The organism is Nostoc parmelioides FACHB-3921 (genome assembly GCF_014696625.1).
Classification (GTDB): Bacteria; Cyanobacteriota; Cyanobacteriia; order Cyanobacteriales; family Nostocaceae; genus Trichormus; species Trichormus parmelioides.
Map to the genome: position 1 here is coordinate 1 of NZ_JACJQL010000034.1, position 57671 is coordinate 57671.

Annotated in this window: 57 protein-coding genes, 1 tRNA gene and 1 pseudogene (1 of these 59 running past the window's edge); 26 read left to right on the plus strand and 33 right to left on the minus strand. The window is 42.4% G+C overall.

The window, feature by feature from the left end:
• Positions 1-452, minus strand: a pseudogene (locus H6G14_RS20260) (alcohol dehydrogenase catalytic domain-containing protein); the annotation flags it as partial.
• 221 nt (positions 453-673) lie between these two features.
• Here H6G14_RS20260 and H6G14_RS20265 point away from each other — a divergent pair.
• From H6G14_RS20265 to opcA, 13 genes are all read left to right on the plus strand, one after another.
• Complete coding sequence (locus H6G14_RS20265) at positions 674-3205, plus strand: TonB-dependent siderophore receptor (protein WP_190569109.1); 2532 nt, start codon at positions 674-676, stop codon at positions 3203-3205.
• 219 nt (positions 3206-3424) lie between these two features.
• Positions 3425-4249 carry an ABC transporter substrate-binding protein gene (locus H6G14_RS20270; RefSeq protein WP_242053493.1) on the plus strand — a complete coding sequence of 275 codons (825 nt, stop codon included), beginning with the start codon at positions 3425-3427 and terminating at the stop codon, positions 4247-4249.
• Between the two features lie 55 nt (positions 4250-4304).
• Positions 4305-4604: a helix-turn-helix domain-containing protein gene (locus H6G14_RS20275; protein WP_190569111.1), complete on the plus strand. Its 300-nt coding sequence runs from the start codon at positions 4305-4307 to the stop codon at positions 4602-4604.
• 121 nt (positions 4605-4725) lie between these two features.
• Positions 4726-5781 carry a FecCD family ABC transporter permease gene (locus tag H6G14_RS20280; protein WP_190569112.1) on the plus strand — a complete coding sequence of 352 codons (1056 nt, stop codon included), beginning with the start codon at positions 4726-4728 and terminating at the stop codon, positions 5779-5781.
• Positions 5778-6578, plus strand: coding sequence for an ABC transporter ATP-binding protein (locus H6G14_RS20285; RefSeq protein WP_190569113.1), 801 nt, complete (start codon positions 5778-5780; stop codon positions 6576-6578). Before H6G14_RS20280 ends, H6G14_RS20285 begins: the two co-directional genes overlap by 4 nt.
• Before the next feature lie 180 nt (positions 6579-6758).
• Positions 6759-7259 carry a hypothetical protein gene (locus H6G14_RS20290; RefSeq protein ID WP_190569114.1) on the plus strand — a complete coding sequence of 167 codons (501 nt, stop codon included), beginning with the start codon at positions 6759-6761 and terminating at the stop codon, positions 7257-7259.
• Positions 7260-7521: 262 nt separating this feature from the next.
• On the plus strand, positions 7522-8184 hold the full coding sequence (locus tag H6G14_RS20295; protein ID WP_190569115.1) for a tetratricopeptide repeat protein: 663 nt from the start codon (positions 7522-7524) through the stop codon (positions 8182-8184).
• An 88-nt stretch (positions 8185-8272) separates the two neighbouring features.
• Positions 8273-8413 carry a hypothetical protein gene (locus H6G14_RS20300; RefSeq protein ID WP_190569116.1) on the plus strand — a complete coding sequence of 47 codons (141 nt, stop codon included), beginning with the start codon at positions 8273-8275 and terminating at the stop codon, positions 8411-8413.
• 519 nt (positions 8414-8932) lie between these two features.
• The gene (locus tag H6G14_RS20305; protein ID WP_010998162.1) at positions 8933-9217 is read left to right on the plus strand and encodes an RNA recognition motif domain-containing protein; all 285 of its coding nucleotides are present in this window, start codon (positions 8933-8935) and stop codon (positions 9215-9217) included.
• 618 nt (positions 9218-9835) lie between these two features.
• Complete coding sequence (fbp, locus tag H6G14_RS20310; protein ID WP_190569117.1) at positions 9836-10885, plus strand: class 1 fructose-bisphosphatase; 1050 nt, start codon at positions 9836-9838, stop codon at positions 10883-10885.
• Positions 10886-11091: 206 nt separating this feature from the next.
• Positions 11092-12237 carry a transaldolase gene (gene tal, locus H6G14_RS20315; RefSeq protein WP_190569118.1) on the plus strand — a complete coding sequence of 382 codons (1146 nt, stop codon included), beginning with the start codon at positions 11092-11094 and terminating at the stop codon, positions 12235-12237.
• A gap of 142 nt (positions 12238-12379) precedes the next feature.
• Positions 12380-13909, plus strand: coding sequence for a glucose-6-phosphate dehydrogenase (gene zwf / locus H6G14_RS20320; protein ID WP_190569119.1), 1530 nt, complete (start codon positions 12380-12382; stop codon positions 13907-13909).
• Positions 13910-13999: 90 nt separating this feature from the next.
• The gene (opcA, locus tag H6G14_RS20325) at positions 14000-15376 is read left to right on the plus strand and encodes a glucose-6-phosphate dehydrogenase assembly protein OpcA (protein ID WP_190569120.1); all 1377 of its coding nucleotides are present in this window, start codon (positions 14000-14002) and stop codon (positions 15374-15376) included.
• 152 nt (positions 15377-15528) lie between these two features.
• Here the strand turns inward: opcA and H6G14_RS20330 are convergent, their stop codons facing one another.
• The 3 genes from H6G14_RS20330 to H6G14_RS20340 all read right to left on the minus strand — a co-directional run bounded on the left by H6G14_RS20330 (position 15529) and on the right by H6G14_RS20340 (position 18300).
• Positions 15529-16785, minus strand: a complete 1257-nt coding sequence (locus tag H6G14_RS20330) for a DUF3086 domain-containing protein (protein WP_190569121.1) — start codon at positions 16783-16785, stop codon at positions 15529-15531.
• A gap of 187 nt (positions 16786-16972) precedes the next feature.
• A complete protein-coding gene (locus H6G14_RS20335; RefSeq protein WP_190569122.1) occupies positions 16973-17359 on the minus strand; it encodes a DUF3119 family protein in 387 nt (128 codons plus the stop codon).
• A gap of 149 nt (positions 17360-17508) precedes the next feature.
• Positions 17509-18300 (minus strand): MlaE family lipid ABC transporter permease subunit, encoded by a 792-nt coding sequence (locus tag H6G14_RS20340; RefSeq protein ID WP_190569123.1) that lies wholly within the window; start codon positions 18298-18300, stop codon positions 17509-17511.
• 408 nt (positions 18301-18708) lie between these two features.
• Between H6G14_RS20340 and H6G14_RS20345 the strand changes: the two genes are divergently transcribed.
• The 3 genes from H6G14_RS20345 (at position 18709) to aroH (ending at position 21199) form a co-directional block, all read left to right on the plus strand.
• Positions 18709-19005, plus strand: coding sequence for a hypothetical protein (locus H6G14_RS20345; RefSeq protein ID WP_190569124.1), 297 nt, complete (start codon positions 18709-18711; stop codon positions 19003-19005).
• A gap of 860 nt (positions 19006-19865) precedes the next feature.
• On the plus strand, positions 19866-20687 hold the full coding sequence (gene sppA, locus H6G14_RS20350; RefSeq protein WP_190569125.1) for a signal peptide peptidase SppA: 822 nt from the start codon (positions 19866-19868) through the stop codon (positions 20685-20687).
• A gap of 98 nt (positions 20688-20785) precedes the next feature.
• Positions 20786-21199 carry a chorismate mutase gene (gene aroH, locus H6G14_RS20355; RefSeq protein WP_190569126.1) on the plus strand — a complete coding sequence of 138 codons (414 nt, stop codon included), beginning with the start codon at positions 20786-20788 and terminating at the stop codon, positions 21197-21199.
• Here the strand turns inward: aroH and H6G14_RS20360 are convergent, their stop codons facing one another.
• Both H6G14_RS20360 and H6G14_RS20365 read right to left on the minus strand, forming a co-directional pair.
• On the minus strand, positions 21200-21919 hold the full coding sequence (locus H6G14_RS20360; RefSeq protein WP_199326237.1) for a DUF4386 domain-containing protein: 720 nt from the start codon (positions 21917-21919) through the stop codon (positions 21200-21202). It abuts the gene before it with no gap.
• 100 nt (positions 21920-22019) lie between these two features.
• Positions 22020-22601 carry a cupin domain-containing protein gene (locus H6G14_RS20365; protein WP_242053494.1) on the minus strand — a complete coding sequence of 194 codons (582 nt, stop codon included), beginning with the start codon at positions 22599-22601 and terminating at the stop codon, positions 22020-22022.
• 155 nt (positions 22602-22756) lie between these two features.
• Between H6G14_RS20365 and H6G14_RS20370 the strand changes: the two genes are divergently transcribed.
• Complete coding sequence (locus tag H6G14_RS20370; RefSeq protein ID WP_190569128.1) at positions 22757-23809, plus strand: AraC family transcriptional regulator; 1053 nt, start codon at positions 22757-22759, stop codon at positions 23807-23809.
• 105 nt (positions 23810-23914) lie between these two features.
• On the opposite strand, the gene H6G14_RS20375 is transcribed toward H6G14_RS20370, so the two are convergent.
• The 3 genes from H6G14_RS20375 to crtR all read right to left on the minus strand — a co-directional run bounded on the left by H6G14_RS20375 (position 23915) and on the right by crtR (position 26290).
• Entirely contained in the window at positions 23915-24685 is a 771-nt protein-coding gene (locus H6G14_RS20375) for an SDR family oxidoreductase (protein ID WP_190569129.1), read from the minus strand.
• 76 nt (positions 24686-24761) lie between these two features.
• On the minus strand, positions 24762-25352 hold the full coding sequence (locus tag H6G14_RS20380; protein WP_190569130.1) for a Crp/Fnr family transcriptional regulator: 591 nt from the start codon (positions 25350-25352) through the stop codon (positions 24762-24764).
• Between the two features lie 17 nt (positions 25353-25369).
• A complete protein-coding gene (gene crtR / locus H6G14_RS20385) occupies positions 25370-26290 on the minus strand; it encodes a beta-carotene hydroxylase (protein ID WP_190569131.1) in 921 nt (306 codons plus the stop codon).
• Positions 26291-26756: 466 nt separating this feature from the next.
• On the opposite strand from crtR, the gene pyk reads away from it, so the two are divergent.
• Positions 26757-28526, plus strand: coding sequence for a pyruvate kinase (pyk, locus tag H6G14_RS20390; protein ID WP_190569132.1), 1770 nt, complete (start codon positions 26757-26759; stop codon positions 28524-28526).
• Between the two features lie 506 nt (positions 28527-29032).
• On the opposite strand, the gene H6G14_RS20395 is transcribed toward pyk, so the two are convergent.
• Positions 29033-29731, minus strand: coding sequence for a M23 family metallopeptidase (locus tag H6G14_RS20395; protein ID WP_190569133.1), 699 nt, complete (start codon positions 29729-29731; stop codon positions 29033-29035).
• Positions 29732-30286: 555 nt separating this feature from the next.
• Between H6G14_RS20395 and H6G14_RS20400 the strand changes: the two genes are divergently transcribed.
• Positions 30287-30670 carry a hypothetical protein gene (locus H6G14_RS20400; RefSeq protein WP_190569134.1) on the plus strand — a complete coding sequence of 128 codons (384 nt, stop codon included), beginning with the start codon at positions 30287-30289 and terminating at the stop codon, positions 30668-30670.
• Between the two features lie 93 nt (positions 30671-30763).
• Here H6G14_RS20400 and H6G14_RS20405 read toward each other — a convergent pair whose 3' ends face one another.
• The 10 genes from H6G14_RS20405 to H6G14_RS20450 form a co-directional block, all read right to left on the minus strand.
• Entirely contained in the window at positions 30764-32020 is a 1257-nt protein-coding gene (locus H6G14_RS20405) for a glycosyltransferase family protein (RefSeq protein WP_190569135.1), read from the minus strand.
• Positions 32021-32139: 119 nt separating this feature from the next.
• Complete coding sequence (locus tag H6G14_RS20410; RefSeq protein ID WP_190569136.1) at positions 32140-33630, minus strand: protein kinase domain-containing protein; 1491 nt, start codon at positions 33628-33630, stop codon at positions 32140-32142.
• A 104-nt stretch (positions 33631-33734) separates the two neighbouring features.
• A complete protein-coding gene (locus H6G14_RS20415; protein ID WP_190569137.1) occupies positions 33735-34280 on the minus strand; it encodes a GIY-YIG nuclease family protein in 546 nt (181 codons plus the stop codon).
• A 139-nt stretch (positions 34281-34419) separates the two neighbouring features.
• Complete coding sequence (locus H6G14_RS20420; protein WP_190569138.1) at positions 34420-35685, minus strand: glutamate-5-semialdehyde dehydrogenase; 1266 nt, start codon at positions 35683-35685, stop codon at positions 34420-34422.
• A 4-nt stretch (positions 35686-35689) separates the two neighbouring features.
• Entirely contained in the window at positions 35690-36097 is a 408-nt protein-coding gene (locus H6G14_RS20425; RefSeq protein ID WP_190569139.1) for a hypothetical protein, read from the minus strand.
• Between the two features lie 620 nt (positions 36098-36717).
• A tRNA-Gly gene (locus tag H6G14_RS20430) sits at positions 36718-36789 on the minus strand.
• Positions 36790-37001: 212 nt separating this feature from the next.
• Positions 37002-37574 carry a 6,7-dimethyl-8-ribityllumazine synthase gene (ribH, locus tag H6G14_RS20435; protein WP_190569140.1) on the minus strand — a complete coding sequence of 191 codons (573 nt, stop codon included), beginning with the start codon at positions 37572-37574 and terminating at the stop codon, positions 37002-37004.
• A 195-nt stretch (positions 37575-37769) separates the two neighbouring features.
• Positions 37770-37958, minus strand: coding sequence for a photosystem II reaction center protein PsbZ (gene psbZ, locus H6G14_RS20440; RefSeq protein ID WP_190569141.1), 189 nt, complete (start codon positions 37956-37958; stop codon positions 37770-37772).
• A gap of 838 nt (positions 37959-38796) precedes the next feature.
• Positions 38797-39606, minus strand: a complete 810-nt coding sequence (locus H6G14_RS20445; protein WP_190569142.1) for a peptidoglycan-binding domain-containing protein — start codon at positions 39604-39606, stop codon at positions 38797-38799.
• 213 nt (positions 39607-39819) lie between these two features.
• Entirely contained in the window at positions 39820-40821 is a 1002-nt protein-coding gene (locus tag H6G14_RS20450) for a M23 family metallopeptidase (RefSeq protein WP_190569143.1), read from the minus strand.
• 443 nt (positions 40822-41264) lie between these two features.
• Between H6G14_RS20450 and H6G14_RS20455 the strand changes: the two genes are divergently transcribed.
• Positions 41265-41468: a hypothetical protein gene (locus tag H6G14_RS20455; RefSeq protein ID WP_190569144.1), complete on the plus strand. Its 204-nt coding sequence runs from the start codon at positions 41265-41267 to the stop codon at positions 41466-41468.
• A 21-nt stretch (positions 41469-41489) separates the two neighbouring features.
• Here H6G14_RS20455 and H6G14_RS20460 read toward each other — a convergent pair whose 3' ends face one another.
• The 3 genes from H6G14_RS20460 to trxA form a co-directional block, all read right to left on the minus strand.
• Complete coding sequence (locus tag H6G14_RS20460) at positions 41490-42353, minus strand: isocitrate lyase/PEP mutase family protein (protein ID WP_190569145.1); 864 nt, start codon at positions 42351-42353, stop codon at positions 41490-41492.
• Positions 42354-42724: 371 nt separating this feature from the next.
• Entirely contained in the window at positions 42725-43390 is a 666-nt protein-coding gene (locus H6G14_RS20465) for a nitroreductase family protein (RefSeq protein WP_190569146.1), read from the minus strand.
• A gap of 341 nt (positions 43391-43731) precedes the next feature.
• Positions 43732-44064: a thioredoxin gene (trxA, locus tag H6G14_RS20470; protein ID WP_190569147.1), complete on the minus strand. Its 333-nt coding sequence runs from the start codon at positions 44062-44064 to the stop codon at positions 43732-43734.
• A gap of 76 nt (positions 44065-44140) precedes the next feature.
• Here trxA and H6G14_RS20475 point away from each other — a divergent pair, with 76 nt between their 5' ends.
• The 4 genes from H6G14_RS20475 (at position 44141) to H6G14_RS20490 (ending at position 48269) form a co-directional block, all read left to right on the plus strand.
• Entirely contained in the window at positions 44141-44479 is a 339-nt protein-coding gene (locus H6G14_RS20475) for an ArsR/SmtB family transcription factor (RefSeq protein WP_190569148.1), read from the plus strand.
• Positions 44480-44567: 88 nt separating this feature from the next.
• The gene (locus H6G14_RS20480; RefSeq protein WP_190569149.1) at positions 44568-44816 is read left to right on the plus strand and encodes a hypothetical protein; all 249 of its coding nucleotides are present in this window, start codon (positions 44568-44570) and stop codon (positions 44814-44816) included.
• A gap of 147 nt (positions 44817-44963) precedes the next feature.
• The gene (locus H6G14_RS20485) at positions 44964-47204 is read left to right on the plus strand and encodes a CHASE2 domain-containing protein (RefSeq protein ID WP_190569150.1); all 2241 of its coding nucleotides are present in this window, start codon (positions 44964-44966) and stop codon (positions 47202-47204) included.
• A 39-nt stretch (positions 47205-47243) separates the two neighbouring features.
• The gene (locus H6G14_RS20490; protein ID WP_190569151.1) at positions 47244-48269 is read left to right on the plus strand and encodes a VOC family protein; all 1026 of its coding nucleotides are present in this window, start codon (positions 47244-47246) and stop codon (positions 48267-48269) included.
• A gap of 76 nt (positions 48270-48345) precedes the next feature.
• On the opposite strand, the gene H6G14_RS20495 is transcribed toward H6G14_RS20490, so the two are convergent.
• The 3 genes from H6G14_RS20495 to H6G14_RS20505 form a co-directional block, all read right to left on the minus strand.
• On the minus strand, positions 48346-48696 hold the full coding sequence (locus tag H6G14_RS20495) for a DUF1257 domain-containing protein (RefSeq protein ID WP_011321426.1): 351 nt from the start codon (positions 48694-48696) through the stop codon (positions 48346-48348).
• 144 nt (positions 48697-48840) lie between these two features.
• Complete coding sequence (ycf46, locus tag H6G14_RS20500) at positions 48841-50352, minus strand: stress-responsive protein Ycf46 (protein WP_190569152.1); 1512 nt, start codon at positions 50350-50352, stop codon at positions 48841-48843.
• 89 nt (positions 50353-50441) lie between these two features.
• Positions 50442-50789: a slr0373 family blue light stress response protein gene (locus H6G14_RS20505; RefSeq protein WP_190569153.1), complete on the minus strand. Its 348-nt coding sequence runs from the start codon at positions 50787-50789 to the stop codon at positions 50442-50444.
• Between the two features lie 193 nt (positions 50790-50982).
• Between H6G14_RS20505 and H6G14_RS20510 the strand changes: the two genes are divergently transcribed.
• Positions 50983-51558: a hypothetical protein gene (locus tag H6G14_RS20510; protein ID WP_190569154.1), complete on the plus strand. Its 576-nt coding sequence runs from the start codon at positions 50983-50985 to the stop codon at positions 51556-51558.
• 72 nt (positions 51559-51630) lie between these two features.
• On the opposite strand, the gene H6G14_RS20515 is transcribed toward H6G14_RS20510, so the two are convergent.
• The 4 genes from H6G14_RS20515 to H6G14_RS20530 form a co-directional block, all read right to left on the minus strand.
• Positions 51631-53184, minus strand: a complete 1554-nt coding sequence (locus H6G14_RS20515; RefSeq protein ID WP_190569155.1) for a metallophosphoesterase family protein — start codon at positions 53182-53184, stop codon at positions 51631-51633.
• Positions 53185-53271: 87 nt separating this feature from the next.
• On the minus strand, positions 53272-53481 hold the full coding sequence (locus H6G14_RS20520) for a hypothetical protein (protein ID WP_190569156.1): 210 nt from the start codon (positions 53479-53481) through the stop codon (positions 53272-53274).
• Positions 53478-54452: a YegS/Rv2252/BmrU family lipid kinase gene (locus H6G14_RS20525; protein ID WP_190569157.1), complete on the minus strand. Its 975-nt coding sequence runs from the start codon at positions 54450-54452 to the stop codon at positions 53478-53480. The genes H6G14_RS20520 and H6G14_RS20525 overlap by 4 nt, the downstream gene beginning before the upstream one ends.
• Before the next feature lie 130 nt (positions 54453-54582).
• Positions 54583-55035 carry a YraN family protein gene (locus H6G14_RS20530; RefSeq protein WP_190569158.1) on the minus strand — a complete coding sequence of 151 codons (453 nt, stop codon included), beginning with the start codon at positions 55033-55035 and terminating at the stop codon, positions 54583-54585.
• 247 nt (positions 55036-55282) lie between these two features.
• Between H6G14_RS20530 and nrtS the strand changes: the two genes are divergently transcribed.
• Entirely contained in the window at positions 55283-55525 is a 243-nt protein-coding gene (nrtS, locus tag H6G14_RS20535) for a nitrate/nitrite transporter NrtS (protein WP_242053495.1), read from the plus strand.
• Positions 55526-55554: 29 nt separating this feature from the next.
• Here the strand turns inward: nrtS and H6G14_RS20540 are convergent, their stop codons facing one another.
• The 3 genes from H6G14_RS20540 to H6G14_RS20550 all read right to left on the minus strand — a co-directional run.
• Positions 55555-55989 carry a hypothetical protein gene (locus H6G14_RS20540; RefSeq protein WP_190569159.1) on the minus strand — a complete coding sequence of 145 codons (435 nt, stop codon included), beginning with the start codon at positions 55987-55989 and terminating at the stop codon, positions 55555-55557.
• A 102-nt stretch (positions 55990-56091) separates the two neighbouring features.
• Positions 56092-56925, minus strand: coding sequence for a polysaccharide deacetylase family protein (locus H6G14_RS20545; RefSeq protein ID WP_190569160.1), 834 nt, complete (start codon positions 56923-56925; stop codon positions 56092-56094).
• Positions 56926-57008: 83 nt separating this feature from the next.
• Positions 57009-57671, minus strand: partial view of a GDSL-type esterase/lipase family protein gene (locus H6G14_RS20550; protein ID WP_190569161.1) — the 3' portion only. Its footprint extends 57 nt past the window's final position; the window shows 663 of its 720 coding nt (coding positions 58-720); its start codon lies beyond the right edge, outside the window — the gene reads right to left on this strand; the stop codon is at positions 57009-57011.

Sequence of the window (57671 nt, forward strand, 5' to 3'; positions counted from 1 at the left end):
TTCGGCACATCTGTACGCCCTCTAGCGCCACCAAAAGCAGAACCTTTCCACACACGCCCAGTTACTAATTGAAAGGGACGAGTACTAATTTCTTGTCCTGCACCAGCGACACCAATAATGACACTCACACCCCAACCTTTGGTAGATGTACCCATATAATGATGAATCATCTGCCCGTTGATACTAAAACGACTAGTCCCATCGGGCATCAAACCTCGTCCTTGAGTACCACGAATGGCTTGACAGAGATTAGTCTTAAAACTCAGACAATAGGCACATTGGCGACATTCTGGGGTGTAGAGAGGAATCACATGATCCCCTGGTTTGACGCTGGTAACGCCAGCACCCACATCTACCACCACCCCTGCGCCTTCATGTCCTAAAATCGCGGGAAACAAACCTTCGGGATCATCTCCTGAAAGGGTGTAAGCATCCGTATGGCAAACACCACTGGGTTAATGGGATACATTTTTAGAAGATTTTACATAAATTCATGAAAAGGCATGATGTTCAGATACTCGGATTTTCAAATAAGTCGTACATCTTGTTTTTCTTGAATAATTGAGGATTAATTTAGCGTAGTTTGACAAGATGTCATTTGACATGGGTAGTAATTTTACTTATTCTCACGGTGTTTACTTTTTGGTGTAATTTACCGTCAACGGTGTGAGGAATGAGGGTGAAACAACATAGTTTATTTGCTTATCTATGGCTAACTTTTACCATATCAATTTTTGCTAACTTCCCCGCATATTCCGAAGAGATAGCGATTAAAGACATTCCCCAACTAAGTGAGATACAGCTTCCTCACACAAGCGTTAAAGAATTATTCGCACAGCAACAAAATCCAGTTATTCAAGTGACAGGGGTACGCCTCAATCAAACTCCTAACAGCCTAGAAATAATATTAGAAACTCCTGCATCTGATAAGTTGCAAGTTACCAATAAGAGTGAGGGAAATAATTTTATTGTCGATATTCCTAACGCGCAATTAAGTTTACCTAGTGGTAACTCATTTCGTCAAGAAAAACCATTTGCAGGAATTACAGAAGTAGTAGTCACCAATCAAGATGCAAATAGTATTCGGGTGACAATAACGGGTGAAACCGCTATACCAAAAGTTGAGTTAGATGACAGCGATACAGGTTTAATTTTCATCGTCACACCAGTTACATCACCTACTAGCGAAACACCAGCAAATGAACCTATTGAATTGACGGTGACAGGAGAACGCGATACCTATTCCGTACCCGATGCTGTCACCGCAACCAGGACAAATACGCCACTCCGAGATATTCCCCAATCAATTCAAGTTATCCCGCGTCAGGTAATTGAAGATAGAAATGTTGTGCGTCTTTCGGAATTAGCGGATAACGTTAGCGGTGTCCAACCAGAACGGGGATATGGGGGTGTGTCTTCCCAAGGTTATAGAATTAGAGGCTTTTTAACTAACTTTGAAACTCTCAGAAATGGATTTCCCGACTACGGTTATTTTAGTCCTCGTGATGTAGCGAATATCGAAAGAGTCGAGTTTCTCAAAGGGCCAGCAGCCGTACTTTATGGAGGTAGTCCCACACAATATGCAGGTGGAAGCGGGTTAGTAAATACGGTGACGAAAAAGCCACTAGAAACACCTTACTATAATGCTAGTTTGACCTACGGTAGTTATAACTTTATTCGTCCTACTTTAGATATTACAGGCCCTTTAACAGATGACAAATCAGTATTATATCGGCTGAATGTTGCTTACGAAAATGCTGATAGTTTCCGCGATTTTGTGAGAAACGATAGCTTCTTTATTTCTCCGGTGATAGAGTGGAAAGTCGGAGAAAAGACCAAAATAACTTTTGAATTTGAGCATCAAAAATATAATCTGGTATTTGACCAAGGAATACCCATTCAACCAGAATCTTTGAGGCTTCCGAGAAGTCGGTTTTTAGGAGAGCCAAATTTTGCTAATGGTAATTTTACTTTTAATTCGTTTACCTACACTCTTGATAGCGAATTTAGTAAAGATTGGTCATTTCGTCAAGGGTTTAATGTCCTGGGCGCAAAATTAGATGATGCCAAATACACATATTATGGTTCTTTAGAAGACGATAGGCGTACCCTAAATCGGTTTATTACTGCATCGGAAGAGGAACACGCAAATATAACTTTTCAAAACCAAATCTCTGGTAAATTCTCTACAGGCACAATTCGTCACAATGTTTTATTTGGTGTGGATTTAGCCTATAACTTATTTAATTATATATTTGCCCCAGATGAGGAATTATCAATAGATATTTTTAACCCTCAATATGGTGGAACTCCTATTTCAACTGGTGGTGAACCATTTGGACGGAGAATTGTTTCTCAAAATGTGGGTGTGTTTGCCCAAAACTTGGTTGAATTAACGCCAAACTTCAAAGTTTTGTTGGGTGGACGCTTCGATTTTAACGAATACAGTCGGGAAGATAGAGTTACGAATGACTTATTAGATGAACAATCTAATACTAGATTTTCTCCCAGAGTTGGACTTGTATATCAACCTACAAAAAATACCTCCTTGTACTTTAATTGGACAACCGGATTTTCGCCGCAATTTCAAGCACGTGGCCGCACAAATGAGCAATTTGAACCTCAAAATACTGAACAATTTGAAGTAGGAGTTAAGCAGAATTTTCTCAATGATAAGCTTTCGGCGACCTTAGCATTTTTCCAAGTGACTAAGCAAAATGTTTTAACACCAGATCCAGTAGACTCTAGATTTAGTGTGCAAACAGGAGAACAGGAAAGTAAGGGGATTGAGTTTGATATTGCTGGGGAGATTTTACCAGGATGGAAAGTAATTGCTAACTATGCCTATATTGATGGTACGGTGACAAAAGATAATAGAATTCCTGTGGGAGATAGATTAGTTGGTGTACCGGAACATAGTTTGGGATTGTGGACGACTTACGAATTTCAAACAGGAAGTCTCCAGGGTTTAGGGTTGGGGGTAGGTTTGTATTATGTTGGAGAACAGGAGGTAATCTTACCCAATACTTTTACAGTTCCTAGTTATGTCCGCGCTGATGCTTCCGTTTTTTATCGGCGGAATAACTTCAGATATGCTCTTAATTTTAAGAATATTTCTAATGTGAAATATTATGACTTAGACAGTTATAATATTGACCCAGCTGCACCATTTACTCTGTTTGGAACGATATCGGTTGAGTTTTAATTAATAAGTTGTATTCACCAAAATTTTTTACTCATGGGAATGCAAAGACATTTTTCGATTGTCCTGGTTTCGCTGCTATTGGGTTCAGTTTGTGGTTGTGAGGGAAAGGTTGTATCACCTAATGTCACAACATCTATAGGCACAGAATATACACCTGTAACTATCAAAAATTGTGGCTTGAATATTACTTATAAACAACCTCCCAAACGAGCTGTAACCATGACTCAATCTGCAACTGAAGTGATGCTGGCTCTGGGGTTAGAAAAATACATGGTGGGTACAGCTTATTTAGATAATCCGATTTTACCAGAGTATGAACAAGCATATAGAAAAATTCCCGTATTGGCGGCAAAGTATCCGTCGCGGGAAGTTTTTTTAGGTGTTGAACCTGATTTTGTGTTTACTACTGAAGATAGTGCATTTGATAATCAAACCCTTGGCGCACGGACAGAGTTATTAAAGTTAGGAATTAATTCTTATTTATTACCCATTGAATGTGAAAAACCTGAACTCAGACCAGATAGGGTGACGATGGATAATCTCTATCAGGAAATATTAGATATTGGGCGAATATTTGGGGTGGAAGAAAGAGCGCAAACGCTGATTAAAGAATTGCGATCGCAATTACAAATCACCCAAGCCAAGCTAGGTAAAATCACTACTAAAAAGCGGATATTCTGGTATGATTCCGAAAATCCTCCACTGACTGTCTCTAACTGGGGAATGCCCAATCATATTATTGACTTGGCGGGTGGGGAAAACATTTTTAAAGATATTCAAAAAAAACAAGCTTGGGTAACAGTTAATTGGGAAGATGTAATTAACCGTCAACCTGATGTAATTGTGTTGATTGACGCTAGTTGGTCATCAGCCGAAGAAAAGCGACGGTTACTAAAATCTAATCCTGCTTATGCCAAACTCAAAGCTGTGCAGGAAGATAAATTTATTATCCTGGGTTTTAGTTATACAATGCCGGGAATTCGTAATATTGAGGGGGTGAGGAAGTTAGCAGAGGCTTTGTATCCAGAGAAGTTTAAACAGTAAGATTAAAGTGTGTCTTTGAGGAATAAATTCAATTAGTAAATCTAATTAGCTAACTATGGAGCAAATAACATTACCAGATGTTCTCACCCTTGAAGAAGCCTCAGCATACTTGCGTCTACCCATAGAAGTGGTTTTGCGTCAAGCCTCCCAAGGAAATATTCCTGGGCGCAAAATTGAGAATGACTGGAGATTTTTGAAGGTTGCAATTGATGACTGGTTACGTTCTCAAACTAGTCGTTCTGTTCTCCTAACTCAAGTCGGTATGCTGGCTGATGATGATTCTCTGGCACAATTGAGAACAACAATTTATCAACAGAGGGGACGAACTGAAGTTGATGCGGAGTCTGATGTTTGATGCTTTTGCTTTAGCAAATCGAGCTACGTTAGTAACACGAAATATTCGCCATTTTCAACAAATTCCTGGTATCCGAGTTGTGAATTGGGTTGACTGATAAAGTTCTTGTTTAACCAAAAGAATGAAACAAAGGAGATTTCAAAAAACACGCTATCAACTACTAATAATTAGCTTAATTATTATACTTATTATCTCCATCACGTTAGCTGTGATGATTGGCCCAGTACCAATTCCGCCTTTAAGAGTATGGCAAATAGCACTTGGACAATTATTCCCCAATTTAACAGGGGATTGGACACCTGCACAGGTGCAAATTGTGTGGTTAATTCGCTTCCCCCGTGTGCTGTTGGCTTTTTTTGTGGGTGCTGGACTGTCGGTGGTGGGTGTGACAATGCAGGCTTTGGTAAGAAATTCCCTGGCTGATCCTTATATCCTTGGCGTTTCCTCTGGTGCGTCGGTGGGGGCTGTTTTAGTCATTCTGTTTGGGGTTTTCGCTTCCCTGGGGATATATGCGGTATCTGTGGGGGCGTTTTTGGGGGCGATGTTGTCTTTTATTGTGGTTTTTTTGTTGGCGCAGCGTCAGGGAAGGATTTCTTCGACTCGGTTAATTTTAGCTGGTGTGGCGGTATCTTACTTATTCTCTGCTGTTACCAGTTTTTTGACGTTGAAAGCGGGAAGTGGTGATGCGGCGCGGCGAGTCTTATTTTGGTTATTGGGGGGACTGTCGGGGACAAAGTGGGCTGATTTGATTTTACCGATGGGATCTCTGGGAATAGGAATGGTGTACTTATTATTGCAGAGGCGATCGCTTAATGCTTTGCTCATCGGTGAAGAAACAGCCATGACTTTGGGAACAGATAGCTATCGCTTCCGTAAGCAGTTATTTTTGGTAACATCACTGTTAACTGGGGTGATGGTTGCAGTGAGTGGGGCGATTGGTTTTGTGGGTTTAATGATACCTCATAGCGTCCGGTTACTCGTCGGTTCAGATCATCGCCGTGTACTACCTATAAGCCTGTTAATGGGGGGAAATTTCCTGATTTGGGCGGATGTATTAGCACGCATGATTATTGCCCCAGAGGAATTACCTATCGGTATTATTACGGCACTCTTCGGTACTCCTTTTTTCATTTGGTTGATGCAGCTTTCTCCAAAAACATTAGGAGGGGGACGATGAGGCTGGTAGTTGAGAATTTGTCTTGTCGTATTGAGAAAACGCCGATTTTGCGGGATATTAATCTGGAAGTCGCATCCGGTGAGTTTGTCGGGTTAATTGGCCCTAATGGGAGTGGGAAATCTAGTTTATTGCGCTGTATTTACCGTGTTCTCAAGCCGGATACAGGGCGAATTACTCTCAATGGTCAAGATATTTGGTGTTTGAGTCCCCGTGAGATGGCGCAACAGACGGCGGTAGTTTTACAGGAGACACCAACGGAATTTGATTTTACGGTCGAGGAAATGGTGTGGATGGGTAGAAATCCCCATCAAGGAATGTTTGAGCGAGAAACAGAGAAAGACCGCGATATCGTCAGGGAAGCACTAGATCAGGTGGGAATGCTGGAGTTTTGTGAGCGTTCCTTTATTTCCCTTTCTGGTGGTGAGAAGCAGCGAGTATTGGTAGCACGAGCTTTAGCACAACAAGCACAGTTTTTGATTCTCGATGAGCCGACTAATCATTTAGATATTCGCTATCAGTTGGAACTTTTGGAGTTGGTGAAAGGGTTGGGTGTGACTACAATAGCAGCGTTACATGATTTGAATTTGGCTGCTAGTTATTGCGATCGCATTTATTTTGTCCATCATGGCACAATCAAAGCAGTAGGAACGCCTCACAATTTACTGCAACCTAGTTTAATTCGTGAGGTATTTGGTGTAGGTTCAACAGTGGAAATCGACCAAAGTAATGGTAAATTACACATCAGCTTCTTTTTAGATACGAAAATAGAGAGCAAGAGGAATTTTCTTACTTCTTGAATCTTGCTACTTTATCTATATTTTTTCATCGGGTAAGTCTGCTTGTCAATTGGGTTTGAGATGCGTTAACCCTAACAGTAGACATCGTTATAATATTCTCAAAATAAAGTAATTCCACGGAAGAATGCAAGTAAAAACTATTTTATGCTTTAGAAATAAAATTATTACTTTCACGTAACTATGCTCAAATACTCAAAATTGCTGTTAGCACTTATAGGGATTTTCTGCATATTTAATTACTCAGAAATACAATCTACCCAAGCTCAAGTAGCAGCAAAAGCCAAGCTAACTTACAAAGATGAATTTGATCGACATACCAGTTTTGTAGATGAAAACTGTGTGCGTCCAGAAAAGCGTAGATTCGAGGGTCTAGAATATGAACTGTGCCGGCTGGAAGATATTCCCACCAGAGTTAGTATAGAAGGGCCAGAGGGGGAAAATGGAGCAACGGCTTACTTCTATGGTGGCAAGCTATTTGCGTTTAGAGATACTGGTAGTGGTCAAGCCTGGATGTTTCAAGACGGAAAATTGATTGCGGAAGTGGAAGTGGGTGTTGTTGCCCCAGAATACAATAAAATCACAACTCAATTTAGTCCTAAAATCCGTCAGGAATATACTGATAGATCGATAGATTCCACTCGAAATATGCTGAAGGTTTTTGGCTTTAATTTTAATTTGTAAAAATAGTTTGTAAAAAGTTTTTAGTATTCATGAAATGCAACTAAATGGTCTCGTTTTTATCAATATTAAGTAATTATAATTGACAATCGATTAATTACGTAAATTTTTCCATGCAAAAACACAGTATTCCCTAATCTAGCTACCCAATGCTAGGAATACTCATTTTACATACCATCTCAAATATCAAAATTTTGGAGAAATGATGATACAAAAAACATATAGATTTATCCTACCAAGCTGCTTAGGAATTTCAACCATATTAGTGTTACTAAACATAGGTGTAAATCAAAAAGCGATCGCCAATACTTCCTCACAGAATATATCTCCGGTAATCGTTTCCCAGGTTCAAACAACTGCTGACCCGTTGGTAGAACTGGGAATTACAAGACAAGAACTCGAAAAAGCTCTTGCTGAATCCGATGAAGCGATTAAGCTCAATCCTAATGATGTAGATGCTTATTTAGATCGGGCAATGATTCGTCATTTCTCAAAAGACTACGCAGGTGCAATTTCTGATTACGAGCAAGCTATCAAACTCCGACCACGACCAAAGGATGTTTCTGTATATTCCAATAGTGGTAAAGCTCACGCTGAATTAGGCGACCACACGGGTGCGATCGCAAAATATAACACAGCCCTCACAATCGATCCAAATGGAGTTTTTAGTTTATTTATCTATAATGATAGGGGTCTTTCCTATCTGGCTTTAGGGGATACTAAAAGTGCGATCGCAGACTTTAATCAAGCAATTCAACTCGCTCCTGAATCCGCAGACTCCTACTATAATCGAGGTCTTGCTCAACGTCGTTTAGGTCAAAAGCAAGCCGCTATTGCCGATTTTCAAAAAGCAGCAAAATTCTATCAAGCAAATAACAAAACTGAGGAATATAAAAGGACTTTGAAGCAATTAGAAGAGCTTCAGTAAAGAACTAAGTAAAAAGCACAAAGTGAACGGTGTCGGTTTCTGTCCCGTCTAACTTTACAAGGAAGAAAAAATATCTCTAGAGCGATGGATGGGGCGATGGTTTGGGATTAGTATATGTGGCGATCGCGCCAATGGTATGACCAAGGAATTCACCGTTCCTTCATATCTGCGGACTGATGCAGCGTTATTTTACCGCAGCGATCGCTCAATTCTTCCACACACTACTTAATTGAACATGAGATCATATCTGCGTGCTACTACAACAGTAGCGCCGGAAAAGTAACATTTAAAACTATCGCAGCCCCAACAGGAGGCTACCAAGTTATTAACCCCTGATTATCCCTGTTTTGTGAACTTGGAAGCGATCGCCCCTCGCATCATAATCATAAAATTTTCATTACAGAACCAAAAAATGAAAATATCTTTTCCCTAACCTCTGATTGAATCACCGAACGACAAACGAGGTTTTCCGGCGTTTGTTTCCTGTTAATCAAACATATAAGACTTGCTGATTTTATTTGCGAGATATTGTAAAATCTCTCACTTTGAAACTTATCACGATCAGTTATTATATGAGCGTATGCCTTAGTTCAGTCGCAGGGCAGGTTTAGTTGGAGTGAATGCCAGCAACAATCATTGCTGCACTACAACATTTACCCTCTGCAACTAAAAAAGACTATGCAATATTTGCTAAAGACTTTTTTATAGCTGAACTAGCCGCTCTTTGTTAAGAATTACGTGATCCCACATGACTATCTACGTTGGAAATCTCTCATACCGCGCCACCGAAGCAGACTTAAAAGCCGTATTTGCAGACTACGGCGAGGTCAAAAGAGTTGTATTACCTACAGACCGTGAAACCGGTCGGATGCGTGGTTTTGCCTTTGTTGAAATGAATGAAGATGCTCAAGAAGATGCAGCCATCACCGAATTAGATGGCGCAGAATGGATGGGTCGTCAATTGAGAGTCAATAAAGCTAAACCGCGAGAAGATGACCGACGAGGTAGTTGGGGTAAAAAACAAGATTATTAATCAATAATAGCCCCCAATAACAGAATTTATGCTATTTGTCAAGACACATAAGGCTGATCAACTATGAGGTTTTTAAATTACATACTCACTTGTATGGTTTGTTGACAGTTAACTGTCAACTATTAACAGCCAATACTAAAAGATGTGCAAGCTAAAGCAAGGTCAGCTTATTCGCTAGAAATATCTCGCACAATGCAATAAAAATTCAATAATAAATCCGACTAGTGGCGATTTCCCCAAAAATTATTCTACTAGCCGGATTTTCTTTACCTTAAAGGCTCCGTATCTAATGCAGAAGGGTTATAAGAATGAACCTTTCAATTAAAAGTGATTGATGCCCACCCTACAAAAGTCGTCATCATATTGGTGCAAGATGTTAATAGTCGTACTTAAGATGCCAATCGCGTAGATAACACAAAATACTAAGTACACTTACTCAGCCCTATGCTTCTATCTGCCGCAACTCTCCCCAATATGGCAAGCTTAAACTCTCGATTTCTTTAGTTTATCTAAAATCACATCTAGGTTATCAAATTACCTTTCTAAGATAGAGGCAGCAACTATGTGTTGCCATGCAAACTTGATCCAACTAACAGCAGTCGCTAGGAAGTACATAACATGGCTAAAGCCTCAGAATCCTTAGATTTGTCTGTCAATGAGTCTACAGACAAAGCTCTAGACCGCGATTGTACAACCTTATCCCGTCACGTCCTCCAACAACTCCAAAGTTTTTCCGCAGATGCACAAGATTTAAGTGCGCTGATGAATCGGATTGCCTTAGCAGGTAAATTAGTAGCCCGTCGCCTTAGCCGCGCTGGTCTAATGGAAGGGGTTCTCGGATTTACTGGGGAGGTGAACGTACAAGGGGAATCCGTCAAAAAGATGGATGTCTATGCCAATGATGTTTTTATCTCCGTTTTTAAGCAAAGCGGCTTGGTTTGTCGTCTGGCATCTGAGGAAATGGATGAACCATATTACATTCCCGAAAATTGCCCCATAGGTCGTTACACCTTACTGTATGACCCAATAGACGGTTCTTCAAACACAGATACAAATCTCAGTTTGGGTTCCATTTTCTCTATCCGTCAACAGGAAGGTGATGATAGTGATGGCCAGGCTAAAGACCTCCTCACCAATGGACGCAAGCAAATTGCGGCAGGTTACATTTTATATGGGCCTAGCACAATGTTAGTTTATACAATGGGCAGGGGCGTTCACTCATTTACCCTTGATCCCAGCTTAGGAGAGTTCATCCTCAGCGAAGAAAATATCCGCATTCCCGACCACGGCGCAGTTTACAGCGTCAATGAAGGTAACTTCTGGCAATGGGAAGAATCAATGCGGGAATATATCCGCTATGTTCACCGTACAGAAGGCTACACAGCTCGTTACAGTGGCGCAATGGTGAGCGATATCCACAGAATTTTGGTACAAGGCGGTGTGTTTCTCTACCCAGGGACAATTCAAAACCCTGAAGGTAAATTACGGTTGTTGTATGAATCTGCTCCCCTAGCCTTTTTAATTCAACAAGCTGGCGGTCGGGCAACTACGGGATTAGTAGATATCTTAGATGTTGTACCGAAAAAACTACACCAACGTACACCTCTGATTATTGGCAGTAAAGAAGACGTAGCCAAGGTTGAATCGTTTATTCAGAATGGTCATTAAGAGCCAGGGAGTAGGGAGCAGAGGAATAAATTTTTGCTCATCACTCAGCACTCAGCACTTTCTCAGCTAAATGTGAGAGATTATCTCAGCTGGCCGATGTAATAAGTGATAGACAAAGCAAAAATGCAAAAGTAACCATCAATACTTTGGTGTGTTTTGTCGAAGTCACTTAAAACATCTTTTACGGGGTGAAACAAACTGTAGCTATGGCCACCAATCATTTATTGGAGATTAAAAATTACGGTCAAAGTATCTGGATGGATAACTTGAGCCGTGACATTATTCAATCGGGTGAACTCAAAAATCTCATTGAAAATCAAGGGATTTGTGGGATTACCTCTAATCCAGCGATTTTTGAAAAGGCGATCGCCAATAATGTCATTTATGATGCTGATATCGAAGCTGGTGTACGTGCGGGATTACCCACATACAAAATTTATGAATCCCTAATTTTTGCAGATATCCGTGATGCCTGTGATATCTTGCGCCCTGTATATGAAGCCTCGAATAAATTAGATGGTTATGTGAGTATCGAAGTCCCACCAACCATCGCCCATGATACACAAGCGACAATTAACGAAGCCCGCCGTTATTATCAAGAAATTGGGCGGGAAAATGTGATGATTAAAATCCCCGGTACTGAAGCCGGGTTACCAGCCGTAGAACAGGTAATAGCTGAGGGCATTAACGTTAACGTTACCCTGCTATTCTCTGTTGAAAGCTACATCAACACAATTTGGGCATATATTCGGGGTTTAGAAAAACGCCTAGCTGAGGGTAAGGACATCAGCCAAATTGCTTCTGTTGCTAGCTTCTTCCTCAGTCGCATTGATAGCAACATTGACGGGAAAATTGATGCCAAACTAGCCCGTGGCGTTGATGATATTAGTTTAGAAGCAAAACTGGTGGCTGTAAAAGGTAAAGTAGCGATCGCTAATGCCAAGATTGCTTATCAAGAATACAAAAAAATTATTGAGAGCGATAGATGGCAAGCTCTAGCAGCCAAAGGGGCAAAAGTGCAAAGATTATTATGGGCTAGCACCAGCACCAAAGACCCCAACTACAGCGATGTCATGTATGTCGATGAGTTAATTGGCCCCGATACCGTCAACACCTTACCACCAGCAACAATTACCGCTTGTGCCGACCATTGCGAAGTCGCTAACCGTGTAGAAACAGGAGTTGCAGAAGCTTACCAATTGATTGAAAGCCTCAAAGACCCAGACATTAACATCGATATCAATGCCGTGATGGACGAATTGTTAATCGAAGGTATTAACAAATTTGTCCAGCCCTTCCAGTCCCTTATGAACTCTTTAGAGGGCAAAGTCAAGCTATTGTCACCAGTATAGGGACTGGGGATTAGGAAGAGGCAGGGGGGCAGGGAGTAGGGAGCAGGGGAGAAAACATTTACCTGATCCCAATCCCCCATCCCCAGTACCAAATCCCCAGTACCCAATTCCCCAAACCTCCATCTAAAATCCCAAAACTGTTATGGTTAGTCTCCTAGAAAATCCCTTGCGCGTTGGTCTGCAACAACAAGGGATGCCTGAACCCCAAATTATAGTCATCTTTGGCGCTTCTGGTGATCTTACCTGGCGCAAACTCGTTCCCGCACTTTACAAATTGCGCCGGGAACGACGCATTCCCCCAGAAACTACCATTGTTGGTGTAGCCCGTCGGGAATGGAGCCACGAATACTTCCGCGAACAAATGCAAAAGGGCATGGAAGAGGCTCATAGCAGTGTCGAACTTGGAGAACTATGGCAAGATTTTTCTCAAGGTCTGTTCTACTGCCCTGGGGATATAGATAACCCGGAAAGTTATCAAAAACTCAAGAATTTGTTAAGCGAATTAGACGAGAAACGAGGTACACGGGGAAACCGGATGTTTTACCTCTCCGTCGCCCCTAACTTCTTCCCTGAAGCTATCAGACAATTAGGGGGAGCAGGAATGTTAGACGACCCATACAAACATCGTCTAGTAATTGAAAAACCATTTGGTCGAGATTTGGCATCAGCTCAAAGCCTCAATGCAGTAGTACAAAAATATTGCAAAGAAAACCAAGTCTATCGCATTGACCACTACTTGGGTAAAGAAACAGTTCAAAACTTGCTGGTATTTCGCTTCGCTAATGCCATTTTTGAACCCTTGTGGAATCGTCACTTTGTTGACCACGTACAAATTACCGTCGCAGAAACCGTAGGCGTGGAAGACCGGGCTGGTTATTACGAAAAAGCCGGCGCACTGCGGGATATGTTGCAGAACCACCTCATGCAGCTTTATTGCCTCACAGCAATGGAAGCACCAAACTCAATGGATGCTGATAGTATCCGTACAGAAAAAGTAAAAGTACTACAAGCTACACGCCTAGCTGATGTACACAACCTGTCACGTTCAGCCATACGCGGACAATACAGCGCTGGCTGGATGAAAGGTCAACAAGTTCCTGGGTATCGGACAGAACCAGGAGTTGACCCCAATTCCTCTACACCTACCTACGTAGGCATGAAGTTTTTAGTTGACAACTGGCGTTGGCAAGGTGTTCCTTTCTACCTGCGTACTGGCAAACGGATGCCGAAAAAAGTCAGTGAGATTTCTATCCACTTCCGCGATGTACCTTCGCGGATGTTTCAATCCGCCGCGCAACAGAGAAACGCCAACATTTTGGCCATGCGGATTCAGCCCAATGAAGGTATTTCCTTGCGTTTTGATGTGAAAATGCCAGGAGCCGAATTCCGCACCCGTTCCGTAGATATGGATTTCAGCTATGGTTCCTTTGGGATTGAAGCTACTTCCGACGCTTACGATCGCCTATTCTTAGATTGTATGATGGGCGACCAAACATTATTCACCAGAGCCGACGAAGTAGAAGCAGCTTGGCAGGTAGTCACCCCTGCCCTTTCTGTTTGGGATGCGCCCGCCGACCCCGCCACCATTCCCCAGTACGAAGCCGGAACCTGGGAACCAGCAGAAGCAGAATTTCTCATTAACCAAGATGGTCGTCGCTGGCGCAGACTTTAATTAGGATGACAACTGTTGACTGATGACAGTTCACGGTTGACAGTTAACTGTCAACTGACAACTAACAACTGACAACTAACCAAATTGACTATGACTTCCCAAGCTCCCACCATTTTCTCACTCCAAGCCCCGAAGGATATTTCGCTGAACGAAATCGAAGCGGAACTTAATCAAATTTGGCAAAGCTACGGCATCACCGGCGAAGATGGCGCATTACCTGCGGCTACTCGTGCTACTACATTTACTCTAGTAGTATATGAACCAGAAGAAACCCAATATCTGTTGGCTTCTTTAGGATTCTACAACGGCCCAATTGATGGCATCTTAGGCCCACAGACAGAAACAGCTCTACGACAAGTACAAATCAAGTACGCACTTCCAGAAACCGGCACAGCTACACCCGAAACCATAGCTAAACTGCGGGAAGAATTTGTCAAACGCCAAGGCAATTCTGCTAATGGTGAGAGTAATGGCAGTACCTCCTATAGTTACAGCAGCACCAGCCCCAGAATTGCTGATGAAATCGCCCTCCGTAATCCTTGCCGGATTATTGCCCTGTTTCCCATTGTGGGCGAAGATGAAGGGGTCAAGGCTCAAGTTTCTGCCTACTGCCCGATTCAAAAACAATCCTCCAGTACACTCATCTGCTGTGAATACATTACTCTCAGTGGTACACCTGCTGCCTTGGAAAGAATTGGCGGGATGATTCCAGCGTTGTTGATTGGTGGCTTGCCAAAATTCCTCTGGTGGAAGGCTACACCAGACCCCAACAACATCTTATTTAAACGCTTGGCAGCAGTTTGCAACAACGTGATTGTTGATTCTTGCAACTTCAACGAGCCAGAAAGCGATTTACTCAGTCTGCAAAAGTTGGTAGAGACAGGTGTACCTCTAGCTGATTTAAACTGGCGTAGGCTGGCTGCATGGCAAGAGTTGACAGCCGAAGCTTACGATTCTCCCAGCCGTCGCGCTGCCTTGGGAGACATTGACCGGGTGACAATTGATTACGAAAAAGGCAACCCAGCCCAAGCATTATTATTTTTGGGTTGGTTAGCCAGTCGCTTGCAATGGCAACCCATTTCCTATCAAAAGGATAGCGGAGACTATGACATCACGCGCATTCATTTTATCAACCAAGACCAAAAGCGAGTAGAAGCTGAATTGGCAGGGGTTCCAGTTGCGGATGTGGGTGATATTGTGGGTGATTTAATTGCCTTGCGCCTCAGTTCAACCAATCCCCAAGCGAATTGTGGTACAGTCATCTGCTCAGAAACCGGCGGTTGTATGCGGATGGAAACCCACGGTGGCGCTCAAGCAGCAGGTCTTTTTCAACAAGTGAGTTCCTTATCGGAACAAAAAGCAGAAGCTTTACTCAGTCAACAGGTACAACGCTGGGGACGTGAGTCACTGTTTGAAGAAAGTTTGGCCTTAATCGGGCAAGTATTTCAGTTAGGAATTAAGAATTAAGCCTAACGAAAAACAAGCAAGATTTACCCAAATTTCAACTAAAATTGCACCGATTAAGTAAACCCCGGTATTCAGAATAAACCGGGGTTTTAAGTTAACAACAAAGGCAGGAGGCAAGAGAACTGACCAATTACCAATTACCAATTACTAATTTAAAAATCATCGTCAGTATTTCTCATGAGTTTGGGGTCGGGAGCAAAAGCTAACCATAGAGGAAATTGTAGTAATGCCAGACTAATTTGCTCCTCAGAATCATCAATGAGAATCAAAGGTAACTGATTTGCTTTCACGAAACGGTCTGCTTTCTGCGCTAAAGCATCTGGGGCTTCAAACAATACAACACCTCTATCTGGGCCAAAATCTGGGCGACCGATACCGAGACAGTCTTGTAAACCGCGCCGCCATTCTCCTAGACGTTCTGGCGTATTAGCTAAAACTAGAGTACGGACGCGATCGCCATATAATTTATGTAATATCGAAATTGCTGCTGAAGCAATCAAAATATTCTGCAAGCGGCTACCCATTGTCCGCAAAGCACCTCGTCCCCCTTGGTTGAAAAACCAATTGGCGACTCGTTCGGCGTGGACTGGCTCAAAGGTGCGTCGCAGTTGCCAAGCTGGGCCGTAATAATCAGGTTTGTTACGATACTGGTCAATTAGGCGGCGAATTTGCTTGGTCGTGTCTTGAAACTGCTGTTGAGCAAACTGTGGTGTACCTGCTTGAGGTTCGGCGGGTTTAGTTTCTTTGACTGGTGCTTTTTCTCTTTCAACGACTGCTGGGACTAATTGCAATTGTTCGGCTGAAGCTGCCAAATCTTGTAAACTACCTGCCAAATAATCTTTAAAACCTTGTACCCGAATTGCCAAGTCTTGAGATGCACCTGCAAAAGTAGTTCGCATCTCATTACGAATGCGCTCTTGGCGGCGTTCTAGCTGTTCTACAGAAATTTGCAGTGCTTGTTTGCGCTGTTCTAGTTGTGCTAGCGACTCTTGCACAATTCTTCCCAATGCGGTTTGAGTTTCGCTGAGTTGTCCTTGCAGAGTTTTGTAAGCAGCTTGTAGATTAGCTATTTCTTCTGTGAGTGCAGCTTCAGTACGTTGCAGTTCTGCGATGCGTTGTTCTGCTTCTGTGTATAAGGGATTATTTGGTAATTCTGAACCCGATAATGTAGTTTCTGTTTCTAACTGCTGAACCAAATCATGGGTTGATTCCGCCGTTACATTGTCTGTAGAATTTGCCAATTCTTCATGAGAAGCTGATAACGGCTCGACCAAAGGAGTTTGCCCTTCGATATCCAGAACTGACTCCTCAGATGAGTTCTCAGGATTTTCCAGCTTAGGGTTTTCTTGTTGTATTTGCTCCAACCACTCATCAATCGGTTCTGGAGTTTGAGATTCGTCAGGGTTCATAAACTACAGTGCAATTCCTAAGATGCAAATAATATAGCTTTCAAAAATATACTGTTGAGTTGCCCGAAAATTTCTAAGTTCTCAGTTTAACTTGAAATTGGGACGGTTGACGGTTGACAGTTGACAGTTGACTGTACGAGTAAAAATTCTTACTTGCGCCCCTTGTCTACCCCCATTCCTCATCTCTCTAAATACGGGGAAAACGCTCTTCTAAGCAAGCTTTGAGGGTTTTAGGGTCAAATAAAATCGGTAAAAAGTGAATGCTGTTAATTTCTTTAAAGTAAAACAATATAGGAACTCTATCCCAAAAAATGCGCCAGTTTTGCCATTCTCGGAAGGGAAAGCGGCGAATTAGTTTCTCTCCTCTGTAGAGGTCAAAGTCAGTGGCGGTGAACTGCACACGCAAGCTGACTGTTTGGAATAAAAGAAATAAACCCAAAAAGGCAAACACAATTCCCACCCAAGGTTGTACAAACAGTAGGGGAATAGCTGTTATCACCAACACTATGGGGATATTGTAACTAGGTTTAAGTTCTACAGTTGCTGTGGAGTTAGGCGCAGTTGAACTGGTCACAGTTTCTCATCCTGGTTTAGTAAACACTTTTCTTATTTTAGGAGTTTAGTCAATAGTCAGTGGTCAGTTGTCAGTTGTCATGAGAAGAGACGTTGTGTTCAATGTCTGTACATTAATTTTTAATTTTTCCGACTATCCACTCCCTATCCTTATATCCCTGGCTGGAATGCACCACCAGTTCCTTGAAACATTACCCAGGATAAGAAAAAGTTACTAACGAAGATAATTAATAAGGCCGTAACAACAGCCGTTGTAGTTGATTGTCCTACTCCTTTAGCTCCACCTGTAGTTGTCAAACCCCAACTACAGCCAATAACGGCAATTAACACACCAAAGCAGCACGCCTTAATCATGGCGCTACAAATATCCCAGATTTCTAGTAAGTTACGGGCGGAATCTAAAAATACTGTGTCGGAGATTCCATACATATTTGTGGCGATGATTAATCCCCCTAACATTCCTGTGACTAAGGATAGGAGGGTTAAAATTGGCAGCATGAGGAAGCAAGCCAGCAGACGGGGTATAACTAAATAGTCAATTGGGTCAGTTTTTAACATCAACATGGCATCGATTTGTTCTGTTACCCGCATTGTGCCGATTTCTGCGGCAAAAGCAGAACCAACACGTCCTGCTAATATCACGGCTGTGAGTACTGGTGATAATTCCCGTGTCAATGCTACTGCTAACACTCCACCGACAAGATTACCTGCGCCAAAATTAATAAACTCCCGTGCTACCTGAATGGTAAACACTGCGCCGACAAAAACTGCTGTTAATAGGGCAATAAACAAAGAATCTGGCCCTACGGCTGCCATTTGTTCTCTGGTGTTGCGCCAGTGAATTTTCCCCCTCAAGAGGTGAACTATCGCTTGTCCACCCAGAAATATTGCCGCCAGCAATCGCTGACTCCATGTTCCTATGCTGGATTTGGATGTGGTCATTAGTTATTAGTCATTTCCATCATTGGAGACGTTACACTGCAACATCTGTACATAGTCCATAGTCAACAGTCAACAGTCAACAGTCAACATTTATTTTCCCTTGCTCATTCATCTTGTGGAAAATATTAACTTTGCTTAATGATTTTCTCAGGAAATATAGCTTTGCATGAACACGTTACACATTGCAATATCTTGATATTTTGCACTAAAAACTCTGTTTAATAAGGGTTTTTCAGCTTTTTTTCTTGTTTTACCGTCTTACGCACTTGTGTAACAAGTAACCACTTAATTTAATGAAAACTTAAGATTTTTGACAACTTGTCTGTTGGGAAGCGATCGCACGTATTGTAGAAGGAGGACACATAGTTGCTCGGCTATTGTTCACTTTAGTCTCGGAGTTTGTCTGAAATGACTATTTTTACCAATTTTCTCCGTTCTTTGGTGTTGACGATTATTTTTAGCTTTGTCGCTCCCTTATGTTTAATCGGCGGTGTGCTGCTCTTTCTATCTTTAGGTGGCTATGTTCCCTTTGTGGGAGGCTTAACTGCGGCGATCGCTAACGGAATCTTTAATTTCCTGATTATTTTCGGTAGTGGCTCTGCTCTACACGGGATTTTAGTTGTTGGACTGACCTGTAGTTTTGTTGGCGCGCTGTTCGATACTTATGTTTACTACCGATATCAAATTTTAAGGTTAGATTCCTAAGTCATCAAAACTCAATACTGATAGTTCCAAGGTTATGAAGGTAAATTTTACTATTACTTCCACACCTACTAAAAATATTTTAACTTTTATATTTAACAAATATTAATAATAAATTATAAATTTTCAATTAAACAATGGATAGCTGTTGAAGGTTGACGGTTGACAGAATTTAAATCCTTTTATTGTCAGGCTTTTATCTTATACCAATTTGAAAAAAGAATGCGACAGATACATAGTCCCAAATGCTTGTTTTGTCTTGATTCTTAATTTTGAATTTTGTTGGCGCAGCCTTCCCGAAGGGTATTTTGAATTTTGAATTGGTATTAGCTTGATGTCATTATCTACCTAGCTATGGCCATAACAAGCGAGATCAACTAAGTTTCTCCTGATAGAAGAAAATGTAAATCATCACAGGGCAGCATCTAATGATTTACAGCGCTTCTCGCTTGTGTTAAATACAGTTTGTAATATGGAATAGTCTACAGTTAGACTATTCTTTATAAACGAAAAATACTATATTAATTAATAATTATATGCTGACCAATTAGACTTACTAGATAATTCAATTTTGCTTGCCATATTTTAATTGGCATAAAAGTACAGAATTTAGTTGGGATTAATTAAGTATCAACTATGCAAGTATAATTTATAGGTTTTTCGACTGAAATTATTAGACCGAATTTGACTAAAATCTCAAACCTGTGGAATTAACAATAGCAAAAAAACAACCACACAAAACTTAAAAAATTCATTAAAATTCATAAGGGTCTCCTAGCGGCTTGTTTTTTTAAAGAGCAGAGTCAAGACATCTGACCACTAGACAATTTATATTTAGATCATTACGAGGTTTCTATTTGCTCATGGTTTGGCCTTTTAAGTCAAAGTTTCGTAAACAAATCGCTCGCATTGAAATCACAGGTGCGATCGCCAGTGGAACGCGCAAACGAGTGCTAGAAGCTTTAAAAACTGTTGAAGAAAAAAAGTTTCCTGCATTACTGCTACGCATTGACAGCCCTGGCGGTACAGTCGGAGACTCCCAAGAAATCTACAGCGCCTTAAAGCGGTTACGGGAAAAAATCAAAATTGTTGCTAGTTTTGGTAACATCTCTGCTTCTGGCGGTGTCTACATCGGGATGGGAGCAGAACATATCATGGCTAACCCTGGAACTATCACAGGTAGCATTGGTGTAATTCTGCGTGGAAACAACCTAGAACGCTTATTAGACAAAATTGGTGTATCTTTCAAGGTAATTAAATCTGGGCCTTACAAAGATATCTTGTCATTTGACCGCGAACTAACCGAACCAGAACAAGACATTTTGCAGGAGTTGATTGACACCAGTTACCAGCAGTTTGTCCAAACAGTAGCTGAAGGTAGGTCTTTAGCCGTAGAGAAAGTTAAAAGTTTTGCTGATGGACGGATTTTTACCGGGCAGCAAGCTTTAGAATTAGGAGTTGTAGACCGTTTGGGAACTGAAGAAGAAGCCCGTCGCTGGACAGCAGAATTAGTCGGTCTTGATCCTGAGAAGACACCTTGCTATACCCTAGAAGAACGAAAACCCTTATTAAGTAGAATTTTACCAGGGAGCCGTAAGGGTTACTCAAGGCTGGGTGCAAGTATAGATTGGCTAGAGTTTGAAATGTCTACCAGTGGTTTACCACTGTGGTTATATAGACCTTAAATTGTCGATAGTCAGTAGTCATTGGTCAGTGGCAAAAGTAAGAAGTGACAACTGACAACCAACAACTAACAACTTAACTAATCAAGGAGGACTTTGGCGTGGAGTGGCGATTGCGTGCAATTCGTGGAGCAACAACCGTTTCGGAAAATAGTGTGGAAGCAATTCGAGAGGCGGTGAGTGAACTGCTAGACGAACTGGAAGGGCGAAATCAACTCCAGCCACAAGATATGATTAGTGTGACATTCTCTGTTACGCGGGACTTAGATGCGATTTTTCCAGCAGCGATCGCTAGACCCCGTCCGGGTTGGGATAATGTAGCTATGTTAGATGTACAGCAGATGCACGTTGAAGGTAGTTTACAGCGCTGTATCCGTTTTTTAATCCACGCTTATCTACCTGCCTCTACTCCCATTAATCACATTTATTTGCGTGAAGCTAGAAAGTTACGCCCTGATTGGAGTTTTCCCCAAGCGCTACAAGCAGCACAACCAGTAGTAGAGTCAACATTTTAACTAGAAAACTCTTTGAGGTGATACTCGCAGCAGAGAAATTCCCACAAGGAGTAACCAGATTTCCCACAAGATAAAACCAATCGGTGTAACTTCTAAAACAGGTATTGTGGGAATCACTGTTTTCAATAATTCGCTTTGTCCTAAAACTAATAAAGGTAATGTCATCAGTCCGAACCAGGGAACCCAGGCTTTAAATAGCGGTGATTTTCTCATGGCTATGCCAATACCTAATGTCCAAAAAATTAACAGAGTTTGCCCTAAATACTCCCCAATGACGACACCCCCGTATTGATGCACCGTTTGATAAACGATGCTGATTGCTTCACGGGTTGTAGCACTAGTTGATTGATTAGTATAAATATTTGCCAGAACTGGAATCACAAATACCCAACGCATCAGCCCAACAGATTGCAGGACTCCTGATGTTACGCCGAGAATGGTTACCGTCATCAAATAAGGATTTTCTTCACCGATGAGGATTTTATGCAGGAGTGTACTTGCTGGGATAAATAACAATGCAGCCAATCCAAAGAAAAACCACGTAAGAATCAGCCCAGTTCCACCTGTCTGAAATTTGACTAGGACATAATCAACTGGTTCACGTAGGACATCATCATATTCAAAGTTCTGGATCAGTAGCAGGTAAGGGATATTCAACATAAAAACTAGAAAAATGAACAATCTACCTGTAGTTCTGACGAGTTTTAAGCGGTTGATCATAATGTTGTGATTAGATGATGAGGTAAGTGTCAATACGGTTATGCTTTGTAGTCATTGGTAGAAATACCCGACGTATTGACAATAAGGTAATTAGTAATATTTATGAATGACGATCGCTCTGACTCCAGTATTTGTTTAGCGATCGCTCGACCCCCCACCAATGACCAATCTGAACTAAGCTATTAATCAACAGTTTTTGGACAAACATCGGCGGGCCGACTAAAATTGTGTCTGCTTTTTTCAGCAACAATGCTAGTTGCAACAGATTGGTTGGCATTCCTTCACGGTCAACTTTGCCATCAATTGCCAAACCATACATACCTTGAATAAATTGCTCAAATCCACCTGCGGGGCGGTTCTCACTGGTAAACGTCACCCATACAGACGAACTATTGCGGAAACTGTGTTGTACCCCAGCCGGAATATGCACACTCTCGCCTGCTTTCAGTGTGCGCCAATTTCCTTTGCTACCAACCTCCATCTCTAAACAACCCTCTATAACGGTGAAGGTTTCACTCATATTGGTGTGGTAATGTAATGGGCTACCTTTAGCCCCAGGAGGCAAATCAAAGCGGATTTTGGCATATTTTCCGCCATTTTCTAGGCTAGACTGGATAACAGTCATGCGATCGCCTGTCACAGGATTGACAATTACTTCTAGTTGATTAGTTGTCAGATTCATCTCAACCTCCATTGAGTTACATTGCTACGCACCGGAATTGTGGTCTTGGCGCTGTTTGATTACACTCCTACAATAGGTTTTCTACACGAGCCTGAATTGACACATCCTGCCAAGAAGTTGACTAATCGCGCCGTTTTCTTAAATCAGCCAGAGGCATGAAAGAAGCAACTTTCTCTGTTTACATTACTCGTGGCATCATTCAATATGCTGCCAGTTGTGGAGTCAATGCAGATGAGTTATGCACAGCAGCAGGATTTGATTCATCGCTGTTACAAATGCCAGACCAACGGATTCCTGGGTCTTTGCATAGTGCTGTATGGCGACAGGCGGTCAAGCTAACAGGTGATGAAAATCTGGGCTTACATTTGGGTGAGGTATTTAATTTGGCAACATTTGGCATTGTTGGTTATGTATTAGTCAACTGCCAAACTTTTCAAGAAGTATTAGAAAAACTCTCGCGGTATACCCGTTTGTTTAGTCAAGGCGCGCATATTCATTTCTCTGTAGAACAGGGTATGGTGCTTTGTGATTGTGATATTGTTAATGACTTGCAAAATTATCTGTTAGAAGAACCACGCCACGCGATTGAAAGTACTTTTGCATCTTTACTCACAGCTACAAAAACTCTCATAGGTAAACCACTACACTTACATTCTGTCTGGTTTCAACACCCGCGCCCTGCTGATGGTTCTGAACATGAGCGCATCTTTCAAACTGGATTACACTTTTCGATGCCGACGAATCGCTTAATTTTTGATGCTAATTATCTCAATTTGTCGGTGTTGTCGGCTAATTCCAACTTACTTTCTGTGTTTGAACAACACGCCCAAGCAATGTTAGCTGAGATAAATCGAGCAGACAATTATACTCGGCAGGTGGTTTGGGAAATTATTCAGCAGTTGAAAGGAGAATTACCCACAATAGAAGCGATCGCTCACAGTCTCACCATCAGCGTCCGCCAGTTGCAGAGGGAGTTACAAGCTGAAAACACATCTTATCAAAAGTTGTTAGATCAGACACGCCAAGAATTAGCCATACGCCATTTACGCAATCCCCACACCCCTATTCATGACGTAGCATTCCTCTTAGGCTTTTCTGAACCTAGTGCTTTTCACCGCGCCTTTAAACGGTGGACAGGAGAAACGCCAAGAAATTATCGCGTGTCTCAAATGTCAGCATCTAGTAGTTCACCAACCCAAAATTGCTAGGCTAATGCAAGCAGGGGGAGCAGGGGAAGCAGAGGAGCAGGGGGAGAAGGAGATTTTTTTGCTCCTATTAATTAACCTTGCAAAGTTGACTTGCCAGACTACTAGTTAAATTCCTGGTCGGAGTATTTTCTCAGCCATTTGGGGAAACCATCGCTGGAGGAAAAACAGTAGTTTGGTCTTACCGATTCGCATTTCATAGCGATCGCGTGCGAAATCATGCCAAAATTCATTTACCAGTGCATCAGGGGAAATCTTCCCTTTACCCCGTCCTTCAGTCATTGGTGTATCAACCAAAGGCGCGATAATTTCAAATACTTTAATAGATGTGGCTTCAAGTTGCCAGCGCAAGGCTTTAGTAGCAATATGTATCCCGGCTTTACTACCACAGTAGACAGGCGCGCTTTCTTTGGGAACTAATCCTAAACCAGAGGAAACATTGATGATTGCGGCTTCGGGCTTGTTCAACAGATGGGGTAAAATCAGTTTAATCAATTGCAATGGCGCAATTAAATTAGTGCGTAATTCTGCCTCGATTAACTCTGGGGTAATTTCTGGATTCACAAATTCATAGTTGTATTGAATGCCCGCATTGTTGATCAGGATATTCACATTTGGGTAACGATCAACTAGCTCTTGCAAGGCATTTAAATCCTGTAAATCAGCAACTTCAGTGAGAATTTCCGGCCATAATGCCTTTACGCCAGCTAATTTTTCAGGATTCCGTCCAGTGATTATCACTGTATTTTGCGCTTGCAGAAATTTGTGTGCTAGTGCCAAACCAATTCCTGATGCACCTCCAGTGATTAAAACTGTGTTGCCTTGGGTGGCGATTTTAGGTTTTTTCTTGTAAGCCGGATGTAATAATTTTTTCACCATTGCTAGTTTAGTAAGTGCATTTCAGAACATCTTCTTTAGATGTAATCTGGAGTAATGGTGAAGTCATTAACTTATGTTAATCAGGAGGGAAATTTTTCCGAATTCGGCTAAGAGACACAGGTGAAATACCTAGATAAGAGGCAATGTGATACTGCCTGACTCTATGATCTAGATGAGGATATTCCGCCAGAAACTTTTGGTATCTGGTCGTGGCATCATCTAGGAGTAACTCTGCCTCGCGTTTTTCTTTTTTAAGATACAATGCTTCTAAAAATTTATGCTTAATTGTCTGCCAGCATGAATGCCCTGCACATAATTGGGTGAACTTATCATAGTCGGCAACTAATAATAATGAGTCTTCTAAAGCTTCAATAGAAAATTGAGCAGGCTGTTTCAAAATCAGCGCACTGTAGGCAGCAACAAAATGTTTTTCTGGGCAAAATGATTTTATAAATTCTGTACCTGATGAATTTACGTAGTAGAGACGTAAGATTCCGGAAATAACGAATCCAATTTGCCAAGGTATGTCACCCGCCTGAATGAAAAACTCTCCAGCAGTTAAAGGTAGTGGGTAAAAAGTTTGGTTTAACTTTTGAATTTCATCTGCTGGAATCTCTGCGAAGTTTTGCAGAACAGTATTGAGTTGAAGATAAGGGGGGGTGGACATACAAAGTGGCGATCGCGCTATGCCTCTAGATTATCACTTGAGATTTTTTCTTCTTGGTGATGATGAAATCTGATCCCTAAAAAGATGTCATACACAAACTCAAAGAAATCTTTTTTCTGCAATAATCCTGAAGTTTGATAACAGCCTTTTTCATCTAACAGTGGCTTCATTACATAATAAGCTGGCTGATAGTTATACCAGGGTATGGAAGGCCATAAATGATGAATTAGGTGGTAATTCTGCCCCATAATTAGGATGTTGAGTAGTTTTCCAGGGTAAACGCGGGCATTTTTCCAGCGATCGCGTTCTACAAAAGGACGATGGGGCAGATAATCAAAGAATAGTCCTAAAGCTATACCAACTATAAATGCGGGGATAAACCAAAAATTGAGAATGTAGCCCAGGAAATGGTATTGAACGGAAATGTAAACAATTGTAATGACGATTAAGCGACTGATAAACCACTCCAGCAGTTCATATTTGCGCCACAGCTTTCTTTGAAAGAAAAATACCTCATGGTACAAAAACCGCACGGCGATTAACCACAGTGGCCCACCTGTAGAGACGTAATGATCAGGATCATCTTTGGGATGGTTAACATGGGCGTGATGCTGCAAATGTACCCGCGTAAACACAGGAAAAGCAAAAGCCAATATCAAAGCGCTCCCATGACCTAACATGGCATTAATTATCCGATTGCGGTGGGCAGATTGATGACAAGCATCGTGAATAACTGTCCCTGCACAATGTAAAGCTAGGGTATTTGTGCTGAAGCATACCCAATGAGGCCATTGCCAAAGCCAATAACCAAAGTTCGACAAAATCAACATGACCACCGATGCCGAAAATAAAAGCATCGTGGGGTTAAAATCACCAGGAGGCGCTAAAAATTCCTTTGGTGGGATTTTTGGTAACTGCTTTGCCTCCAATGAGAGCATTTGTGTCTCCTTTGTGATCAAACATTACAAATATACGACAAATGTTAGAGGATAATAAACTTTTGTAATGTTTTGTATAGGGAGATTTATCAAAAACCTATGCTGATCAGCAGATGAATAGCGCTATGATTCCAGACAAGACCCAAGTATTTTGGGATTTACCCAGTAAAACAAGAAATCAATAGTTGAGGTAAGGGGTGCAGAAGAGTAGTTTACCAAAACCCTTACAGCCATTTTCCATAAAAATTTGCTGATCAATAGGGTGTGCTATCCGTATCACGAATAATTTTGATGTAAGAAACCTTCTCCACGGAAGGATGGAACCCAGATTAGTGTACGATATCTAGTCTATCTCACAGTTCCATAACATCTCCCATAGTTTGAGTCACGGATATAACAGTGACTGAAAACTAAATGCCCCTTAATTTACTATGACTCACTAGATAGCTCCCTAGAATCAGCCCCTATGCAATTAAGAGATTCTGTACGCCGGACAAAAATCGTCGCTACAATTGGCCCTGCCACTAGTAGCCCCGAAATGCTGAAAGCCATCATTGAAGCGGGTGCAACAACGCTGCGACTTAACTTTTCCCACGGTTCCCACGCCGACCATCAGCGTAGTATTCGCCTAATTCGGCAAACCGCTTTTGAACTAAATCAGCCAGTGGCAATTCTCCAAGATTTGCAAGGGCCAAAAATTCGCTTGGGAAAGTTTGAAAACGGGTCTATAGTTTTAGCTAAAGGCGATCGCTTCACTCTAACAAATCGCCCGGTTGTTGGTACGCAGGAAATTAGCTGTGTCACCTACGATTACTTGGCCGATGAAGTCCCTGTAGGCGCAAAAATCCTCCTGGATGATGGCCGTGTAGAAATGGTGGTGGAGGATATTAACCGCGACAAAGGGGATTTACATTGTCGGGTGACTGTAGCAGGTAAGTTATCTAATAACAAAGGTGTCAATTTTCCTGGCGTTTATCTCTCAATTAAAGCCATGACCGACAAGGATCGTGAGGATCTGATGTTTGGTTTAGACCAGGGCGTTGATTGGGTAGCTCTTTCCTTTGTCCGTAATCCCCAAGACATCATTGAAATTAAAGAACTAATTTCCAGTACTGGTAAACAAGTGCCAGTAGTTGCCAAAATAGAAAAGCATGAAGCGATCGAACAAATGGAAGCAGTTCTCGCTTTATGTGATGGTGTAATGGTGGCTAGAGGCGATTTAGGTGTAGAACTACCAGCAGAAGATGTTCCCGTACTACAAAAGCGCTTAATTGCCACAGCCAACCGCTTGGGTATTCCCATCATCACTGCTACTCAAATGTTAGATAGCATGGTGAGCAATCCCCGCCCCACCCGCGCGGAAGTGTCCGACGTAGCCAATGCCATTCTTGATGGTACAGATGCGGTGATGCTCTCCAATGAAACGGCTGTGGGTAGCTACCCAGTGGAAGCAGTAGCGACAATGGCGAGAATTGCCGAACGCATCGAGCAGGAAGAAGCTATGGCTAGTAAATTGCGCCAAATGCGAGATAACCGCCGTTCTATCCCCAACGCCATCAGCCAAGCTGTAGGTCAAATTGCTGAACAGTTGGGAGCAGCAGCAATTATGACTCTGACCCAAACAGGGGCGACTGCACGCAACGTTTCCAAGTTCCGCCCCCAAACACCAATCTTAGCGGTAACACCCCATGTCAACGTAGCTCGTCAGCTACAAATGGTATGGGGCGTAAAACCTTTGTTGGTATTAGAATTACCTTCCACTGGTCAAACATTCCAAGCCGCCATTAACGTCGCCCAAGAGCATAGTTTACTGTTTGAAGGCGATTTAGTCGTGATGACAGCTGGGACACTCCAAGGGGTATCTGGCTCAACGGACTTGATTAAAGTTGAAGTGGTGACAGCAGTTCTAGGTCAGGGAATTGGTCTAGGACAGGGTTTGGTAAGTGGGTGTGCTAGGGTTGCTCACACCGGGATGGATGTGGGGAACTTTAACGCCGGTGATATTCTGGTTGCACCCCGCACAGGCGCAGATTTTGTTGAGGCGATTCGCAAAGCCGGCGGGATTATTACAGAGGATGAAAGTTTAACTAGTCATGCGGCGGTGATTGGTTTACGTCTGGGTGTGCCAGTAATTGTAGGTGTGAAGAAAGCCACGCAAGTTATCCGTGATGGAGCAATTCTGACTCTAGATTTGCAACGAGGTTTAGTTTATTCCGGTGCTGTCGGAACTCCTTAATTAACTTAAACAAGGGTGTAGGGGTGTAGGGGTGTAAATGTAAATGTTTAAAACCCTCACATCCTTATACCAATTCTCTATGAAGTTGCGCCAAATAAATGATGTAGAGACGTTGCATGCAACGTCTCTACATCACTCAGATCCCCGACTTCTTTGATACGTTGGGGATCTTATTATTTAAAGCTCTCAACCATTTTAAGTAATGCTGTTTACAGCATTTTCATAGGCTAATGACTTATTAGTAAATTAAGCCTTTATGGAAGAGAATGCGGAGAGGATTTTGAATAAAAATGTCATCAGTCTTATTAGTTTTGTCGTTGCTATCATTTTCAGTGTTGGAGCTATAATTTTGATTCAATCACTGAATATACCTGCATTTATAACTCTCAGTGTTTCTGTATTAAGTAGTTGTTTTTTGATAATTTTTATTTTTATACATAATCTCATATCTCAATGGAAATAGTTTGGCACTTTTTTAGCCTTGCCACGCCACTACTTAATATTTACTAATAGCCAAAATTAGGAGTATTATTTGACTCTTGAATAATGACTTGCGATTGCTGATTATTGACGTTTGCACGTCCTCTAGCAATCTGTTGTTGGGAAAACATTTCTCGTAAGACCATTGCTGGGTCTACATAATTATTGGCGTATTTCAATCCCCAATGCAGGTGTGGCCCTGTGGTGCGTCCGGTCATCCCGACTCTACCTATTCTGGCTCCGGTGGGTATGGTTTGACCTTCCCAAATTTGAATCCCACCAGGGCGGTCAATCAAAAAGCGGCGACCATTTGCGGTGTCTACATAACCTTCCATGTGGCAATAAGTATGTTCCCATTGGCCTGATTTAATGACTATATGTGTACCACAGGCTGTGCGATCGCCTACTTTAATCACTGTACCTGCCCACCAATTGCGAATGTAACTACCTTGGGGCGCAGCAATATCTAAGCCACTATGAAATTCCCAACCATCTCCACCAGTCGCAGAACGGCGATAGCCAAAAGCAGATGTGTAAGCTTGAAAGTTTTCTACTGGGAAAGAAGCTGATAACCAACCACTGCTTCTGGCTCTTGTGTTTGATCTTGTCTCTCTTGCTATAACAACTTCCGCCTTAGGGAATAAAGCTATAAAGCTAAACATATTTAACCCTAATGCTAATAATGTGGCTCCAGAAAATGCTAATCTCTCTTGCCTATTAATCATTTTTATTCCTCAGACCACTCAATATGTTTGTATCTAATTCCTGTAAAGTTCTTGTAAATAAGTTGGAAAAAATAATCACAAAATTTAAATTAATCACATTGTCAAAATATGTTTTTTATGGTTACTAAGAATTGCTATTTACGTATGTACTTAAGTATTACTACTGCTTTAGTCAAACAGCTTACGATGTAAAGCTTTAACCTGTCAAATTTATCTTAAGCGCCACCACAAGAGAGGGTTATTAGCCATCGAATAACCAGATGATTGGGAAAAACATCTAAAAGTATAGAGAAAGATTATGGTTGTACTTACGTATGTACTTAATAAACCGAGAAGTTGTATCAAAATAAACAATTAATCCTGATGAGAATTTTCAACTCAGTATTTCGGAACAGGAGTTGATTCAGAGAATTCTGCCAACCGAATGACGACTCACATCAAAATATAGTTGCCAAGTATTCAAAATATTGTTAGCGTTTATGCTTAAAATTGCTGAATATGTCGATTGACATTAGCTTAAGTGTCGATCCGACCACTTGCAGGACTCCTCAAGCCATGCTGACTGAAATTTTACCTTTTCGTTTTGAGTTGAACACGATCGCGATCGCCGGCGCTAGTCTGTGGTCTTTGGCGTTATATCTAGGTTTTTCGCCGTTGAGTGAATGGGTCATCGAGCAACTTAACCGTTGGTTTAACTTTGCCGAGCGATCGCTGTACACTAGCCAAATAGAATTTGAAAAAACTCGCAAAGCCAGAGAAGCTCAAAACGCCTTTTATGCCTCACTTTTCAGCATTGTGCCATTTCTAGTAATTGGCACTTTATGCAATTGGGGGGTGGAAATCAGCTTAGGACGTAGTTGGGCTATTAGTACAGGTATACTGGCTTGTATGGGTTGTGGGATCTACGAACTAGGACGACGTGACGGACAATCTGATTAAGTTGTTAGTTGACAGTTGTGAGCCAGTGCGGTCTTGGGGGTTTCCCCCATGAGCAACTGGCGAACCCGAAGGGTCAGTGGTCAGTTGTCTCTCCTAATTCCCAATTTCTTCACTAACTATCTGTGCTAACTTCTGGGCTGCTCCGCTTTCACCACGAACATGGCGGAGTTTCCCTCGCATCTCTTCCAATTTCTCAGGATGATTTAGCAAATCTAAAACCATTTCCCCAACTTCTTGCGGCTGGAGTTTACCTACAAGTTCTGGGACTATTTCTTCCTGCGCCCAAATATTTGGCCATGCTAATAAACCTTTGCGTCTAAGAAATAGCCAGTTAATGATCTTGGCAAAGGTCGAACCCACACCTGGTAAATTCGCCAATAATCCTGGTAAACCGTCCCAAGAACGCATCGCATCAAGTTGTTGTGTAGGGAGCAAGACTATCATGGGTACACCCAAAGCCCCTAACTCAGCAGTGTTAGCGCCTACTGTGGTTAGGCAGATACTACATTGGGATAATAATTCATAAGCAGGATTTTCTTGCCATAACTCCACATTTAAGCCATTATCTGTTTTCAAAATGGAGCGCTGGTGATTGTTATCTGGGGAAATTAAGGAAGCGCCAGAAAAGCTAAAGGTTTCTACAAATGGGTTTTTTTGGAAATCGGCGAAACTAGCCAAAGTTTTTAAATCCAAAGTCGGGGCGACGGGAATCACAAACTTTGTTTGGGGCATTTTGCTGTGGATATACTCACCAATACTCAGCATTAATGGGATGCCTTGGGTTAATTTTGCTGCTTTTGACCCTGGTAAAATGCCTATGATTGGGGAGTGGGGAGTGGGGAGTGGGGAGTTGGGGAGTTGGGAGTTGGCTTCTAGCATTAAATCGCCAACAACTGTGAATTTATGGGCGTATTTAGGGGATGCTTTGGCTGCAACTAGGGGTTTCATGACTCCGAAACGGTCAATTAAGTTATGCCAACGGGCTTCCCATTCGGCGTAAACTACTGTGCGATAGTTCAGTTTTTTGCCGATGACTACAGGAAAAAACTGGTCACCTCCCAGGAAAATAACCACACCTTTGCTTCGCCAATCCCAATTGTCAACAGTTTTCCCCCAGAGCAAAAATTGCCAAAAATACTCTGCTGACTGTACTCTGTCTACTTCTGGGTAAGAAAGTGCGATCGCTGCTTCTTTGCCACTAGCATTAGGACATGGTGACAAAATCACAGAAATCCTGACCTGAAAACGGTCATCACCAAGTTTTTCACGTAAAGCTTTAACTACAGGACGTACCCAGGTTGTTACCTCACCAGGCCCATTGGAAAGAATAAGAATATCTACTGGATTCATAAGTTAATAGTTAAAATCGCACCAAACATCTCAAAATTTATCGATACTTATCCTTACTTTTTCACCAACTTTGGCAACAATTAAAACAAATTCAAAAATCTCTAGAAGCTGCTAACTAATTACTTAAAATGTCTCAAATTATAACGTTTTTGGTATGCGGCAATATAATCTACATTTCGTTGCTCTAGTCTTGTTAGCAATTTTATAGGAAATTCTTTAGGTGAATATATGGGGTTATACCAAGGTTGATTATTAAAGTAATCTTGTAAACCTGGATTATCAAAACGGCGACCATGACGAGCAAACACGGTATTACGCATAATATCTAGAGTGTAACCATTTTTACCATCTAAATCTGCATCGGTCACAGCCTGCTGGGAAAGCCACAAATAATTATTGTTATTGATGTTTACATCTATTGGTGCAGATGTGATGGAGGGAACGGGTGAAGGGTTAACCTGTTGTTGAAGAGATGGGACAATAGGTTGTGCAGTAACTGGCGGTTGGGTAACCTCAGGAGTTGCTTTACTTAGTGGTGTTTCTATGACTGAGTTGACTGGAGATGTGTTGTTGTTTTCGGCTACAGGTTGGGGTGTCCTGGTAAATGCTAGTCCGATAATTACTGATGCACCGATTAAGCCGCCTGCAATCAAACTACCAAAGAGGATACCTTTTTGATTATTACCTGTAACGTTTGCTTGGGGCGCTACGGGAACAGTCTGCTGTGGTGGCGCAGATACTACTGGAGGTGGTGCAAAATACGGTTGTGTAGGGGGAATGGGACTGCTGATACTTTGTAAATTATCTAACATGGCTCTAGCAGTGGCATAACGATCGCGTGGATGGTAGGCGATCGCTTTATCAAGTACACTAGCTAAAACCGGATTGATCTGACTGGCGTACTGTCGCCAAATCATTTCCCCAGTCTGGGAGTCTATCTCTAAGGTTTGTGGCTGTCTCCCAGTTAATAAATAAATGGCTGTGAGACCTAAACTATACAAATCGCTGGAATAAACTGGTCTTCCGGCCGCTTGTTCACTGGGCATATATCCGGGCGTACCAATGACAATGGAACTGGTAGGATTACCTTGGGAATTGACGACTGTTCCCATTGATTCCCGCACAGCACCAAAATCAATCAGTACAGGTTTACCGTCACGATGACGCAGAATAATGTTATCTGGTTTAATATCACGGTGGACGATGTGTTTACCGTGGACATATTCCAAAACAGGTAACAAATTTACTAAAAGTTCTTGAATCGCACTTTCCGTAAATAACCCTTGTTGTTGTAGTCTGGCTGTAAGTGTATCCCCTTCAACCCATTCCTGCACTAAATAAAATTGCCCATCGGCGGAAAAATAAGCATATAATGCCGGAATTTGTTCTGTTGCACCACCTAATTCCTCTAAAATTGCTGCTTCCCTTTGAAACCTTTCCTGTACTAGCTGGTAAATCTGAGGATTGTTTTGAATCGGTCGTAATTGTTTGACCACACACCGCCGCTTAGAAGGCATATAGGTATCTTCAGCCAGATAGGTTTCACCAAACCCTCCAGCACCCAATGTGCGGATAACTTGATAGCGATCGTTCAACAGCTGTATGGTCATAGCAGACTTCAGAGACTAGCTAGTCTAATATAGGCGTTGTCAGTCGTCATTTGTCCATAGTCAAAATTTATTTTCTCCTGCTTACCTAAGTTTCCAGGCAAGTTTCATTTCAAATCTAGTAAACCGTCTTCTTTTAACTTAGGATTAAAACGCAATTGAGTTTTTAACCCACGTAATTCTAAAGATGCTAAAATTTCCGTCTCTACTCGTCGAGCTACATTTTTAAGAATTTTCATTTGTGTGAGTTCATCATTAGTAGGTTTGTGATAATTCGTCTGTTCTTCGTCTGTCATGAATTTTTTCACATCTACAGGCTGCGTCCATATTTCTTTCTGTTCGCCATTTCCCACAGGTATAGTTCCGTTTTCGGCTATCCAAGCCTTTTCAATATTTTCTAAAACAGTCCGACTGGGACGTTCAATTGTTTGAACCTTCACCCAGTAGCAATGTTGTAGCTGACGGACTAAATGCTGTCTCAAACTTAAATAAACGTCACGAGAATATCCCACAAACTGCAATGTTTTTTCCTGGTCAAAAATTGCATATACTCCTATCTTTTCTTGATAATTTTCTGGTAGTTGCCCATTTTCATCAATATAGGGAATATATTCGAGATTGACTAAACTAGGAATATTAATTTCAGTTGTCATAAATTTGTGATGTTAATTTTTTTGAACCCCAGCATCATTCTACAGGGGTACTAGATCAACTTATCATGACCTGCGATCGCCTGGTACGGTGTCTCTTAAGAGGCAAGGAAGGGGAGAGGAAAAACATTATTAGCCAAACTTAAAACCTCCCATTCCCCTGAATAATGTGCTTGAGGGTAGTTAAAGTTTCTAGGCTGATAAACCCCCGGCGATGACCTTTTTGATTGGACATACCTAAAAACACAGAATCACCTCGTGAAGGGTTACGGGAGAAGCGCGGGGATGTGTTGATATAGGTGGCGGCGCTGTTAACTCCTAAGGCGAATTGGCGACTTTCTTGATAGGACTCAGTGGCGATAGAGTCAGCATGACCGCTACTGTATTGATTTATCCAGGCGATCGCTCCATCCAAACTATCTACCAGTTTAAATGCTACTGTCTTAGTTAAATAAGCGTTGCCCCATTCGTTATCTTTTGCTAGCTGCAACTGGGGAAAGGCTTCTACTAGTTCCCCGTCGCCTTTAATTTCAAACCCTTTCTCTTTGAGGCTATTCCACAAAACAGCTAAAGATGAAGGCATAGCTTGACGATGAATTAAGACTTTCTCGATAGCGTTGACGGGATCTGGTTCGCTTTCATGGCTATCGAGAATCATCCAACGTACCATGTCTAAGCTGCTATTTAACGACCAGTAGAGGTAACAGTTACCCATTGCTGACTTTAACACCGGGCAAGTCGCTTGGCGCATTACCTGCTGTACTAAGCTGGAACGTCCGTAGGGAATTACCAAGTTGATATATTGGTCTTGGGTGATTAAATCTCGCAGTGAACCGCCATGTTCTGTAGTGACAAGTTCTATACAGCCTGATGGTAGACCAACTTCTATGATCGCGTGTTGTAATGCTTCCACGATCGCCGCATTAGAATGACTAGCTTCTGTGCTACCCTTGAGGATAATACTGTTGCCAGTTTTAATACACAAACCTGCGGCGATCGCTCCTAAATCGGGAAACGCTTCATAAATAAATCCAATTACTCCCAAAGGCATTAACTGAGAATAACTCTGAGAATCTTCTGGCTGATAGTCGGCGTTTCTCACCCGACGCAATGGGTCTGATATTTCTCCCAACCTTTGCAGAATTTCTACTGTAATCTCTAACCTGGTGGGAGTTAATTTCAGCCAGTCTAAAATCAGTTCTGGCACTGCCATTTCTCGACTAGCTTCTAGATCCAAGGTATTGGCTTCTAAAATGTCGTCAAATGCGTTTTCTAGCGCCTGTGCCATTGCCAAAACAGCGCGACTACGATCTATTCCCTTGGTAGTACCTAACTTCAGGGACGCTTGAAAAGCGCGTTTGGCGCTTTTCATGGGTTCGGGACAATCATCTAAAGCTGCAACGGTCATTGAGTTATCGTCTGTAAGTAAGCCAGACCATGAGTGCTGGCAAAATAGCCAACAATACTGCCACCATTGCCCAAGCGATGATACTAGAACCATTGGCCAGTCGCAGTGCTAATGGTAGCCATATAATCACTAGCACGAAAATAATGCCCAATGCTATGGGTAAATAGCTTTCTCGCAATTTTGGGTGGACAACTTGCCAACTATTCCCCATCCAACGCCAAGCACGTTTGTAGGGATAGGTAGTGGAAAGCTGTTCTAATACATGGCCATTATCTTCTACAACAAAGATTTGCTGACAGCGATCGCAACCAAATGCTTCTGTCAGTGTAATCGGGACTAACCGCCCTCGGCGACGGCAAGGACACGGGTATTCCGTATTGAAATCGATTTTTTCGGGTTTTTTAGATTGCACAAGCGTTTTCAGCAATTTAAAATTCAAAATTTAAAATTAAGAACCCCATACATGACAAGTGATCAGGATTGTATGAGTGTGGGTATTAAAACCACGTTAACTTCTTGTTTAAAATTTCTGCATTTTCCTATCTAAAAATTACAAAATTAATGTATCGCTATTAATCAGACATTGATAGTGCAGGCATAGAGGGTACATTTTTAAGCTTACGTGGCGAACTACCTGAACACAATCCATTGAGCTTCTGCTTAACTGATGGGTTCTGCTTTTTACGGGGAAGCTGCGCGAACGGCGATCGCGCTATCCTTTCTTGGAAGATAGACGGGAGGACTCATCTTTCACATAAAGGGTTATCCTGTGAATAAACATCTCCCACTGCCTTTTTTAAGCTATGGGCGCAGAACTACCAGAGGCTATGGACAGAAAAATGTCTTCAGTTTCTCTGACTCTCCCTCGAAGTTTTCGGGCTAATTATGCACCTCATAACAGGTCTATCTACCCAGCTAGTAACTGGTGTAGTATAACCGCTACAAAAAAATGATTAGCTTATACACTAACGATTATAGCGGAGGCTAGACTGCGGCTTTTGATTTTTCAAGCTACTTTTATGCTTCCTTAAAAGCGGGTAACGCGATTCGAACGCGCGACATTCACCTTGGCAAGGTGACGCTCTACCACTGAGCTATACCCGCAAACTTCACTATATTCAAATATGCCAGATTAATTTTTATTTGTCAACCGTTTAAACTTATAAATTTTGCTAGCTGAGGACTGGAGACAAATCAATAGGACTTACGCACCAAGGTTGTCTGTTGAGACTGGGTGTAGGAGTTTGAAACATTTATACCCTATATCCTTGTCCAAACCCTTGATTTTTCGTTTTCATGCGTAAGTCCTGACTTTTTTACACTTCTTCAGATTCTGCGGTCAATTTACCGATGCTGGCATTGGGAAAAGCGGCTGGTAAGGATTGGGTTTGGGTGTAAGAGTCTGTAACGTTAGAACGCAATTGGCGCATGAGGCTAGCCATTTCTAGAGCATTCATGGCATAGTCCCAACCATGATTAGCTTTAATACCTGCTCTTTCTAAAGCTTGCTGCATAGTGTCTACTGTCAAAATCCCAAAAATTACAGGTACGCCTGTCTGGAAACTAGCAGCAGCAATGCCTTTGGATACTTCGGCGGAGACATAATCAAAATGGGGTGTTTGTCCGCGAATGACTGCGCCAAGGCAGATAATTGCATCATAACGATGGGTGAGCGCTAGTTGACGAGCAACAAGAGGTACTTCAAAACTTCCAGGAACCCAAACATAGTCTACTTGATTCCCGTGGGGATCGGGGTCTACACCGTGGCGTTTTAAGCAATCTTGACATCCTGCTAGTAGTTTTGTGGTTACAAGGTCATTGAATCGACCAATCACTACCGCTAAACGCAAAGGTTCTGTTTGAGTAAAAGTTCCCTCGAAAACTGCCATGACTCTACCTGGAATCTAATATACTTCTTGTCAATATACATTTCTTCTCTAAATATTGAAGAGCAGGAGAACACAATTTAGGTAGGGAAAACAAGAAAAAATGGCAAATTTTTCTTGGATTTTGTACCTGTATTGGTGGCTCTCCTGCCCCTGTAGTGTCGATATTATTTATTTTGGCTAAGACAATGTACTTGTCTAGACCACAAAAAAGTTTAACAATCCGACTAAAAGCACCAAAGCAATCCAAACCCCGGAACCAAGCCAAAGGAGCTTTTTAGATTCCACCCAGTTTTGCGGAGTGGCATAAGCAACAGGCACGCCCACAACTAGGACAAAAGACACCAACACAAGCGTTACCAAAGCAAATTGGAATATTATGGTCATTTTGACTTCTCCCAAGACAGCGACATACTAAAGAAAGTACTAAAAATAGAATATCGTAACTGGCGACACTGACAGTTTTTCCTTAATTGTAAGCTACCAGAAATTGGGTCACTATGGACTAGTAGTCTGCCAAGAGAACTTTGCAAGGTTAATAGCAGCAAAAAAAATCTCTTTCTCCCCCTGCTCCCTCTGCTTCCCCTGCTCCCCCTGCTTGCCCTAGCCCAGCAATTTTGGGTTGGTGAACTACTAGTGACCATAGTCAATACTTTCTGGGTGTAATGCTCTAGAAGGTGGAAAGGACGAAGGTTAACAGCAACGGACAAGGCAAAATACTAAGCTAAGAGGATTTACGGCGATTTTCCACCGAGGGATTCTTTACCTTATGCGATCGCATCGAGGCAGGCGGTTAAGCGATCGCGCCTTATTTGGGATCTTCCTGGAGCATAGCCTATCGACATTGCTGGAGAAATCGATACTTTAACTGGAGGCGAAGGCAGTGATACATTCGTCTTGGGACGTGGCGGTTTAAATTTTGTTGGTTTAGCTTATTTCCGGACTGGATGCCGGGATTTGGCTAACAACGAATCGCACTATGAATCGTGATGCGTAAAATCCCCATCATTGATGCGAGGGGTATAAGCCAATTGCGGGTTCTAACCCATTTTTACGGTTTGATTACAGTCTCATATTTTACCTGCTTTTCTGCCCCTTTCTTAAACCCCTATTCTCGAAAGTCCCCAGTCCCTAGTCCCCAGCTATACTAATGTTTCGTCTATATAAAAACTTGCCCCACAGTTTCTAAACTATGGGGCAAGGGCGAAGATTTTTGTTAACGTAATTAACTTCTCAATAGGGCGCTGCGAGTTTCTGGCCCAACTACACCATCTACACGTAAACCATTATTGGCTTGAAACTCACGCACTCGGCGGACTGTTACCGTACCATAATATCCAGTAGGTTCCACACCAAGCGCTCTCTGTACTTCGGAAACTGCTGAACCGCGAGAACCAAAGCTTAGTGTTACAGGGCCACCAGTTGGTGGTTGGTTTTGGTTCCCTCTAAACAGTGCGTTGCGGGTCTCTGGGCCAACGATACCATCTGCGCGTAAGCCATTATTGGCTTGAAACTCGCGCACACGCCGAGCTGTTACTGCACCATAATAACCTGTGGGTTCGACTCCGATCGCTCTCTGCACTGCGGAAACTGCTTGTCCACGAGAACCAAGGCGCAGTGTTACAGTTCCACCAACACCAGGGCCGGGTTGGGTTGGACGGCCGCCAGACATTCCACTCACCCATCTAGCTGCTACGTATCTGTTACCAGATAGGCGCGCAAAACCGTTGATGTTACCTGTGGAACTGATTTGAGTTCCGTTAGGGATACAGTCTACGACTCTAGCATTAATGCTAGGGGAGGTACGCACATTTAGACAACTGCCATTAGTACGCACGTATGCTGCCAAAGCACCATTAACTTGAGTTAAGGCCGTAAACAATACCATCAAACCAGCTACAGACAGCCAAGCGGAAGACTTGAGCAATTTCCCCCAGCTAAAATCAAACTTTGGTAGTTCATATTCGAGATATTCAGTCTGACCATTTGCCTCTTGGTTAGCAATGACCATAGAGGAATAAGCAATAAATTCCATTGGTGAACACCTTATGTCTAACAGCTAAAAAATGACAATAAATACCAGATTTTTGTACTTTATACTACTGATCATAAAGTCTTTTCCCTTTGTGTCTCAGCAAAAAGTAAGAAAATTTATAAAAACAGTTGTCGTCACGTTTTTCATCATTGATTAAATTTAAGGAAATATCAGCAAATACTCATCTTTTTACTCATAGTTAACCTAATTTTTTTATTTATTAGAAGTATAAAAACTATCGGTACGTATCTGACTACCATTACGCCAAATTTCCACTTGTTCCGGACTAACTACGTAAGAGAAACTACCATTATCTGCCTGATATCTATCTTTACCAATACTCCAAGCTGGTATTTTGACGGGCTGGGTTGGATTTTGTTTCAACTCACCAATATAAAACAATTGCCCATTTTCGTTGCAGACTCGGACTAGTATATTTGTTGTCTCACCTTCAAGCACTGTCAAACCACTGCATCTCGTATCAGTAACTACTGGTGCAAAGGCCACGGGAATGTTTTGCGCGGGTGAAACTGGCTGTTCTATGGGGATGGGTATGGAGGGAGTAAGGGAAGAATTATTTTCAGGTTTGGTTGGGTGATTTTCCGGTACTCGCCTGACTTGATTAACTTTAGCCGTATTACTAGCAACGGGTTGTGAGGGAATTTTGCTAGCGGTAGAAGATGCTAAAACAGTCATTGGGTTAACTGCTACTTTCCCGTTAGGATAATATTCAAAGTGTAAATGTGGTGCAGTGCTATTACCTGTAGACCCCATTTCCGCGATGATTTGTCCTTGTTTCACTTGTTGACCTTTGCTGACTAACAAACGGCGATTATGTCCGTAAACAGTGACGCTACCATTAGGATGTTTAATTTCAATAGCATTACCTAGCCCCCATTCATCCCATCCGACTTTAACCACTTTCCCAGTCGCTGCGGCGAAAATAGGTGTTCCCGATGGGGCTGCAATATCAATTCCTTCATGTTGATATTTGCGGAAGCCTTGGGAAATATATCCTTGGGTGGGCCAAATCAAGTTAGCACTAAGAGTTAGAATCGGAATGGCTATAGGTTTTTGTGGAATTTGCGAATTACCTGCTACTTGAGTTAAGGCACTAGTATTTGTACTGAGAACCGCTATTAAAGATGCTAAAGTAATACACAAGTAAGTACAGCAGCGAAGGATAGTACTTTTTTTGGCTAGTTTTAAAAGCATAAAAAATCTTTCGGATACATAATTGATATTCGCTATTTCATGCTCATGCTGTAATTATCAGGGAACTTTTTGGTCAAATTTATAACTTTAATAGATGTCTTACATAAAATAGACGGACGCTTTACTCTAAAAGTGTCACGGTCAGTTAAATAGAACAAAAAGACCTAAAAATAAGACTTATTTAATAGAGTACCCACAATTTAGAGGGAAAATTAAAAATAGATAGTGGGTAAAAGGGGTGTAAGGGTATAGGGGTGTAGGGGTATAAGGCAATACGCTTCAGTTCAGATATGGGAAAACATCACAAAACCTCGGTACTGCTGGGTTTTGTTGCTTGAATGTTACTCCACTCAAGGTAATATTTGGAGATGGCAGGTTAATTGAACACAAAGGCAAGATGTTGAGCCTAGCTCATCTTGCCATAGTCGGGAAATAAGAATTATTTGACCGAACAAAAAAAGGATACAAGCCCCTCTCTTGCGAAGTTCAGAGCGGAGGTTTCCTCCGCTCTGAACTTCGCGCTAAATTTATTTATGGCGAAAAAAAGAAGTGAAACAACATTAATTCAAGCACCCGGATTTATCCGTGGGGTCTTTAATTTTGAATTTTGTTGGCGCAGCCTTCCCGAAGGGTATTTTGAATTTTGAATTGGAGCAAAGCGACTTGACTTACGATTTAAACTTTTGTTCCATTTGCAGAAATTGGGGAACGCCGACAAGGGCTTGAAAATCTTGAAAGTTCACTATGTCAGTAAAATTAGCTGTGGTTCCCTGTTCTTTGATATGACTTAAGCAAGCTGTTAATGTTTGCGTTACTGCCAATAAACCAGTAAGGGGGAAAAACACGATTTTAAAGCCTAAATCTTGTAGTTCTGATGCGGATAGTGGAGGAGTTTTACCTCCTTCAACGATATTGGCTACTAGGGGTGTGTGGGGGAAAGCAGAAGCGATCGCTTTCAATTCTGCCACAGACTGGGGAGCTTCCACAAATAGTATATCTGCGCCTGCCTCAATGTAAGCATGACCACGGGCGATCGCTTCCTCTAAACCCAATGGGCCACGGGCATCGGTACGAGCAATAATGACTAAACCACTGTCACCCCGCGCTTCTACTGCTGCACGAATTTTGCCAGCGTGTTCAGATGTGGGTATAACTCGCTTCCCTTCAAAATGTCCGCACTTTTTCGGCCATTCTTGGTCTTCTAACAATACACCCGCCACACCCAACTGCACAGCATCCTTGATAGTCCGCATCACATTTAAAGCATTGCCATAGCCAGTATCTAAATCGGCAATGACGGGAACACTTACAGACTGAGCAATACGCCCCACACTATAAAGCACTTCCGTAGCTGTGAGAAAACCGTAATCTGGCAAACCCAAAGTAGATGCAGCAATACCAAAGCCACTGGTAGCCACCACATCAAAACCGATATTTTCAGCCAGTTTGGCACTCAAGCAATCGTAGATACCAGGAATTACAATAATTTCAGGATTTGCAAGTAACTGCCGCAGTTTGTGGCTAGAAGACATATAACAATACAAATTACGCAACAGTTTGAGGATACAACAAGGGAATAATTCGTAATTTGTAGTTCGTAATTCGTAATTAAAGAGGACTTCAGCAACGAGACTTTGTGTGTACGCCAGGTATAGCTGTTGATGGTTGACTGTTGACTGTTGACAGACTTGAAAGCTTTGTATTGTCAGGGTTTTATCTTTGCTTGATGTCCTAATCTATCTGGCTACGCCTATAAAAGCGATCGCATTCGCAAAAATACAGTCATTTCTGTTAAATGTTTTACATCAGTAGCAATTTAGAACAAGGGAGGAAGCAGGGGGCAGAGGAAAGAATCCAAGATTTTCCCTTGCCCGAATTCTTAACTTTTCCCCCTCCTTACTGCCTAACCTACATAGGGATTATCAATTCTGTCTACAGAGACGTTGCTAGACAATGGCAGACGACCTGGATTTAAGCGAGGTTCTGCTGCATAGCCTACAGGAACTAAGACAGCGATCGCTAAATCAGAATTATCCGCCGCACCAATTACTTCTTTTACTTGGTCTTCAATCCAGCCGTTCATAAAGCAGGTGGATAAGCCTAAACTTTCTGCTGCTAATACCAAATGGGTAGCGGCAATAATTGCATCCTTAATTGCATATTCCCGGCGCTTATCTCCCAGTCCTGCTTGAAATTGGGGAATAGCATTTTTAAAATAATTCACAGTCCCTTCATTCCAAGCCCCAGTGGCCAATGCTGTTTCAAAAACCGGGGTTAAGTCTCCTTCACCTACGCTAGAATCGGCGGCGAAAACAAAAGTTACAGGTGCTTCGATAATTTGTTTTTGGTTCCAAGAGGCGGCGGAAAGGGCTGCTTTTTGCGCCTCATCTTGCACCAAAATAATTCGCCAATCTTGAATGTTAAAGCTACTGGGTGCGGCTACAGTCAAGTCTACTAGCTGTTTCAGCAATTCTGGGGCAATGGGGTCTGTTTTAAAAGTTTTAATCGAGCGACGCTGAACAATAGCGCTTGGTACATCTAGAGGTTGAATCTGGGTAATCGTACTCACAATATTTCCCCTGTGTGTAATTTTATAACAATTAGGCTCTAGGCTCTTTAGGTGTAAAAGTTTGCCTGCCAGTAGATTACAAGAATTAATAGTTATTGGCTAGTAATGGGGATAGGTAATAGGAAATTGGTCAGTTGTCAGTTGTCAGTTGTCAATAGTTTTTCTCCCTGCCCAGTTCCCAATCCCTAATCCCCAGTCCCTAGTAGTCTGCCAAGAGAACTTTGCAAGGTTAATAGCAGCAAAAAAAATCTCTTTCTCCCCCTGCTCCCTCTGCTTCCCCTGCTCCCCCTGCTTGCCCTAGCCCAGCAATTTTGGGTTGGTGAACTACTAGTCCCCTGGACTTACCCTTCTTGAATATGCTGTGTTAAAGTCTTAGTCAATGTAGTCTTGGAAACAGCGCCTACTACTGTATCAACTTGCCTTCCTCCCTTAAACACCATCAGCGTAGGAATGCTACGAATACCATAATGGCTGGCAACGGTGGGGTTTTGATCTGTATTCAGTTTCACTACCTTGATTTGTCCTACGTATTCGCTAGCCACTTCATCCACAACCGGCGCTACCATCCGGCAAGGGCCGCACCAAGGGGCCCAAAAGTCCACTAGAACTGGAACGTTGCTATCCAGAACTTCTTGCTTGAATGTGGCTTCTGTGACATTTGTAATGGATGACATATTACTTGCCCTTAATTCGTTTATTCGATATTATCGAATAATAAAAATATAATTCATTTTCAGAGATAATGCAACTATGAGATTTCTGTATCATCCAGACCGAAAAGATATTTCTTTACCAGGAGTGTTGTATGCCTTAGGTGATCCAGCACGATTGGAGATTGTGCGGTTGTTAGCCAGCAAGGGGGAACAGTGTTGTGCTGAGTTTGATTTTGCGATCGCCAAATCCACCATGTCTAACCACTTCAAGATTTTGCGAGAATCGGGAGTAGTTTTGACCCGTAAAGAAGGGACACAGCACATCAATAGATTGCGGCGTGAAGACTTAGAGGCGTTGTTTCCTGGTTTACTGGATGCAGTATTGCGATCGGCTCAACCGTTGTTGACTTGTCAACCATCAGCAATTGTTAAATAATATCGAGCAGTTGTGGTTAAATTGAACATCAAGTATCATGCAACCTATTTACCCTATTAGCAGAGATGCTTGCACGGAGGATAAAAGAATGAGGGTTTGGCTTGCTTGTTTTGTGGTTTTGTTTGCCCTAGCAGAGTTATTTGATTGGGTGAAAGGATTTGCCCTACCATTACCCATTTACATACTTGGTGGGGCTTTCTTGGCTGTTGCTTCCAACTACGACAAGATTATTGGCTACTATTTCACTGATGTAACCATCAATGCTTCACTCGAAGAACCTCAATTGAATTTACCATCCCCAACTTCTAATTTGGTTGAAGAAGATGAAGGAGCGTAGTTAGTAGACTGGGGGAGATGAGAAATAGTAGTTGACCCATGATTAATAACTAATGACTATCGATCGCCTGTAGTCGGTAACTTGCTAAATTAAAGGAAGCTTTAGTTGGTCAGCTTGTAACAAAATTTTGGCTACTGCCCCAATCCCGTGATTATTGGAATATCAAACAAACTCCGCGCTGCTTTCATTAAGGATAAAAGTTACCGTGACACTGCTGTTCACAAGAACTGGTGGCAAATAATTTTAGTCACTAGTTTGGGAGTCACGGCTTTGGTGTGGGGAGTTAGGGAACTGAAATGGTTACAGTCTTGGGAATTAAAAGCTTATGATCAGATGTTGCGATCGCGTCCTGCTGAACCACTTGATCCCCGAATCTTACTAGTTACAATTACGGAAGAGGATTTAGCAAAAAAAGGTTGGATTTTAGCTGATGATACCATCAATCGACTCTTAACTAAACTCGCATCCTATCAACCCCGTGTAATTGCTCTCAATGTTTACCGACCAGAGCAGACAAATCTAGGGGCGGGACTGGAAAATCCTACCAATATTATCAGCGCCTGCTTATCAAGCAGTATGGGTAGGTCAGAAGTACCACCCCCGCCAAATTTCCCGCCGGAGAATATCGGCTATAACGATGTTATTTCTGATATTGAGGAAGACCAAGTTGTTCGCCGTGCTTTGGTGTTTTCTGAAGCCAATGATAGTAAATGTGCGACACAATTCTCAATCGCAGCTTTAGCCGCAATTACCTACCTAGAACAAACAGGTATTCACGTAGACTTTAAAAAACATCAATTTTATCTTGGTAAAACCGCCTTTCCCATCCTGACACCTAATTCTGGTAGTTACAAAGGTGTGGATGCTAAAGGTTATCAAATATTACTCAATTATCGTCATCCTAATCATTTAGCTCCAACATTCACCCTGACAGAAGTTTTAAACAACCAAGTTAACCCTAACTTAGTCAAAGACCGTTTGGTAATTATTGGCACGACTGCATCTAGTATTCATCCAGGTTTATACACACCCTATAGTGCAGCAAAAGGTCAACCAACCAGAACCCCATCAGTTTTGATACATACACAGATTACTAGTCAGCTACTCAGTACAGTATTAGATGGGCGACCTCTGATTTGGTACTGGCCTGACTGGGCTGAACTGGTTTGGCTGTGGGCTTGGTCATTAGTGGGTGGCCTTTTGGCGTGGTGGCTCAAGCATCCTTTACTAGTCGTCGTCGTTGTGGGTATAGCCTTAACGGGTTTGGTAGTAATTTGTGCTGGTTTGTTCCTAAAAGCTGGGTGGATACCCTTAATTCCACCAGCTTTAACTTTAGTTATGAGTGGGGTGAGTGTGATGACTTATAGAACTTACCGCACTCAGCAACAAACTAAGGTAATCATGTTGCAAGTGGAGAAACAACAGGAAGTAATTGAGCAGTTAAATATCCTTTTGAACGAAGCGACAGCAATAGCAGATACTACAGCGTTCCATGACCAACACTCTCACCATGATTCTGCTGTGATCACACCCAGAAAAAACGCTGATGATTTATTACTGGGTGGTCGTTATTCCATTTCCAGCGTGCTTGGTGCTGGTGGATTTGGTCGCACATATCTAGCACAAGATACTCAAAGACCAGGGAATCCTACTTGTGTGGTCAAAAAGTTAATGCCAGCACGCAAGGATACAAAGTTTTTGCAAGTGGCGCGGCGTTTGTTCATTACAGAAGCAGAAATTTTAGAATCCTTGGGTCAGCATCAGCAAATTCCGGCACTGCTGGCTTATTTTGAAGTGAATGAAGAATTTTATTTAGTAGAACAGTATATTGCTGGGCATACTTTGCATGAGGAATTACCACCTGTCACAGGTTTACAGAGCGAAGCTTTTGTCATAGAAATGCTCAAAGGAGTTTTAGAGGTTTTGGCATTTGTACACGAACATCGGGTAATTCATCGGGATGTGAAACCAACTAATATTATTAGGTCGGCGGAAGATAATCGTTTAGTATTAATTGATTTTGGTGCAGTCAAGTTGATGCAGCCGCCAACTGATCAAAAAACAGAATTAGCTACGGTAGCCATCGGCACCCGTGGCTATGCACCACCAGAACAATTTGCAGGACATCCCCGTTTGGCTAGTGATATTTACGCTGTGGGGATGATGGGGATTCAAGCACTCACGGGGATATTACCCCAAGAACTCCCACCAGATCCAGAGACGGGGAATGTGATGTGGCGGAGTCATGCCACAGTTAGCGAAGAACTAGCACTAATTTTAGATAAGATGGTGCGCTATCATTTTAGCGATCGCTACCAATCTGCTACGACTGTCTTACAAGATTTAAATCGCATTTCTAGCTTGATACAGACATCATCCATTTCCTAAAGTGTAGACTAGTCTAGGCAAGATCAATATGAATTTGGCATGACTCAGGGGCAAGAAACAGCGATCGCAGGTATATATGAAGTATGTATAGGCGTTCCCGATCCCATTTTTGCGATTCAATATTGGGAGCAATTTGGCTATCGGATTGGTCAAGTCGGTGAATTACCCCAAGCCGCCGCGTCTCAATTGTATGGGGTAAACTCTGGTTTGCGATCGATTCGCTTGTATCACCAAAATGCAGATCATGGTTTGATTCGGTTGATGGTTTGGCAAAACCCTACAAATCCAGGGTTGGGTTTATCATCCATGAAAATCAAGGGTAATCGCTGGGCTACTAGCTTAACTGCTGATATATTAACTGTCTTAAATCACGCAGAAGATGCAAAATCCTCTGGTTGGGCGGTAAGGTACAGTTACCCTTATTGGGAAGTCATTTATAACAAAGAGAGAAAAAGCCGTCCTTTTATTGATCAAGCTGTGGGAGTGAGAGAAATGTTACTCTTGCAACCCTTGACTCGTCAGGTATTGTTCCAACGATTTGGCTATACTCTACCCCATTATGGAGAAATTAACCAAGCCAGCACATTTAAGACTAGCCAGTTTACCCATATGGGTATTATTGTTCAAGATGACAGCAAGGAAAGCCTGAAATTTTATGAAGAGGTTTTGGGCTTGTTGCGTGTGCGTGATGATGTGGAAACTAGTTATGAATCTTCACCAGCCGGTCGGGATTTATTTGACCTGAAACCAGGGGAAAAGTTTATTGTCACTACCTTTGATGACCCCCGTTCTTCCCAGTCTGACTTGATGGCTGCACGTAGTGGGAGACTTTATGTTATTCGCTTCCCTGAAGCCATGAATTTAGAGTCACGCTTTGAAGCTTCCCAGCCTGGTAGCTTGGGGATGTCTCTTTACACTTACCGCGTACGAGGATTGGCAACATATAGCGATCGCATCAAGTCCAGTCCTGTACAAAAGTTTACTAGTATTATTGAAAATGAATTTCGAGAAAAAAGTTTCTCTTTCATTGCGCCAGATGGTTACTTTTGGAATTTGCTGGAGTAGAAGAAGCATAAAAAAAGCGGGCTAACCGCTATGATGTGGTTAACCCGTGCAGCTTTGGGAACGCGCAGAGAAATTGTTATTGCAATACCAACTTCACATTGGCGTTTTGTAAACCGCGCTGTTTTACTTCAGCCAAGGTTTTGTTAACAGCATATTTTTGGTTGATGGAGTTGATCAACTCGGTTTGGTTGTGCTTTTTAGCAACGCCCCACAGGTCAGCGATTAGGTCAAAAGAACCATCGCTGTTGCGAGACCAACCTAGATCATATTCGCCGTCCAAAACTGCAACGATGTCGGAGCGAACGCGCTGACCATTGTAACCACGAACATCAGCTTCAGTCTTTACGCTGATGCCCAGGTCGCGCAAGGAAGCTTTGAGGATTTCGGCATCGGTGATTTTGGTGCGGAGAGTGCTAAAGTGAGACATTTGGGTTTCCTCCAATGAGAAGATTGAGAAAAAAGGACAACGTTTGTTTTCAGGGAAGCCGCGCATAATGTGGGAGCGGCTTTTTTCTCGTAACTGCTAGCTTTTTTGGGCTAGCCTTTCCCCCTGGGTTAGCAGGGAAAGCTTTTAAAACTCCATGCGCTGGTATTCAGCGACGGAGGCTGCGGCGGGTCTTGCCCTCTGTCTAGCCCAGTCTCTTAGGGCTGTTACCTGTTCTTGCATCGTGCGAGACAGTGGCAATGTAGCTTTAAGCGCAGCAATAATATCTAATTGGGTGAACTCGCGGTCTTGGGCAAAGGCTTCGTACATTGCCGCAACTAACGCTTGTTCAATTTCTGCCCCGGAAAAGCCATCGGACATCTTGGCAAGTTGCTCCAAATCAAACCGGGTGATGTCTTCACGGCGTTTATTCAGGTGGATCTTGAATATATCACTCCTTTCTTCAGGTGTGGGCAGATCCACAAAGAAAATTTCATCAAAACGGCCTTTCCTCAAAAATTCCCCAGGTAAGCGTTCTACTCGGTTGGCTGTCGCCATAACGAACACTGGAGATTTTTTCTCCTGCATCCATGTGAGGAAAGAACCAAATATTCGGCTGGATGTACCGCCATCGGAATCACCAGAACCTGAACTACCAGCAAAGGATTTATCCAGTTCATCGATGAAGAGAATGGCTGGTGAGATAGATTCTGCTGTTTTCAGGGCATTACGCAGATTAGCTTCACTCCGCCCCACCATTGAGCCGTCGTAAACTCGCCCCATATCCAAACGCAACAGTGGTAAACCCCACAGGCGGGATGTTGTTTTGGCGATTAACGACTTACCGCAACCAGGAACCCCTAAAATTAACATCCCTTTTGGTTGGGGTAAGCCATACTCTCTAGCTCTTTCTGTGAACGCATTCGAGCGTTGTTTGAGCCATTTTTTTAATTCTTCTAAGCCACCTACAGCATCAATGGTTTCATCTTCTTCGATGTATTCTAAGATGCCATTACGCCGAATTAGTTGCTTTTTCTCAGATAGAACTATATCTACTTCTTCTTCGGTTAAACGCCCTGTAGTTACTTGGGCTTTGCGATATACTTTCTCAGCTTCATCTTTGGTTAAGCCCAAAGCTGCTCTGAGGAGCTTTTCCCTCGCTTCTGTGGTCAAGCGTCTGCCACGACTTTGGTCTAAATGGTGAGTTAAAACTTTGTTTAACTCAGACATATCTGGTAGTTGGAAATCTAAAACGACTACTTCTTTTTCCAGTTCTATGGGTACTTGCTGCATCGGCGACATCAAAATGATGTTCTTTTGCATACCCTTGAAGCTGGCGATCGCATCTCGTAATGACCTTGTAGTCGCGGGAGCATCAATAAATGGATGTAAATCTTTAAGAATAAATATACCAGGTTCTTTCTGCCGGATGATCCAGTCTATTGCTGCCTCTGGCGAGACAGTATTATGTTGACCGACATTCCGGGGTTGACCATACTCCACGATGCCATGAGTTACTGTCCAAACAAAAACTCGGCGTTGGGGCCTTAACACTTGGGCGATTGTGGAAATTGCCTGCTCTGCCCGCTCTTCCTCGGAGGTCACAAGGTAGATTAGTGGGTATTGAGCTTGAATGAGAATGTTGAGCTCTTCTTTCATAAATCGACCTTCTTGAGACCCTAGTACAGTAAAGACATCGTTTTGTTGGTGACAACAACAGAATTATGACTTCCTTATCTAATTCCTATCTAGCAAGGAACCAATTCTTCCTCACCCTTGGGATGGGTTTCTGCTTCAGTCATTTCATCAATGGGAAGATGGTCTTGACCAATTAGCCCTGGTTGGTTTCCTAAAGCCACCAGTTCCCCATCACGTAATACTAATGAACTTTCACAATTAGGACATGAATAAACTTTGTGAGTTCGTCCGTAAGCGGCAGCCTCTAATTCGTCAACTAAATCTGAGTTAGTTAGGTAGAAATCAAGGGCGCGTTCAGCAAGTTCAGACATTGGTTCGGAATCAATGGCCGAACGAATCTTCAGCTTTTTGTGCAGTTCTGGCGATAGATATAACGTAACCTTTTGCTTAGTTTGCATATAACTTTTCGATGGCCTTACCCGGGTATGTATATAACGGTATCGACTACCGTCTTGGTTGTCAAGACGGTAAAACGCTTTGACGGCTATTTTGTTACTTTTGTTTACATTTGATCTTGGTTTGTTACAAAGACCATGACTAATTTAAGTTATTTAAAAGACTAAACTATTAATTAGCTCCCAATTGAGACAAATGACTAAAGCTATCTTGAAAATCCTATATATACAAAGATTTCCAGTTTTAGAAAAATGTGGAATTATGTCTACATTAGTAGTAAAAACCTTGAGATTGATAAAGGCTTTTTATACCAAAACTACTTATGTTGGTACAGCGATCGCTTTGTTGTTGATTCTGTACGCTTGTTCTACCCCGGTTTTCAACGTCACAGATATCACATGGAAAACTTACAAAAATGCTCGCTATGGCTTTGAGTTTCCCTATCCCAGTAACTGGAATGCTTTAGCAACGCCAACAAACGCTGATGGTGTTGTTTTGGTGTCACCCAAGCGCAACTCAGTAGAAATTCGAGCCTGGGCGAGTAATCAACTAATAGAATCTCCAACCTCAGAGAAAGATAACTTTCAAACCAGTCAAGGTTTAACTGGAATATTAGGGATAGAAGCGAATGATTCTGTCAGTTCAATGACGCTAACACTGACGCAAAACCAAGTTAAGTATAGCTGGCAAGGACGAAGCCCCAGTCAAGAATTTCCAAATTACTATCCGCTATTTTATTACATAGCCCAGCAGTATCGGATTTCTCGGTAAAGGGGATTGGGGATTGGGGACTGGGGACTGGGGATTGGGGATTGGGGATAAGGGGTAATGGGGATTGGGTTTTCAGATAATTAAAGGCGGAAGCTCATAATTGTGCCAGTGACGCTGATACCATTCAGCGACTAAAGGACGGACGATAAATTTTGGTTGCTCATCGCCTGTCACATCAATACGCAAACAAGAATAGGGACGGTGCTTTTGGGAACCGTGACCATTGCGACCAACGAAGAGATGCGATCGCGCTATTAATTTACCATCTTCTATTAAATCTGCGCCTTCTTGACGCTGGCGACGCAGGCTGTAGCCACTCCCACCGCAGACAATCCAGTGTATATTCGCGTCACCGTGTCCGGTGTCGAAGGTTTGCAGATATTCTAAACAATGAGCGTGACCGTTCAATACTAAATTTACTAGGGGACGACCTTGATTAATATCACCTATCTCTTGCGCCACTGCATCCAATACGTCGCGTAGGCGGCTGCGAATCGCCAGAGTCTGTGATTGTAACCATTTGGTCGCCTCAGTGACATAAGGAGGATGATGGAAATAAATTACCCTTCCCCGTACTGCTGGATTATTCCACGATGCAATTAATCTCTGCTTAAGCCAGTCTAGTTGTTCGGTGTCAGTCTGTGCTGGTTGAGAATCAGTAGTTAATTGCTTGTCGATATCAACAATAATTTCCTCAATTTGAGACACATTTGAGTGCAGATCATCTAAACGTTCCGCTTCGCTGGGGTTATCTGGGTTCAATTTGGCGGAAGTTTCAATCATCTGCATCTTCTCGCGCTCTAACTCGTCCCGGCGCTTGGTTAAAGTTGCGCGATCGCTCTCGCCTTGTCTGGTTGCGGGTAAAGGCTCTGGATCGTTAAATGTATTAGAATCTAAGGCGAAAAAATCTATCCCACCATAGCGAAAAGTATAATAACGATTGGGAAGGCGAGTAAAGTTTCCTGGTTGATAAACCAAACAACGCCCTGTGTCGGTCTTGGCGGTGTAATGTTGATCTAAATGACGGGGTAAATCTCCTGGTAGTTGTAACCCTTTGAGATAATCGAGGAAGGCTTTGGCATAAGCTTCACCTGTACCCGAACCACGAAAACCAACATCAATATCTAAACGCGATCGCAATAAATAGCGAAGCGGCCAAGTAGAAACAGACAATAAACTTAATAAAACGGGCAACTCATAATAATCATGATTTCCCGGTACAGGTAGAATCGGTAACTTAAACACCATCTTGTCGTAAGCAATCTGTCGGGGATTCTCTCCCCCAACAATCAACTCACGATAGGGTTGGATAAAATTTGGTTTGTAGTATTCACTAGACCCCACCAGATAAATGACATCGCCAGTATGCAGGAGAAAATTACAGTCTTGATGATGGGGTAACATCAATTCCGCTACTTGGCGCTGGGGATTGTGTCCCCGATGTTTCCCGGAACCACTATCACCAACCACTAAAAAAGAGAATTCCCCATCTCCCCTTTTGCCATCCTCAATTTCTAACCGAGTTTGGTCAATATTCCGTGCCAATATTAACGGGTCTTGCCATCGTACCCGTTGCTGCATCTTGCAAATTTTTTTAGGTATTGCTGGATCAGAGACTAGTTTCAATAATATTTACTCCTTGTTGACTGATGACTGATGACTGTTGACTGTCAACGGCTATCATGAGACGTTTTTTATCGGAAAAAGTTAGGTTTAAAACCTCGCCCCTAGTGGGCGTACTCCTTTCCTGCGGAACGCTACGCGAACGGAGAAGCAAGCTACGCGGTAGCGTCTCGTCAGAGAAAAAATCCTTGTTTCCCAAGGTAGGTAGAAACCCCACTCACAAGGGGTGGCTGTCTTTAATTTTGAATTTTGTTGGCGCAAGCCTTGCCGTAGGCTATTTTGAATTTTGAATTGATTCATGGTTCTTCGGCTGGTTCTTTCAGTTCAATAGTCAAATTGGGTAATCCCTCTAGTTTCTCCACTAGCTCCTCTTCTGGTGCTGAAGGAACAAAAATTTTTAAGGCTGCTGGTAAACATTTAATATCAACTGGAGTCTTACCCACAACCTCACCATCAATTACTACCTTTTGTGGTGGGTCTGCTGTGATTTTAAACTGTTTGGCTCGTAGATAACCGATATCATCGCGCTCGGCGGCGTTTCCCGAAGAAGCAGACTGAAACAGATGATAAGTAGCAGCGATCGCCCCAGCTTTGCTATTAGGCGCTACGATTGTTAAATCTAGTAAGCCATCATCATAAATAATGCCAGCCGGCCCCTGAGCTAAAACAGAAGTAGGAGGCGCAGCATTGGCCACTGTCACCGCCGCCGCCGTGGTTTTGATGATTTTGTCTTCCGTTTCGATTTCTACATCAAAACTTTCCAACTCTCTCAACTCTTGAAAGCCAGCCATGATATACGCCATAATCCCAAAGCGTTTCTTTGATTCCCTGTCGGCTCTTTCCACAGTTTCCGCCTCAAAACCGATGCCTGTTAACAATATCATTGGCAGGTCATTACAATAAGCTACATCTACATTGCGAGTTGCTCCCTGCAAAATTGTCCGACAAGCGGCATCAATTGTATCAGGGATTCCCAACGCAACTGCAAAAGCATTGGCTGTACCCCGTGAAATAATTCCCAAGGGAATATCAGTCCCAGCCACAGCCACAGCCGCAGCAGATAATGTACCATCTCCCCCTGAGGCAATAATCGTCTCTACTCCCCGTTCTACGGCTTCCTGTGCCAGTTTATCTGCGCCGATTTCCTCTGTTGTCAGGTAAATATCTAGATCCATTTCTGGTTCTAGGATGGCTCGAATTGCTGCTAAATCAACTTCTGGATCACCCTGACCAGCAACTGGGTTAAAAATAAGACAAGCGGAACGATTCATATTAAATAGTAGATCAGTTGCGATGGCACTGCGCCCAGCGTCTATATTCGCTGAAGCTCCAACTTATTCCTAGCATTTTTGGGCAATTATCACTTCCCTCTTGTGGTAGGTTAGCGTTTCTTTGGAACCATCAATTAGTACAGTCAAAAGCCGCCGGAATATATTCTTGCAACTGAAATTTATATTCTCCCATTGAAGAACTAGTTACAGATTCCCGACTGATAGATAACTCAGGATGCTGTTTAGAAATTATCTGATAAGAAACAATCGCCACATCGAAGCGACAGATATACTCAGCTTTATCAGGATATTTGGCTAAAAATATTCTTGCTGTCCGCTCAATTTTTGTTTGCTTTTTCAGTGTAATTGCACCTCGTCCTCCATCATCCCAATTACCTGGACTACGAGTTTTAACTTCGACAAATGCTAGTATATACTCTTGATTATTTCTAGTATGTTGGGCGATGATATCAATTTCGCCCCAACGGCAGGAAAATTGACGATGTAAAATTATCCAACCCGTAGATTGCAACCATTGGGCTACAAAGTCTTCGCCTAAGTTAGCAATATTTAAATGTGACATAAAATAATGGCGTTGCATAAATGCGGGATGAATTGAGACTTTTGTACAAAGCAGAATATTGATTCTACCCTGCGGGAACGCCTTGCGGCGAATGCATCTTTGCGCCTACCCTTCGGGAACGCCAAGGGCGAATGCGTGAGACAAAAATCATCCCACTAATCAGCAACGTCAAAATAATTTAAGAATCTAGAGTTTTTATAGTCACTTGGGCTGGGAGTAGGGAGTAGGTAATGAGGACTGCTGCTATATGGCGAAAAAGATTAGTTTTTTGAAAGGATATTTTGCCAGCCTAATTGAGCCGAAGTTTGTGCCGACTGCGTTGAAGGTTGCGGTTGTTGTTGGCTCTATTTTATTTATTATCAATCATGGCAGGGCTTTATTGCAAGGAAATATGGGAAGCGATCGCTGGATTTCTGCTGGTATAACTTATCTAGTACCATACTTTGTTAATATTCATGGTCAATATATTAGTGTTCATCGCCATAAATAAATCTGTATAAAACTTTGAACCTTGAATTGTTAAAGCCATTGTCCGCCTCGAAAACGCCAACGGGGAAATATAATTCGCATAATGCTTTGGGAAGCAATAAAAACTGCTAACCAAACCACGCTGTAGTGCATTAAAAAAGCATCGATTGGTATTACTTCTTTAGGGATAGGTAATGGTAAAAAGCCAAAAATTTTGGCTCCGCAAAAAACAAATATTAATTCCCAAATACCAGCCATGAGTTGATAAGCCGCCGGCCAATCCCGATCCCAACGGAACTTTTGTAGGTAGTCATAAAGGACATCCCACCCTAAACCAAAAATTGCGACATAAGCTAGTATCCAAAAATAAACAGAATTAGCACCGGGGCCGATTAAACCCATTGCAAAAGGCAAGGATACTAATACACCGATAGTAGCAAGTAATAAAAGTCTAGTTTGCCAACGACCAAATAAAGTTGGAGTCATAGAAGTAATGAGTACGAAAGATAGTTTATATTTTTCTCATGTAAGTTGAATCTGTATCGCTCACTTACTAATTAGTAATAATGAATTTCATGCACAATTTTACTACGGCTTCGTTTCTAATAATTCGGGAACCGTCACAAATTTGTAACCTTGTTGTTTCAGTCCACTAATAATCTGTGGTAGGGCTTTTACTGTTCTTTGGCGATCGCCTCCACCATCGTGCATCAAAACTATATAACCAGGTTTTGCACCTTTGACAACGTTTTTCACAAATACTTCAGGTTTAGCGCGGGGGTCTGTGTCGGCTGAAGTCAAAGACCACATGACCACAGCGTTTTTCTGGCTTTTAGCGTAAGCGGCTAGTCCATTGTTTAAAACTCCTCCAGGGGGACGGAATAAATGAGTTTTCACCCCTGTAGTTTTGTAGATTAGGTCGGATGTGCGTTCAATTTCGCTCTTGGCTGTGGCTTCATTCATGCGTCTATACCAATGATGCCAAGTATGATTACCAATAGCGTGACCTTCAGCTACCACTGTTTTAGCTATGTCGGGATTTGCTTGTATAGCTTGGCCTACCCAAAAGAATGTCGCTTTAATTTGATTTTGTTTAAGAATATCCAAAATTTCTGGCGTGGTTTTTTGCCACGGCCCATCATCAAAGGTGAGAGCAATCACTTTCTCGTTACTATTGGTTTGTACCTTATAAACTGTTTTCCCTTGATATTGAATCGGTACAGTAAAGGTCAGCTTGTCTAATTGAGGTGGTGGCGGCGATTGGGGTTGATTGGGAGGAACGGGTAAATCTTGGGTGAGTATTACAGGTTGGTTTTTATGGGAAGTTACAAGAGTACCCACTGTAATAGAACAAGTTACCAAAAAAGTGGCAATCGCCATCACGCCAAAATATTTTTCCCTCTTTAGGTGGTTGTTGGTCATGTCAAGATTCCCAAAACTCACCCTATGATAGGCGAATATTTTTTATCTGGAGAAAATTGACATTAGTGATTTCCTCAATCCCATCACTTTAGCTGATAGTCCGGTCGGGTATGATAACCAGCTAAGGCTTCCCAATGAATCACATCTTCCAACAGGGATTGATAACCCAGGGTGTTGGGATGAAGACCATCTTCAGTTAAACGTTTGTTACGCCAAGCGTCACCGCGCGCCATCCATTGGTCGAAAATATCTAAATAGGGAATTTGCCGTTGATTGCAAGCAATTCTAGTTGCTTCTTTGTAGCGGTATTGATCGGCATGATTAAAATAAAAGCAATTCAAAAAAGGCATTTTAGCTTCATCTACCGGCACCATCCCCACAAATAGCACAGGACAAAGTTGCTGTGCTTGGTCGAGTAAGGAAGCGATTTCCGATTCAAATAAAGCGAAATCTGTACAGTTACGTCCATTCAGACGAGTTAACCGCGCTGAATCGTTAACGCCAACGGAGAGGATAATTAAGTCAGGGACACGATTTCGCAATTCGCCACGATGCCGAAATTCCACCTCTAACCTTTGTGCTACTTGCTGGGTGCGATCGCCTCTGACTCCCAAATTGTACAGCACATGACCAGAGCTATCAGGCAACATCCACCAGCGCCGCAGCTGCTCCACCCAACCCCCCTTTTCTGGGTCACCGAAGCCGTATACTAAACTATCCCCCAGTGCGATAATCTTCAAAGGCTG

Bases quoted from the DNA above. Each gene is read 5' to 3' on its own strand.
- H6G14_RS20345 (WP_190569124.1), top strand. From the start codon at position 18,709: ATGACTATTTTTACCAATTTTCTCCGTTCTTTGGTGTTGACGATTATT.
- opcA (WP_190569120.1), top strand. From the start codon at position 14,000: ATGACTTCCCAAGCTCCCACCATTTTCTCACTCCAAGCCCCGAAGGAT.
- H6G14_RS20415 (WP_190569137.1), bottom strand. From the start codon at position 34,280: ATGACAACTGAAATTAATATTCCTAGTTTAGTCAATCTCGAATATATT.
- H6G14_RS20505 (WP_190569153.1), bottom strand. From the start codon at position 50,789: ATGCAAACTAAGCAAAAGGTTACGTTATATCTATCGCCAGAACTGCAC.
- H6G14_RS20460 (WP_190569145.1), bottom strand. From the start codon at position 42,353: ATGTCTTCTAGCCACAAACTGCGGCAGTTACTTGCAAATCCTGAAATT.
- H6G14_RS20490 (WP_190569151.1), top strand. From the start codon at position 47,244: ATGACTCAGGGGCAAGAAACAGCGATCGCAGGTATATATGAAGTATGT.
- H6G14_RS20525 (WP_190569157.1), bottom strand. From the start codon at position 54,452: ATGAATCGTTCCGCTTGTCTTATTTTTAACCCAGTTGCTGGTCAGGGT.
- trxA (WP_190569147.1), bottom strand. From the start codon at position 44,064: ATGTCATCCATTACAAATGTCACAGAAGCCACATTCAAGCAAGAAGTT.
- H6G14_RS20330 (WP_190569121.1), bottom strand. From the start codon at position 16,785: ATGAACCCTGACGAATCTCAAACTCCAGAACCGATTGATGAGTGGTTG.
- H6G14_RS20365 (WP_242053494.1), bottom strand. From the start codon at position 22,601: ATGAATCTGACAACTAATCAACTAGAAGTAATTGTCAATCCTGTGACA.
- H6G14_RS20375 (WP_190569129.1), bottom strand. From the start codon at position 24,685: ATGGTGAAAAAATTATTACATCCGGCTTACAAGAAAAAACCTAAAATC.
- H6G14_RS20380 (WP_190569130.1), bottom strand. From the start codon at position 25,352: ATGTCCACCCCCCCTTATCTTCAACTCAATACTGTTCTGCAAAACTTC.
- H6G14_RS20360 (WP_199326237.1), bottom strand. From the start codon at position 21,919: ATGATCAACCGCTTAAAACTCGTCAGAACTACAGGTAGATTGTTCATT.
- H6G14_RS20270 (WP_242053493.1), top strand. From the start codon at position 3,425: ATGACTCAATCTGCAACTGAAGTGATGCTGGCTCTGGGGTTAGAAAAA.
- H6G14_RS20275 (WP_190569111.1), top strand. From the start codon at position 4,305: ATGGAGCAAATAACATTACCAGATGTTCTCACCCTTGAAGAAGCCTCA.
- psbZ (WP_190569141.1), bottom strand. From the start codon at position 37,958: ATGACCATAATATTCCAATTTGCTTTGGTAACGCTTGTGTTGGTGTCT.
- H6G14_RS20405 (WP_190569135.1), bottom strand. From the start codon at position 32,020: ATGAATCCAGTAGATATTCTTATTCTTTCCAATGGGCCTGGTGAGGTA.
- sppA (WP_190569125.1), top strand. From the start codon at position 19,866: ATGGTTTGGCCTTTTAAGTCAAAGTTTCGTAAACAAATCGCTCGCATT.
- H6G14_RS20540 (WP_190569159.1), bottom strand. From the start codon at position 55,989: ATGACTCCAACTTTATTTGGTCGTTGGCAAACTAGACTTTTATTACTT.
- zwf (WP_190569119.1), top strand. From the start codon at position 12,380: ATGGTTAGTCTCCTAGAAAATCCCTTGCGCGTTGGTCTGCAACAACAA.
- H6G14_RS20410 (WP_190569136.1), bottom strand. From the start codon at position 33,630: ATGACCATACAGCTGTTGAACGATCGCTATCAAGTTATCCGCACATTG.
- H6G14_RS20530 (WP_190569158.1), bottom strand. From the start codon at position 55,035: ATGTCACATTTAAATATTGCTAACTTAGGCGAAGACTTTGTAGCCCAA.
- H6G14_RS20475 (WP_190569148.1), top strand. From the start codon at position 44,141: ATGAGATTTCTGTATCATCCAGACCGAAAAGATATTTCTTTACCAGGA.
- ycf46 (WP_190569152.1), bottom strand. From the start codon at position 50,352: ATGAAAGAAGAGCTCAACATTCTCATTCAAGCTCAATACCCACTAATC.
- H6G14_RS20420 (WP_190569138.1), bottom strand. From the start codon at position 35,685: ATGACCGTTGCAGCTTTAGATGATTGTCCCGAACCCATGAAAAGCGCC.
- H6G14_RS20520 (WP_190569156.1), bottom strand. From the start codon at position 53,481: ATGAATCAATTCAAAATTCAAAATAGCCTACGGCAAGGCTTGCGCCAA.
- fbp (WP_190569117.1), top strand. From the start codon at position 9,836: ATGGCTAAAGCCTCAGAATCCTTAGATTTGTCTGTCAATGAGTCTACA.
- nrtS (WP_242053495.1), top strand. From the start codon at position 55,283: ATGGCGAAAAAGATTAGTTTTTTGAAAGGATATTTTGCCAGCCTAATT.
- ribH (WP_190569140.1), bottom strand. From the start codon at position 37,574: ATGGCAGTTTTCGAGGGAACTTTTACTCAAACAGAACCTTTGCGTTTA.
- pyk (WP_190569132.1), top strand. From the start codon at position 26,757: ATGCAATTAAGAGATTCTGTACGCCGGACAAAAATCGTCGCTACAATT.
- H6G14_RS20285 (WP_190569113.1), top strand. From the start codon at position 5,778: ATGAGGCTGGTAGTTGAGAATTTGTCTTGTCGTATTGAGAAAACGCCG.
- H6G14_RS20395 (WP_190569133.1), bottom strand. From the start codon at position 29,731: ATGATTAATAGGCAAGAGAGATTAGCATTTTCTGGAGCCACATTATTA.
- H6G14_RS20290 (WP_190569114.1), top strand. From the start codon at position 6,759: ATGCTCAAATACTCAAAATTGCTGTTAGCACTTATAGGGATTTTCTGC.
- crtR (WP_190569131.1), bottom strand. From the start codon at position 26,290: ATGCTCTCATTGGAGGCAAAGCAGTTACCAAAAATCCCACCAAAGGAA.
- H6G14_RS20450 (WP_190569143.1), bottom strand. From the start codon at position 40,821: ATGCTTTTAAAACTAGCCAAAAAAAGTACTATCCTTCGCTGCTGTACT.
- H6G14_RS20370 (WP_190569128.1), top strand. From the start codon at position 22,757: ATGAAAGAAGCAACTTTCTCTGTTTACATTACTCGTGGCATCATTCAA.
- H6G14_RS20265 (WP_190569109.1), top strand. From the start codon at position 674: ATGAGGGTGAAACAACATAGTTTATTTGCTTATCTATGGCTAACTTTT.
- H6G14_RS20280 (WP_190569112.1), top strand. From the start codon at position 4,726: ATGAAACAAAGGAGATTTCAAAAAACACGCTATCAACTACTAATAATT.
- H6G14_RS20545 (WP_190569160.1), bottom strand. From the start codon at position 56,925: ATGACCAACAACCACCTAAAGAGGGAAAAATATTTTGGCGTGATGGCG.
- H6G14_RS20495 (WP_011321426.1), bottom strand. From the start codon at position 48,696: ATGTCTCACTTTAGCACTCTCCGCACCAAAATCACCGATGCCGAAATC.
- tal (WP_190569118.1), top strand. From the start codon at position 11,092: ATGGCCACCAATCATTTATTGGAGATTAAAAATTACGGTCAAAGTATC.
- H6G14_RS20305 (WP_010998162.1), top strand. From the start codon at position 8,933: ATGACTATCTACGTTGGAAATCTCTCATACCGCGCCACCGAAGCAGAC.
- H6G14_RS20340 (WP_190569123.1), bottom strand. From the start codon at position 18,300: ATGACCACATCCAAATCCAGCATAGGAACATGGAGTCAGCGATTGCTG.
- H6G14_RS20300 (WP_190569116.1), top strand. From the start codon at position 8,273: ATGGGGCGATGGTTTGGGATTAGTATATGTGGCGATCGCGCCAATGGT.
- H6G14_RS20400 (WP_190569134.1), top strand. From the start codon at position 30,287: ATGCTGACTGAAATTTTACCTTTTCGTTTTGAGTTGAACACGATCGCG.
- H6G14_RS20480 (WP_190569149.1), top strand. From the start codon at position 44,568: ATGAGGGTTTGGCTTGCTTGTTTTGTGGTTTTGTTTGCCCTAGCAGAG.
- H6G14_RS20445 (WP_190569142.1), bottom strand. From the start codon at position 39,606: ATGGAATTTATTGCTTATTCCTCTATGGTCATTGCTAACCAAGAGGCA.
- H6G14_RS20510 (WP_190569154.1), top strand. From the start codon at position 50,983: ATGACTAAAGCTATCTTGAAAATCCTATATATACAAAGATTTCCAGTT.